General features: G+C 73.8%; 43 protein-coding genes (1 of these 43 cut by a window edge). 17 read left to right on the top strand and 26 right to left on the bottom strand.

The genetic code is table 11. The features are described 5' to 3' along the window. Positions 1–115: 115 nt before the first annotated feature. Together ccrA and AB0C78_RS25775 are read right to left on the bottom strand one after the other, a co-directional pair. Positions 116–1435, bottom strand: a complete 1320-nt coding sequence (ccrA, locus tag AB0C78_RS25780; RefSeq protein WP_360752252.1) for a crotonyl-CoA carboxylase/reductase — start codon at positions 1433–1435, stop codon at positions 116–118. 39 nt (positions 1436–1474) lie between these two features. Next, a complete protein-coding gene (locus AB0C78_RS25775; RefSeq protein WP_360752250.1) occupies positions 1475–8023 on the bottom strand; it encodes an SDR family NAD(P)-dependent oxidoreductase in 6549 nt (2182 codons plus the stop codon). Between the two features lie 291 nt (positions 8024–8314). Here AB0C78_RS25775 and AB0C78_RS25770 point away from each other — a divergent pair, with 291 nt between their 5' ends. Continuing rightward, a complete protein-coding gene (locus AB0C78_RS25770) occupies positions 8315–11209 on the top strand; it encodes a DHA2 family efflux MFS transporter permease subunit (protein ID WP_360752247.1) in 2895 nt (964 codons plus the stop codon). A gap of 9 nt (positions 11210–11218) precedes the next feature. After that, positions 11219–12451, top strand: coding sequence for a glycosyltransferase (locus tag AB0C78_RS25765; RefSeq protein WP_360752244.1), 1233 nt, complete (start codon positions 11219–11221; stop codon positions 12449–12451). A gap of 3 nt (positions 12452–12454) precedes the next feature. Here AB0C78_RS25765 and AB0C78_RS25760 read toward each other — a convergent pair whose 3' ends face one another. From AB0C78_RS25760 to AB0C78_RS25745, 4 genes are all read right to left on the bottom strand, one after another. After that, on the bottom strand, positions 12455–15223 hold the full coding sequence (locus tag AB0C78_RS25760) for an MMPL family transporter (RefSeq protein ID WP_360752243.1): 2769 nt from the start codon (positions 15221–15223) through the stop codon (positions 12455–12457). A gap of 98 nt (positions 15224–15321) precedes the next feature. Beyond that, on the bottom strand, positions 15322–17118 hold the full coding sequence (locus AB0C78_RS25755) for a fatty acyl-AMP ligase (RefSeq protein WP_360752240.1): 1797 nt from the start codon (positions 17116–17118) through the stop codon (positions 15322–15324). Positions 17119–17372: 254 nt separating this feature from the next. Further along, positions 17373–17606 (bottom strand): zf-TFIIB domain-containing protein, encoded by a 234-nt coding sequence (locus AB0C78_RS25750; protein WP_360752237.1) that lies wholly within the window; start codon positions 17604–17606, stop codon positions 17373–17375. Between the two features lie 183 nt (positions 17607–17789). After that, a complete protein-coding gene (locus tag AB0C78_RS25745) occupies positions 17790–19751 on the bottom strand; it encodes a hypothetical protein (RefSeq protein ID WP_360752235.1) in 1962 nt (653 codons plus the stop codon). Positions 19752–19926: 175 nt separating this feature from the next. Here AB0C78_RS25745 and AB0C78_RS25740 point away from each other — a divergent pair, with 175 nt between their 5' ends. Continuing rightward, positions 19927–20670: an IclR family transcriptional regulator gene (locus AB0C78_RS25740; protein WP_225992544.1), complete on the top strand. Its 744-nt coding sequence runs from the start codon at positions 19927–19929 to the stop codon at positions 20668–20670. A gap of 65 nt (positions 20671–20735) precedes the next feature. Here AB0C78_RS25740 and AB0C78_RS25735 read toward each other — a convergent pair whose 3' ends face one another. Beyond that, a complete protein-coding gene (locus AB0C78_RS25735) occupies positions 20736–21098 on the bottom strand; it encodes a YkvA family protein (protein WP_151546629.1) in 363 nt (120 codons plus the stop codon). Between the two features lie 364 nt (positions 21099–21462). Between AB0C78_RS25735 and AB0C78_RS25730 the strand changes: the two genes are divergently transcribed. Further along, a complete protein-coding gene (locus AB0C78_RS25730) occupies positions 21463–22464 on the top strand; it encodes a prolyl oligopeptidase family serine peptidase (protein WP_360752232.1) in 1002 nt (333 codons plus the stop codon). A gap of 70 nt (positions 22465–22534) precedes the next feature. Here AB0C78_RS25730 and AB0C78_RS25725 read toward each other — a convergent pair whose 3' ends face one another. The 3 genes from AB0C78_RS25725 to AB0C78_RS25715 form a co-directional block, all read right to left on the bottom strand. Continuing rightward, the gene (locus AB0C78_RS25725; RefSeq protein ID WP_360752230.1) at positions 22535–23182 is read right to left on the bottom strand and encodes a septal ring lytic transglycosylase RlpA family protein; all 648 of its coding nucleotides are present in this window, start codon (positions 23180–23182) and stop codon (positions 22535–22537) included. 481 nt (positions 23183–23663) lie between these two features. Beyond that, on the bottom strand, positions 23664–24656 hold the full coding sequence (locus tag AB0C78_RS25720; RefSeq protein ID WP_360752228.1) for a hypothetical protein: 993 nt from the start codon (positions 24654–24656) through the stop codon (positions 23664–23666). A gap of 244 nt (positions 24657–24900) precedes the next feature. After that, positions 24901–26004 (bottom strand): ferritin-like domain-containing protein, encoded by a 1104-nt coding sequence (locus AB0C78_RS25715; RefSeq protein WP_360752225.1) that lies wholly within the window; start codon positions 26002–26004, stop codon positions 24901–24903. 203 nt (positions 26005–26207) lie between these two features. Between AB0C78_RS25715 and AB0C78_RS25710 the strand changes: the two genes are divergently transcribed. Both AB0C78_RS25710 and AB0C78_RS25705 read left to right on the top strand, forming a co-directional pair. Further along, positions 26208–27383 carry a sensor histidine kinase gene (locus tag AB0C78_RS25710; RefSeq protein ID WP_360752223.1) on the top strand — a complete coding sequence of 392 codons (1176 nt, stop codon included), beginning with the start codon at positions 26208–26210 and terminating at the stop codon, positions 27381–27383. After that, on the top strand, positions 27380–27985 hold the full coding sequence (locus AB0C78_RS25705; protein ID WP_225992559.1) for a response regulator transcription factor: 606 nt from the start codon (positions 27380–27382) through the stop codon (positions 27983–27985). The genes AB0C78_RS25710 and AB0C78_RS25705 overlap by 4 nt, the downstream gene beginning before the upstream one ends. A 48-nt stretch (positions 27986–28033) precedes the next feature. On the opposite strand, the gene AB0C78_RS25700 is transcribed toward AB0C78_RS25705, so the two are convergent. Next, the gene (locus AB0C78_RS25700) at positions 28034–28642 is read right to left on the bottom strand and encodes a hypothetical protein (RefSeq protein WP_225992560.1); all 609 of its coding nucleotides are present in this window, start codon (positions 28640–28642) and stop codon (positions 28034–28036) included. Positions 28643–28740: 98 nt separating this feature from the next. Then, a complete protein-coding gene (locus AB0C78_RS25695; RefSeq protein WP_151546678.1) occupies positions 28741–29364 on the bottom strand; it encodes a TetR/AcrR family transcriptional regulator in 624 nt (207 codons plus the stop codon). A gap of 140 nt (positions 29365–29504) precedes the next feature. Between AB0C78_RS25695 and AB0C78_RS25690 the strand changes: the two genes are divergently transcribed. Both AB0C78_RS25690 and AB0C78_RS25685 read left to right on the top strand, forming a co-directional pair. Then, the gene (locus tag AB0C78_RS25690) at positions 29505–30839 is read left to right on the top strand and encodes a GH1 family beta-glucosidase (RefSeq protein WP_360752218.1); all 1335 of its coding nucleotides are present in this window, start codon (positions 29505–29507) and stop codon (positions 30837–30839) included. Positions 30840–30871: 32 nt separating this feature from the next. Beyond that, entirely contained in the window at positions 30872–31156 is a 285-nt protein-coding gene (locus AB0C78_RS25685; RefSeq protein WP_360752215.1) for a chorismate mutase, read from the top strand. A gap of 75 nt (positions 31157–31231) precedes the next feature. On the opposite strand, the gene AB0C78_RS25680 is transcribed toward AB0C78_RS25685, so the two are convergent. After that, positions 31232–31864 (bottom strand): hemerythrin domain-containing protein, encoded by a 633-nt coding sequence (locus AB0C78_RS25680; RefSeq protein ID WP_360752213.1) that lies wholly within the window; start codon positions 31862–31864, stop codon positions 31232–31234. 134 nt (positions 31865–31998) lie between these two features. Here AB0C78_RS25680 and AB0C78_RS25675 point away from each other — a divergent pair, with 134 nt between their 5' ends. Next, on the top strand, positions 31999–33753 hold the full coding sequence (locus AB0C78_RS25675; protein ID WP_360752210.1) for a peptidylprolyl isomerase: 1755 nt from the start codon (positions 31999–32001) through the stop codon (positions 33751–33753). Here AB0C78_RS25675 and AB0C78_RS25670 read toward each other — a convergent pair. The 3 genes from AB0C78_RS25670 to AB0C78_RS25660 all read right to left on the bottom strand — a co-directional run bounded on the left by AB0C78_RS25670 (position 33734) and on the right by AB0C78_RS25660 (position 38665). Beyond that, positions 33734–34933, bottom strand: a complete 1200-nt coding sequence (locus AB0C78_RS25670) for an FAD-dependent monooxygenase (protein WP_360752207.1) — start codon at positions 34931–34933, stop codon at positions 33734–33736. The genes AB0C78_RS25675 and AB0C78_RS25670 overlap by 20 nt on opposite strands. A gap of 110 nt (positions 34934–35043) precedes the next feature. After that, positions 35044–38136, bottom strand: coding sequence for a BTAD domain-containing putative transcriptional regulator (locus AB0C78_RS25665; protein WP_360752204.1), 3093 nt, complete (start codon positions 38134–38136; stop codon positions 35044–35046). Positions 38137–38215: 79 nt separating this feature from the next. After that, positions 38216–38665, bottom strand: coding sequence for a MarR family transcriptional regulator (locus tag AB0C78_RS25660; protein WP_360752201.1), 450 nt, complete (start codon positions 38663–38665; stop codon positions 38216–38218). An 88-nt stretch (positions 38666–38753) separates the two neighbouring features. Here AB0C78_RS25660 and AB0C78_RS25655 point away from each other — a divergent pair, with 88 nt between their 5' ends. Both AB0C78_RS25655 and AB0C78_RS25650 read left to right on the top strand, forming a co-directional pair. Then, positions 38754–38933: a hypothetical protein gene (locus AB0C78_RS25655; protein WP_360752197.1), complete on the top strand. Its 180-nt coding sequence runs from the start codon at positions 38754–38756 to the stop codon at positions 38931–38933. A gap of 11 nt (positions 38934–38944) precedes the next feature. Further along, positions 38945–39142, top strand: a complete 198-nt coding sequence (locus AB0C78_RS25650; protein WP_360752194.1) for a hypothetical protein — start codon at positions 38945–38947, stop codon at positions 39140–39142. On the opposite strand, the gene AB0C78_RS25645 is transcribed toward AB0C78_RS25650, so the two are convergent. Beyond that, positions 39136–39708, bottom strand: a complete 573-nt coding sequence (locus AB0C78_RS25645; RefSeq protein WP_360752192.1) for a cysteine hydrolase — start codon at positions 39706–39708, stop codon at positions 39136–39138. The two genes, AB0C78_RS25650 and AB0C78_RS25645, sit on opposite strands and share 7 nt — an antisense overlap. A 97-nt stretch (positions 39709–39805) precedes the next feature. Between AB0C78_RS25645 and AB0C78_RS25640 the strand changes: the two genes are divergently transcribed. Both AB0C78_RS25640 and AB0C78_RS25635 read left to right on the top strand, forming a co-directional pair. Then, complete coding sequence (locus AB0C78_RS25640; protein WP_360752189.1) at positions 39806–40465, top strand: PhzF family phenazine biosynthesis protein; 660 nt, start codon at positions 39806–39808, stop codon at positions 40463–40465. Between the two features lie 21 nt (positions 40466–40486). Then, complete coding sequence (locus AB0C78_RS25635; RefSeq protein ID WP_360752186.1) at positions 40487–41245, top strand: class I SAM-dependent methyltransferase; 759 nt, start codon at positions 40487–40489, stop codon at positions 41243–41245. A 34-nt stretch (positions 41246–41279) separates the two neighbouring features. Here the strand turns inward: AB0C78_RS25635 and AB0C78_RS25630 are convergent, their stop codons facing one another. The 6 genes from AB0C78_RS25630 to AB0C78_RS25605 form a co-directional block, all read right to left on the bottom strand. Then, positions 41280–42026, bottom strand: a complete 747-nt coding sequence (locus AB0C78_RS25630) for a GNAT family N-acetyltransferase (protein ID WP_360752184.1) — start codon at positions 42024–42026, stop codon at positions 41280–41282. Positions 42027–42208: 182 nt separating this feature from the next. Then, positions 42209–43429 carry an epoxide hydrolase gene (locus tag AB0C78_RS25625; protein ID WP_360752182.1) on the bottom strand — a complete coding sequence of 407 codons (1221 nt, stop codon included), beginning with the start codon at positions 43427–43429 and terminating at the stop codon, positions 42209–42211. 50 nt (positions 43430–43479) lie between these two features. Further along, positions 43480–43890, bottom strand: coding sequence for a nuclear transport factor 2 family protein (locus tag AB0C78_RS25620; RefSeq protein ID WP_360752179.1), 411 nt, complete (start codon positions 43888–43890; stop codon positions 43480–43482). A 142-nt stretch (positions 43891–44032) separates the two neighbouring features. Then, the gene (locus AB0C78_RS25615) at positions 44033–44839 is read right to left on the bottom strand and encodes a hypothetical protein (protein ID WP_360752177.1); all 807 of its coding nucleotides are present in this window, start codon (positions 44837–44839) and stop codon (positions 44033–44035) included. A 148-nt stretch (positions 44840–44987) separates the two neighbouring features. After that, complete coding sequence (locus tag AB0C78_RS25610; protein ID WP_360752174.1) at positions 44988–45521, bottom strand: DinB family protein; 534 nt, start codon at positions 45519–45521, stop codon at positions 44988–44990. A gap of 65 nt (positions 45522–45586) precedes the next feature. Next, on the bottom strand, positions 45587–46675 hold the full coding sequence (locus tag AB0C78_RS25605; RefSeq protein ID WP_360752172.1) for a sulfite oxidase: 1089 nt from the start codon (positions 46673–46675) through the stop codon (positions 45587–45589). Positions 46676–46737: 62 nt separating this feature from the next. Here AB0C78_RS25605 and AB0C78_RS25600 point away from each other — a divergent pair, with 62 nt between their 5' ends. After that, entirely contained in the window at positions 46738–47088 is a 351-nt protein-coding gene (locus tag AB0C78_RS25600) for a DUF202 domain-containing protein (protein WP_360752169.1), read from the top strand. A gap of 57 nt (positions 47089–47145) precedes the next feature. Here the strand turns inward: AB0C78_RS25600 and AB0C78_RS25595 are convergent, their stop codons facing one another. The 3 genes from AB0C78_RS25595 to AB0C78_RS25585 all read right to left on the bottom strand — a co-directional run bounded on the left by AB0C78_RS25595 (position 47146) and on the right by AB0C78_RS25585 (position 50369). Then, positions 47146–48363, bottom strand: coding sequence for a lipase family protein (locus AB0C78_RS25595; RefSeq protein WP_360752168.1), 1218 nt, complete (start codon positions 48361–48363; stop codon positions 47146–47148). A 164-nt stretch (positions 48364–48527) separates the two neighbouring features. Continuing rightward, complete coding sequence (locus AB0C78_RS25590) at positions 48528–49283, bottom strand: endonuclease/exonuclease/phosphatase family protein (RefSeq protein ID WP_360752165.1); 756 nt, start codon at positions 49281–49283, stop codon at positions 48528–48530. A 102-nt stretch (positions 49284–49385) separates the two neighbouring features. Then, positions 49386–50369: a helix-turn-helix domain-containing protein gene (locus AB0C78_RS25585; RefSeq protein ID WP_360752162.1), complete on the bottom strand. Its 984-nt coding sequence runs from the start codon at positions 50367–50369 to the stop codon at positions 49386–49388. Positions 50370–50440: 71 nt separating this feature from the next. Between AB0C78_RS25585 and AB0C78_RS25580 the strand changes: the two genes are divergently transcribed. The 3 genes from AB0C78_RS25580 to AB0C78_RS25570 all read left to right on the top strand — a co-directional run. Continuing rightward, a complete protein-coding gene (locus AB0C78_RS25580) occupies positions 50441–51901 on the top strand; it encodes an MFS transporter (RefSeq protein WP_360752159.1) in 1461 nt (486 codons plus the stop codon). 224 nt (positions 51902–52125) lie between these two features. Beyond that, on the top strand, positions 52126–52521 hold the full coding sequence (locus AB0C78_RS25575) for a hypothetical protein (RefSeq protein WP_360752156.1): 396 nt from the start codon (positions 52126–52128) through the stop codon (positions 52519–52521). 90 nt (positions 52522–52611) lie between these two features. Further along, a protein-coding gene (locus tag AB0C78_RS25570; RefSeq protein ID WP_360752154.1) for an LLM class flavin-dependent oxidoreductase crosses the window boundary here: on the top strand, positions 52612–53219 show its 5' portion. 490 nt of this gene lie beyond the right edge of the window; only the first 608 of its 1098 coding nucleotides appear in the window; the start codon lies at positions 52612–52614; the stop codon falls past the right edge of the window.

Genomic DNA, 53219 nt, shown 5'->3' with positions numbered 1-53219 from the left:
CTGCCCCCTCTCCTCCCTTGTTCCCGCCGCGCTCTTCCGCGCGCCCCCCCCCCCCGCGCGGCGCGCGGGCCCCCCCCCCCCCCGCCCCCCCCCCCCCCCCACGTCAACGGGGTGGTCAGCGGCGGTAGAGGTGGAACTTCTCCTCGCCGATGCGCTCGCGCAGCGCCGGGTCGTCGACGCCCTGGCCCTCGCCGGTGGCGCCGCAGAGGACGGCGACCTTGCCGATGTGCTGGTTCGTCTGGACGGCGCGGGTCGCCTCGCCCGCCTCGTCCAGCGGGAACGACTTCGACAGCGTCGGGTGGATCATGCCGAGCGAGAACAGCCGGTTCACCTCGACGGCCTCGTGGTAGTTGAAGCCGTGTGAGCCGATGATGCTCTTCAGCCGCATCCACAGGAACCGGTTGTCGTACTCGTGCTTGTAGCCGGTCGACGAGCCGCACGTGACGATCTTGCCGCCGCGCTTGGCGACGTAGACGGACGCGCCGAACGTCTCGCGGCCGAGGTACTCGAACACGATGCCGGGGTCCTCGCCGACGAGGCGGCGGATCGCCTCGCCGAGCATCCGGCCCGCCTTCGGGTGCCGCAGGCCCTGCTCGCCGAGGTTCAGCTCGTTGCGGTTGATGACGTGCTCGCAGCCCTGCGCCCGGACGATGTCGGCCTTCTCGTCGGAGGAGACGACGCCGACCGGGATGCCGCCGCCGTTCTTGACGAGCTGCGTCGCGAACGAGCCGAGCCCGCCGGTGGCGCCCCAGATCAGCACGACGTCGCCCTGCTTCATGCGGGCGCCGTGGGTGCCGACGAGCATCCGGTACGCGGTCGCGGCGCACAGCGTGTTGGAGCCCGCCTCCTCCCAGGTGAGGTGCGCGGGCTTCCTGATCAGCTGGTTCGCCTTGACGATGCAGTACTCGCCGAGCGACCCGAAGTTGGTCTCGAAGCCCCAGGCGAGCTGCGACTCCGACATCATGCCGTCGTCGTAGGAGCCGTGGTCCTCCTCGTCCACGTAGGACGGGGACAGGACGACCTTGTCGCCGACCTTCCAGTTCTTCACGCCGCTGCCGGTGCGGACGACGACGCCGGAGCCGTCGGAGCCGAGGATGTGGTACGGCAGGTCGTGCCGGGCGCCGTACCAGCCCTGCCGGCCGAACTTCTCCAGGAACGCGAACGTCGGCACCGGCTCGAAGATCGCCGACCAGACGGTGTTGAAGTTGATCGCCGCCGCCATCACCGCGACCACGCACTCGTCGGGCGCCAGCTCGGGCATGTCGACCTCGCCGACGTGCAGCGACCGGCGCACGTCCTTGTCGGTCTGCCCGTCGAAGATGCCGACCTCGTCCTTGCGGGTGAACGCGGCACGGAACCGGGTCGGCAGGTCGATCTCCTGCAGCTCGGGTCCGCTCGCTCCGGACCGGACGGCGTCGAGCAGGTCGTGGGCCATGAATGTCCTCCGTGAACGACGGGGTGGGGGGCGCGGCCCTCAGCGGGCCAGAGTTGACCGTGCCGCGGTCCGGTCGCGGCCCGACGCGCCGCGCGCGTCCGGGCCGTCCGCGGGCCGCCGGTTCGCGCCGTCCGCGCCCGCGGCGCGTCCGGCGAGCCGGCCCTCCAGGTGCGCGGCGAGAATCTCCACGCCCGGCGGGTCCAGCAGGTTCAGGTGGTGCACCCCGGGGATCGTGACGATCTCCAGGTCGGAGCAGAGCCCGCCGAAACCGTTGGTCCCGTCGAGCACGTAGCGCGCGTCGCGCACCGCCCAGGGGGTCTCCTCCGGGGCGTAGTAGAGGATGACGCGGCCGTCGTAGGGCTTCGGCTGGTACGCCTCCAGGGATCGGGTGTCCTGGTGGGACGTGAGCTGGTGGGTGAGGGCCGCCGGCGGGATGTAGTCCACCAGCGGCGCCGCACGCTCCATGACCAGCGCGAACTGCGCCTCCTCGTCCAGCCCGGACAGCTCGTCGTAGGTGAGCGTGACGTCCAGGCCGTACGTCTCGTTGATGTAGTCGGCGAACGCGGAGAACCGGCGGGCGAGGGTGTCGGACTCGTCGTCGACGGGCAGCGGGATGCCGGCGTCGAACAGCGCGACGAACTCGACCTCGCGTCCGGCGGCGGTGAGCTGCCGGGCGGTCTCGTAGGCGAGGACGCCGCCGAACGACCAGCCGCCGAGCCGGAACGCGCCCTCGGGCTGCGCTTCGAGCAGGTGCTGGACGTAGCGGGCGGCGCGTTCCTCGACGGACGGCGCGTCCTCGAACCGCTCCAGCCCGTAGACGGGCTGGTCCGCGCCGAGCAGGTCGATGAGCTGCCGGTAGCAGGCGGTGGTGCCGCCGGCGGGGTGCGCGATGAAGATCGGCCGGCGGTCCCCGGTGGGCTTGAGGGGCCGGACGGTCTGCCGGGCGGCCTCCTCGTCGGCGGCCCGGATGACCTCCGCGACGTTCTCCGCGGTCGGGACCTCGAACAGCTCGCCGCGGGTCACCTCCCCGCCGAGCTCGGCGGCGACCATCGCGACGACCTGGTCGGCCTGGTGCTCCTGCCCGCCGAGGTCGGCGAAGAAGTCGGCGGTGACGCCGACCCGGTCGAGGCCGAGGACGTCCTCGAAGATGCGGACGGCGAGGCGCTCGGCGGCGTCGCGCGGCATCACGTAGCCGGACTCGGCGTTCGACACGGCGGTGGGGGCGGCGGCGTCGGCGAGGCCGAGCTCGCCGGACGCCCACTCCTCGAACACGTTCACGCTCGCGCCCTGCAGCAGCACGGCGGGCGGGACGGTGAGGCCGAGGTCGTGCTCGACGCCGCTCTTGATCCGGACGGCGACGAGGGAGTCCAGGCCGAGGTCGGTGAGCGGGACGGCGGGGTCGAGGCGCTCGGGGTCGAAGCCGAGGACGGACGCGATCCGGTACCGGATCTGCGCGGCGATCAGCGTGCGGGCCTCGGCGGGGTCGAGGTCCTTGAGGGCGTCGACCCCGGGCCAGTCGCCCGCGTCGCCCGCGCCGCGTTCCGCCGCGGCCTCGGTCAGCGCCGCGAAGTACGGCATGTTCCGGATCTCGGGGAACAGCTCGACGGCCGTGACGGGGTCGAAGCGCAGCACGCCCGTGGCGGTCATGCCGTGCGCGAGGAGCGTTTCGAGGGCCTCGGCGCCCTCCTCGGGGCTGATCGGGTCGATGACGGTGACCGCGGTGTCGGCGGCGCCGCCGACGCGCGACCAGGTGCCCCAGCCGATCGTGGTGCCGGGGCGGCCGTGCGCCCGCCGGTACGCGGTCAGCGCGTCGATCGCCGCGTTCGCCGCGGCGTACGCGGCCTGGCCGGGCGAGCCGAGCAGCGCCGCCGCCGAGGAGTGCACGGCGAACCAGTCGAGGTCGAGGTCCCAGGTGGCGTCGCTGAGCCGCCGCGCGCCCTCGACCTTCGCCGTCCACACCCTGTGGAGATCGCCGGCGCCGAGGTCGGCGATCAGCCGGTCGTCGATCGCGCCGGCGCCGTGCACGACGCCGCGCAGCGCGAGGCCGCCCTCCCGGGCGACCTTCACGAGGCGCTCGGCGGTGCCGGGCGCGGCGATGTCGCCGAGGACGACGCCGACGTCCACGCCGCTCTCGCGGAGCTTCGCGATCACCTTCTCGGCCTCGGCGCCGGGGCCGCTCCGGCCGGACAGCACGATCCGGCCGGCGCCGCGCTCGGCCAGCAGCCGCGCGGTGACCAGGCCGATCCCGCCGTACCCCCCGGTGATGACGTAGGCGCCGCCGCGCCGGACGATCTTCTTCGGCTTCGCGTCCCCGGTCGGGAGGGCGGCTTGCGCGAGGCGCGCCACGTAGCGGCGGCCGCCGCGCCAGGCGACCTCGCGGGCGTCGCCGCCGCCGAGCAGCTCCTCGACCAGGTCGTTGGGCCGGTCCACGTCGACGAGCGTCGCCCGCTGGACGGTCCGCTCGAACGCCAGGACGCGGGTCAGCGCGGCGGCGAACCCGTGCCCGGGCTCGCCGGCCTCGCCGTCCAGCACGGGGACGGCGCGGTGCGTCGCGACGTACAGGCGCGGGCCGTCGGGCAGCGAACGGCTCGTTTCCGCGACGGCGAGCACGAGGTCTTCGTCGACGAGGTCGGCGGACGGGACGAGCACGACGCCGTCCACGCCGGAGGCGTCGCCCAGGTCGTTGAGGTCGGCAGGGCCGGTGAGGGCGCGGCGGGCGGCGCGGCGGCCGCGGCCTTCCAGCCCGGCGGCCGTCGCGGCGGCGAGCGCGTCGCCGTCCTCGGCGAGGATCAGCCAGGCGCCGTCGCCTTCACGGGGCCCGGGGGCCTCGGCCTCGTCCCACACCAGCTCGACCAGCTTGTCCGCGACGGGAACGGGGACGTCGTGGCGCTCGGTGCGGCGCAGCACGAGGCCGGTCGCCTCCACGAGGACCTCGCCGTCCGCGCCGAGCAGCAGGACGGACCCGGTCATCTCGCCGTCGTCCTGGACCGCCGCCACGCGGACGTGCCCGCCGCGATGGGTGGGCCCGTGGACGCGCAGGCTGCCGATGGTCTCGGCGAGCCAGACGCCGCCGCCCGCGACCGCCGCCGCCTCCGCCGACAGCGCGGCGAGGCAGCGGTCGAACACCTCGGGGTGCAGCCGGTAGTGCCGCGACCCGCGCTCGGCGCCCGCGACCTCCGTCGCCGCGCCGTGCTCCGGCGCGGGGGCGGGACGCGCGTCCTCGCCGACGTCCGCGCTGGCCAGCCGCGCCCACGTGCCCGCGGGCGTCAGCGCGTGCACCTCGACGCGCTGCTCCTCCTCCGCGAACGTCGTCGTCACCGTCGTGTGCGCGGCGAGCGCGAGCGGGCGCTCTATCCACAGGCTGTTGACACGGACCGCGTCGGTGCCGAGCGCCGTCGCACCCGCCGCGAGCGCCATCTCCGCGAACGCCGCGACCGGCAGCGCGGGCAGGCCGTGCACGGCGAGGTCGCCGAGCCACGGCTGCGCGTCCAGGCCGACGTCGGCGCGCCAGGCGTGCCGGTCCTCGCCGGGCAGCTCGACGTGCGCGCCGAGCAGCGGGTGCTCGTCGCGGCCGCCGCGGTTGCGGTTCGACAGGTCGACCCAGTGGCGCTCGTGCCGCCACGGCGACTGCGGGACGTCGACGATCCGGCCGTCCGCAGGCTGCGCGACGGCGAGGCCGTGCGCGGCGAGCGTCGCGAGCTGCGCGTGGAAGGTCAGGGTGTCGTCGGTTTCCTGGCCCTTCGGCGCGCGCTTCAGCGTGTGCGTGACGAGCGCGCCGCTGCCGCCGAGCGTCTCGCCGACCGCGTGCGCGAGGATCGGATGCGCGTTGACCTCGACGAACGTCCGGAACCCGTCCTCGGCCGCCGCCGACACCGCGTCCGTCAGCCGGACCGGGTTGCGCAGGTTCGCCGCCCAGTACTCGACGTCGAGGCGCGCGTCCTCGCCGTCGAACGCGCGCGGGTCGGGCAGCGCCGTCGTGTAGAGCCTGATGCCGTCGGCGAGCGGTGTGCCGGGCTCCAGGCCGACCTCGGCGAGCTGTTCGCGCAGGTCGGGCAGCAGCGGATCGACCTGCGGGGAGTGCCCGGCGCCCTCCGCCTGCACCATGCGCGCGAGACGGCCCTCCGCCTCCGCGCGCTTCACGATCTCCGCGACCTGGTCAGCGTCGCCCGTCACGACCGTCTGCTTCGGCGACGAGTGCACCGCCGCGTACACCTCGGGCAGCCCGTCCGCCAGCCGCTCGACGTCCTGCGCCGACGCGCCGAGCACCGCCATCGCACCGCCGCCGACCAGCTGCGTCAGCAGCCTCGACCGCCGCACGATCACCCGGACGCCGTCCTGCGGGGTGAGCGCGCCCGCGACGACCGCCGCCGCGACCTCGCCCATCGAGTGCCCGATCACCGCGCCCGGCACCACGCCGTACGCCTTCCACATCCGCGCCAGGCCGAGCTGGATCGCGAACAGCACCGGCATCGTGTCGGCCGGGCCGTCCGGCTTGCGGCCCTCCTCGAGCAGCGACCACAGGTCCGGGCCGCCCTCCTCGGCGAACAGGCCGTCCAGGTCGTCGATCGCCTCGGCGAACGCCGGCTCCTCCTCCAGCAGCCGCTGCGCCATGCCCGCCCGCTGCGCCCCGTACCCGGAGAACACCCAGACCGGACGTCCCGGGACACCGAGCGCCGAACCCGTCACCACGCCCGGGTGCGGACGGCCCTCCGCGAGCGCCTTCAGGCCCTCGACCAGCCCGGCGCGGTCACGGGCCGACACCGCCGCGCGGGACCGGCCGCGACCGCCGCGCCGGTGCAGCGTCCGCGCCAGATCGGCGAGCTTCACGTCATCGCGGGCCGGGACCCACTCCGCGAGCAGCGCGGCATGGTCGCGGACGCGGTCGTCGCTCGTGTCCGACAGCGGGAACGTCCGCACCACCGCCGGGTGGCTCGCGACCTCCTGCGCCGGAGCCTCCTCCAGCAGCACGTGCGCGTTCGTCCCGCCGAACCCGAAACCCGACACGCCCGCGCGCGCGGGATGGCTCCGCTCCGGCCACGGCGTCTCGTCCGCGACCACCCTCAGGCGCAGCTCGTCGAAGGGGATATGCGGATTCGGCTCCTTGTAATGCGCGCTGGCCGGGATCACCTTGTGATGCAGCGCCAGAACGGTCTTGATAAGGCCCGCTATGCCCGCCGCCGACTCCATGTGGCCGAGGTTGCTCTTCGCCGACCCGATCAGCAGCGGCTCGTCCGCCGCCCGGCCCGCGCCCAGCACCTCCCCGACCGCCTTCGCCTCGATCGGGTCGCCCAGGAACGTGCCCGTCCCGTGCGCCTCGATGTAGTCGACCTCGGTCGTCTCCACGCCCGCCGACGCGTACACGTCCCGCAGCAGCGCCCGCTGCGCGTCCGAATTCGGCGCCACCAGGCCGTTCGAACGCCCGTCCGAATTGACGCCCGAGCCCTTCACCACCGCGAGGACCCGGTCGCCGTCGCGGACCGCGTCCGACAGCCGCTTCAGCACCACCGCGCCGCAGCCCTCCGCGCGGACCATCCCGTCCGCCGACGCGTCGAACGCCTTGCAGTGCCCGTCCTTCGCCGTCGCGTCCGCCAGGTCGAACGTCATCGTCACCGTCGGCGACAGCAGCACGTTCACGCCGCCCGCGAGCGCCACGTCCGCCTCGCCGCCGCGCAGCGCCTGCACCGCCAGATGCGTCGACACCAGCGACGACGAGCACGCCGTGTCCACGATCATGCTCGGGCCGCGCAGGTCCAGCAGGTACGACAGCCGGTTCGCGATGATGCTCAGCGCCGCGCCCGTCGCCGTGAACGGCTCCAGCGACGCCAGGTCCGACGCGGTGAACGCCGCGTACTCCGGCGCCGACACGCCCACGAACACGCCCGTGCGGCTGCCGCGCAGCGACGCCGGGCCGATCCCCGCGTGCTCGAACGCCTCCCACGCCACCTCGAGGACGAGGCGCTGCTGCGGGTCCATCACCGCCGCCTCGCGCGGCGTGATCCCGAAGAACTGCGCGTCGAACTCCGCCACGTCGTCCAGGAACCCGCCGAGCCGCGTCGTCCGCGCCAGCCGGTCGGCGACCTCGGGGGACCCGTCGTCGAACGGGTCCCAGCGGCCGTCCGGCACCTCCCGGATCGCGTCGCCCCGGCCCGTCAGGAACCGCCAGTACTCCGCCGGGCCCGTCAGGTCGCGGTCGCCGCCGGGGAACCGGCAGCCGATCCCGATCACCGCGATCGGCTCGTCGTCCCGCACCGCCGCCCGCACCGGCACCGCCTGCTCCGCCTCCGCCTCGGCCGGATCGGCTCCGCCCGCCAGCGCCCGGGAGAGCTTGCTGATCGTCGGGTGCTCCCACACCAGCGTCGCCGGGAGCGCCCGGCCCAGCATCTGCTCGAGGTCCCCCGCGATCGCCACCGCGTCCCGCGACGCCAGCCCGAACTCCTCGAGCGGACGGTCCGGGTCGACCTCGGCCTCGGCGATCCTGGAGCGCCGCGCGATCTGCTCGATCAGGTGCCGGCGAATCGCGTCCTCGGCGACACGAGGCTCGCCCTCCGCGTTGTCGCGCGCGGCTCCGGAACGATCGTTGCTCTGCATGCGGTGGGTTCCCCCCATGAAACCGGGATCGTTCATCGAAGCGGAGGGACCACTTTGTCCTACGGTGACCGGCTCACGATGCGCATCCAGACCACTTTTCTCCCCGGCTACTTGTCACGGTGATGACAAGACTCGGCAGTAACCAATGTGGCCTGATGGGATAGTTGAGGGACTCTGGCCTAACAGCGGGCCGAGTGACCGGATGCCAACCAATAGTAACAATAGCCACGAACGCTTTTAGGGGGAAGCGGCGGATTTCCCGGTGGCACGGGACCCCCGCCGCGGGATCAGGTGACCCGGGGCCGATACCGATGGGCGCTGGCGGTGGTGGCCGTCAGCGCGTTCATGACCACCATGGACAACACGGTGGTCTTCACCGCGCTGCCCAGGATCATGGCCGACCTCGGCATGTCGTCCTCCGCCAAGGACTGGGTCGCCACCGGCTACATCCTCATGTTCTCCTGCCTGATGATCACCGGCGGGCGGCTCACCGACATCTACGGCTGCCGCGTCACCTTCACCACCGGCATGGTCGTCTTCACCGCCGCCTCCGCGGTCTGCGGCCTCTCCCACACCTCCGAAGTGCTCATCCTCGCCCGCATCGTGCAGGGCGGCGGCGCCGCGCTCGTCCTGCCCGCCACCCAGGTCATGGTCACCGTCGGGCGCAACGACAAACAGCGCTCCATCGGCAACATCGTCTTCATCGGCGCCGCGTCCAGCGCCACCGCGCTCGGCCCCACCATCGGCGGCATCATCGTCGAGCATTTCCACTGGGGCTGGATCTTCCTCATCAACATCGTCCCCGGCATCCTCGTCATCCTGCTCGGCGCCGTCGTCCTCACCGGCCGCAGCAAGAACCCGCACGCCCGCATCGACCTGCCCGGCGTGCTCATCTCCGCGACGATGCTGTTCGCCTTCATCTACGGCCTCGAAGACGGCAACAAGCACGGCTGGGCCGACCCGTCCGTCCTCAGCACCTTCGCCCTCGGCGCCATCGCGCTCGCCTGCTTCATCGTCGTCGAGAGCTGGGCCCCCGACCCGATGATCGACCTGCGGTTCTTCCGCAACCGCGTCTTCACCGGCGGCCTCGTCTCCCAGATGCTCTACGGCATCGGGTTCAACGGCATGATGTTCTACTCCCAGCCGTTCCTGCAGCGCTTCCTCGGCTTCTCCCCGCCCGAGGCCGGCCTCGTCATGCTGCCCCCCGCCCTCACGATCATGGTGCTGACGCCCGTCGCGTTCCTCCTCGCCACCAAGATCGGCCCCCGCCCCGCCATCGGCGCCGGCATGGGCCTCATGGGCGTCGGCATGGTGCTGTTCTCCACCCTCGGGATCGGCGACGGGTACGCCGACCTCATGCCGGGCGTCCTGCTCGTCGGCGTCGGCGCCGCCCTCGCGATGCCGCTCGTCATGTACGTCCTCAAGGCCGTCCCCGAGAAGCGCGCCGGCGTCGCCAGCGGCGTCATCAACGTCATCCGCGAGGCGTCCGGCGCGTTCGGCATCGCCATCGTCGGCCTGCTCATCCAGACCGTCCCCGACGAGGGCGCCAGCGCCAAGGCCCTGGAGACGTTCCGGCAGGGCACCTCGTCCGGGCTCGTCCTCGGCGCCGTCCTCGTCCTCATCGGCGGCGTCATCAGCGGCCTCACCCTGCCCAGCCGGCGCGGCTGGCTCGGCCCCAAGCACGGCAAGCAGGCCCCCCTCGTCACCGAACCCGCCGCCGCCGCTCAGCCCGAACCCGCCCTCGCCACCGCCGCCGCCACCGCCACTCCCCGCGACCCGCTCCCCGTCGTCCCCGGCCCGGACCCCGCCGGCGCCGACCCGTCCGCCGGTCCCGTCCCCGCGCCCGCCCCCCTCATGACGGAAACGGACACCATGGCCGCACCCCGCACCCCCGGCCCCCACTGGTGGAGCGACACCCCCGACGACGACGCGCCCGCCGCCTGGCGCCCCACCCCGCCGGACGCGACGTCCCCCTGGCAGGACTGGGCCGACACCGCCATCCCGACCTGGACCAGCCCCGCCGAGGAGCCCCCGCCGCCGCCCACCAGCAAGTGGTTCGACGACGAGTCCGCCGCCCGCTCCCGCGGCACCCTCCCGCTGGACGACGACCCCCTCGCCACCCTCCCCGACCGCTGGACGCCCGGCGGCTCGCCCCTCCCGGCCCCCACCCCCGCCACCGAACCCATCGCCGCCGCCCTCCTCAACGAACTCGCGTCCCGCGGCAAGAACCCCCCGCCCAACGAGCAGGCGGCGGACGGCGAGAACCCCGCCCCCTCAACACCCCCCACCGCCCAGGACCCCGAGGCCTCTTCCGGCGCCGCGGCGTCGCCCCCGCCCGAAACACCGGATGCCGCAGACGCCGAAAACCCGGCGGCGGCCCCCGAGGACGACCTCGTCGCAACATCGCTCCACGTCCCGCGCTCGGGCGGCGCCAGCGAGGCGACGACCGAGCCGAGCGGCGCAGCAGGCACCGCGCCGTCCCAGCCGATCACACTGAACTGGGAGACCCCCGACCCGCTGAGCACCCCGCCCACGCCCAGCGACGACACGGTCCAGCCGAGCACGACCAAGCACGCGCCAACCGCCCAAGGCGAAACACGCGAACCCGACCAGCCCAGCGGCCCCCAGCGCGTGGGCGACTCAGGCCAGGCGGCAGACGCCCAGCCAAGCCCCGGGCCGACGCCACTGACCGCGTCAAGCCAGCACACCCCCGACCCGCTGACCGCCCCAGTGACGCCCATCCACGACGCCGTGCAGCCGAGCACGACCAAGCACGCGCCAACCGCCCAAGGCGAAACACGCGAGCCCGACCAGCCGAGCGACCTCCAGCGCGTCGGCGACTCTGGCCGGGCGGCAGAGGAGCCGCTGGTCGCGGCGGGTCAGGACGTCTCCGATCCGCTGAGCGCCCCGGTGATGAGCGAGCCTCGCGGGGTGCCGGACGTCGACGAGCGGCCGCGTCACGTGCTCGGCGGCGAGCCTGGGGACGCCTGGGTGGCCGGGCGCGGAGGGGCGGCCGGCGAGCCGGAGCGGGGCGAAGAAGTGGCGGGTGACGGCGAGGTGCCGGAGGTCGGCGGGCCGGGCTGGCCTCCGCCGCCGCCGGACGGATGGTTGTACACGCCGTACGTGCCCGAGGACGGGGAGCCGCCCGGCGAACCGTCCGCCAGTCCGCGCAGCGACGCTTGGTGAGGAGCCGCCGTGAGCCGAATCGTGATCTTCGCCGCGGGTTCGCGGGGGGACATCCAGCCGTGCGTGGCGCTCGGGCGGGCGCTGCGGGAGCGCGGTGACGAGGTCCGACTCGTCGCGAGCGCGCGGTACGCGCCGATGGCGGTCGCGGCGGGGCTGGAGTTGGCCCCGCTGACGGCCGACCCGACGGAGATCCTGGAGTCGGACGCGGGGCAGGAACTGCTGGCCGGCGGCCGGAACCCGGTGAAGTTCCTCGGCGGGTTCCGGCGCATCCTCGGGCCGATGGCGGAACGGTTGCTGGGCGAGTGCCTCGACGCGTGCAAGGGCGCCGATCTGATCCTGGGGCCGACGCTCGGGTTCCTGCCGGAGCACATCGGCGCGCATCTGGACGTGCCGCGGGCGCTGATCCATTTCCAGCCGAGCCAGCCGACGGGGGCGTTCCCGCACCCGTTCGTGCCGCAGGCGCGGATGCTGGGGCGGTGGGGCAACCGGGCGAGCTTCGGGGCGGTCGACCAGATCGCGTGGCAGCTGTCGCGGCCGTTCATCAACCCGTGGCGGGACGAGCGGCTGGGGCTGCCGCGGCTCCCGCTGCGGGGCCTGCGCCGGGACGGGACGGCGGTGCTGGCGTGCTTCAGCGAGGCCGTGGTGCCGCGCCCGGCGGACTGGCCGGCGAGCGTGCACATGACCGGGTACTGGTTCCTGGACGAGCCGGAGTGGGAGCCGCCGGAGGAGATCGCGGCGTTCCTGGAGGCGGGGCCCGCGCCGGTCTACGTCGGGTTCGGGAGCATGGTGCCGAAGGACGCGGACATGACGGGCCGGGTCGTCCGGGCGGCGCTGCGGCTCGCGGGCCTGCGCGGCGTGGTGCAGGGCGACCCGGACACGTCGGACGACCAGGTCCTCGCGGTGCGGGACGTCCCGCATTCGTGGCTGTTTCCCCGCATGTCGGCGGTCGTGCACCACGGCGGCGCGGGGACGACGGCGGCGGGGCTGCGGGCGGGCGTGCCGACGGTCGTGTGCCCGTTCTTCGGGGACCAGCCGTACTGGGGCGAGCGGGTCGCCGCGCTGGGCGCGGGGCCGGCGCCGCTGCCGTTCCGCGCGATGACGGTGCCGCGGCTCGCGCGGAGGCTGCGGCGCGTCGCCGAGGACCAGGAGATGGCCGACCGGGCGTACGAGGTGGGCCGGCGGATCCGGGCGGAGGACGGTGTGGGCCGCGCCCGCGACGTCATCGACGGGCTGCTGCGCTGAGCGTCAGTCGGAGCTCCACGTCCAGCCGTTGCCGTCGGGGGACGGGACGATCCGGCGCTTGACGCGCGGGGGCCGGACGGGCCGCGGCTGCGGCTGGCCGTTCGCCCACGGCGCCCACGGTGCCTGCGCCGGGCGCGACGCGGACGGGTGCGGGTCGCGGAACACCAGTTGCGGCCGTTCGCCGTCGACCGGTCCGCCCGGGGCGGGCTGCAGGACCGGCCGGAACGCGTCGTTCGCGTCCCGCACCGGGGTGGCGGGCGCGGGCGGCGGCACGGCGGGCTCGGGTGCCGACCGCGCGGCAGGCGCGGGCCGCGGCGCGGCGGCGGCCGGTGCGGCGGCAGGCGGCGCGGCGGGCGCAGGGGGTGCTGGGGGTGCTGGGGGTGCCTCGGAGGTGCCCTGCTCCCAGTGCATCCGGTACGGGAACGGCTGCGCCTCCGGCAGGGGCGGCGGCACCGCGACGGTCGCCGCGCCCGCGCCCGCGGCGGCCACGCTGTGCTCGCGCAGGTCCATCTTGGCGTGCAGGAACGCGAGCGGCCCGGGCAGCCACCAGTTCGCCTTGCCCATGAACCGCATGGTGGCGGGGACGAGCAGTGACCGGACGAGCGCCGCGTCCACGACCACGGCGACGAACATGCCGACGCCGATCAGCTTCACGACGGTGATGCCGGCCATGCTGAAAGCGCCGATGACGACGAGGAACAGCAGCGCGGCGCTGGTGATGATGCCGCCGGTGTGCTGCATGCCGCGGGCGACGGCGGCGCGGTTGTCGTGGGTGCGGTCCCATTCCTCGCGGATGCGGCTGAGCAGGAAGACCTCGTAGTCCATCGACAGGCCGAACACGACGGCGAGGATGAGGATCATGCTGGTGGCCTCGACGCCGCCGGTCGGGGTGAAGTTCAGGACGCCGGCGAGGTGCCCGTACTGGAAGCCCCAGACGATCGCGCCGAACGACGCGCCGATCGACAGCACGTTCATGACGATGGCCTTCAGCGGCAGCACGACGGAGCCGAAGAACATGAACAGCAGGAGGAACGTGGCGAGCCCGACGGCGATCGCCATCTTCGGCAGGCTGCGCATCAGGCTGGACATCAGGTCCATCTGCGCGGCGGTGCTGCCCCCGACGTCGATGTGCATCGGGTAGCCGTCCTTGACGAGGCTCATGCCCCGGACCCGTTTGACGAGGTCTTGGGCGTGCTCGTCCATCGGCTCGTACTTGTGCGTCACGGAGATGCGGACGCCGCCGTACGCGCCGGAGTAGCCGGTGAACTTCGCCTCGGTGACGCCGGGGAGCGCGGCGAGCTTCTTGCGGAAGTCCTCCAGGTAGGGCGGGATGTTGTCGCCCGACTTGGACGGTTTCCAGTCGCGCGGGATGAGGTCGCCGGAGATGACGACGTCGATGGGTTCGGCGGTGCCGTTCGGGAAGTCGGCCTTGACGTTCTCGACGACGGCGCGGGTCGGGCTGTCCTTCGGCAGGACGCGGGCGTCGATGCTGCCGAACTGGACGTGCAGGAACGGCCCGAACATGACGCCGAGGATCACCAGCACCACCGCGAAGTACGGCAGCGGGTGCTTCATGACGCTGTGGCCGAGCCGGTACCAGAAGCCGCTGTCGTGGTCGCGCTGCGCGCGCTTGGAGGTGGGGCGCCGCCACGGCATCCGGCCGCCCTCGACGCGCGGCCCGAGGATCGCGAGCAGCGTCGGGAGCAGGACGGTGGCGCCGAACACGGCGACCATGACGGTGGCGATGCCGGCGAGCCCGATCGTCCGCAGGAACATCTGCGGGAACAGCAGCAGGCCCGCGAGCGCGGCGGACACCGTCACGCCGGAGACCATGATGGTGCGGCCGGCGGTCGCGAGGGTCGCCGCGAGGGCGTCCTCGCGGAGCGGCCGCATCGCCTCCCGGTGCGCCTTCTTCGCCGCCTTGCGCGCCTGTTTCCCGCGTTCCCGCTTCCACGGTTTCCCTGGCGGGACTCCGTGCGCGGCCATGCCGCGCTGCAGTTCCTCCCGGAACCGGCTGATGATGAACAGCGAGTAGTCGATCGCGAGGCCGACGCCCATCATCGTGACGACCTCGAGCGCGAAGGACGTCACGTCCGCGGCGTAGGTGACGACGTGCAGGACGGCGAGGCCGCCGATCATCGAGAACACCGCGACGAACAGCGGCAGGGACGCGGCGACGACCGCGCCGAACAGCAGGATCAGCAGGATCAGCAGCGGCAGCGCGGTGATCGTCTCCGCGCGGACGATGTCGGCGGTGACCTGCTCGCCGAACTCCTGCCCGAGCGGGACGGCGCCGCCGAACTGGACGGTCAGCCCCGGCGCCTTCAGCCGCTCCTTGATGTCCTGGTAGTTCTTCAGCTTGGTCGGGTCGTCGCCCTTCAGCTTCAGCGCGACGAACGTCTCGTGCTTGTCGCGGGACGCGAACGACACCGCGTCCTTCTCGTCCAGCGCCCAGTAGGAGATGATCTCCTCGACGCGGTCCTTCGGCAGCCGCGCGACGGTGGTGACGACGTCGGCCTCGTAGCGCGGGTCGTCCACCGTCATCGTGTCGCTCTTGTAGAGGACGAGGACGTCGGGGTTCGTGCTGCCGAAGTAGGTGGCGCCGAGCCGGGCGACGAGCGTCGAGGACGCGTTCGGGTCCTCGAAGCCGCCCGCCTTGAACTTCGCGAACACGCCGAGGCCCCAGGCGCCGGCGACGCCGGTCAGCAGCAGGATGCAGACGAGGCTGACCCACCGCCGACGGTGGATGAGACGTCCCAGCCCCGAGAGCATGGTCCTCCTGTGTCGTCGCGGCCGCGGGGCGCGGCGCCCCGCGGCCCTGTCGAGCCGATGCCGTACGGCGGCCTCGCCCCGTGCGTGCGAGGCCGAGACTACTTGCGGGACGCGAGCCGCGCCGCCGTGGTCGGCAGTGCGCCGTCCAGGTACCGCTGCCGCGTCGCCGCGCGGGCGATCTTGCCGCTGGACGTGCGGGACACCCCGCCCGGCTCGACGAGCAGGAACGCGTGCACGCTCATCTCGTGCTCGACGTTCACGGCGCCGCGCACCGCCGACTCGACCTCGTCCAGGTCCAGCCGGCCGAGCGGCACCCGCCGGTTCCGCTCGGCGACCACCACGAGCCGCTCGGTCTCCTCGCCGGGCAGCGCGAACGCGGCGACGTGGTCGGGCCGCACCGCCGGGTGCGCCTCCTGCGTGGTGACCTCGATGTCCTGCGGGTAGTGGTTGCGGCCGTCGACGATGATCAGGTCCTTGATGCGGCCGGTGACGTACAGCTCGCCCTCGTGGATCACGCCGTAGTCGCCGGTCTTCATCCACGGCCCGGCCGGCAGGTCGCCGGGGTCGGCGAGCTCGCCGCCGAAGGTGTCCTGGCTGCGCTCGGAATTGCGCCAGTACCCGGCGGCGGTGTTCGGTCCGTGCACCCAGATCTCGCCGACGTGCCCGTCGGGCTGCTCGGTGCGCGCGTCCGGGTCGACGATCGCGACGAGCTGCCCGGACGGCCGGCCGCACGACACCAGCGTGCTGGCCCGCTCCGCGTCCGCGGCGCACAGCCGCACCTCGCCCTGCGTGAGGACGTCCCGGTCCACCGAGATGATCTTCGGGGGGACGTCCTCGGCGGCGGCGGTGACGAACACCGTCGCCTCCGCCAGCCCGTACCCGGGGGCCTGCGCGCCCGGGCGCAGCCCCGCCGGCGCGAGCGCCTCCGCGAACGTCGACAGCGTCGACGTCCGGATCGGCTCCGCGCCGTTCAGGCAGGTCGTCAGCCCGGACAGGTCCAGGCCCTCCAGCTTCTCCGGCGACGCCATCGACGCCACGTACTCGTACGCGAAGTTCGGGCCCGCCGTGTAAACGTTCTTGCCCGGCCGCGACGCGATCAGCTGGAGCCAGCGCATCGGGTTCATGATGAACGACACCGGGTCGGTGTAGATCGCGTGGTCGCCGCGCACCAGCGGCAGCGCCATCGTCGCGATCAGGCCCATGTCGTGGAACAGCGGCAGCCAGCTCACGAGCTCCGGGTCCGGCTTCTCCGGCGCCCACCCGGACCACAGCTGCGCCGCGTTCGCCGTCACGTTCCCGTGCGTGATCTCGACGCCCGCGGGGCGGCGCGTCGACCCCGACGTGTACTGCAGGTACGCCAGGTCGTCGAACCCGATCGGCTCGTCCTCCCAGGACCCGGCGAGCCCGAGGTCGACCTCCTCGGCGAAGAGGATCTCCTTCGGCTGCGGGACGTCGTGGTCGGCGAGGAACTTCTCCACGTGCGGCAGCGCGTTCCGGGTCGTGACGATGACCGCGGGCTCGCTGTCGGTGTACGCGCCGATCAGCCGGTCGGCGTGCCCGGGCAGGTCCGGCGAGAACAGCGGCACCGCGATGACGTGCGCGTACATCGCGCCGAGCATCGTCATCATGTACTCGAGCGTCTGCGGCAGCAGCAGCGCGGCCCGCTCGCCGGGCCCGGTCACCTGGCGCAGCGCGGTCGCCGTCGCGCGGGCGCGCCGGTCGGTCTCCGCCCAGCTCAGCGTGATGTGCTTGCCGGCCGGGTCCAGCGAGTAGTCGACGAAGGTGAAGGCCGGGGCGTCCGGCTTCTCCCTCGCCCACCGCGCGACCCGCTCGATCAGCGGGGTGCGGCCGGAGCCGCCGGGCAGCAGTTCGGGAAGCAGCGAGCCCAATGCCATTGATCAATCTCCCGAGGGGACGGGCCGGGCGGGCCATCGTGGGGGTGGGCGCCGTCGGCGATGCGTGCAGTCGGCCGGACGACTGTGTCTGGCGCCCCCCGGCAACCGGCGATGATCGTGAAGCTACCCGATGGTAGGCAGCAGGCGATATTAGCTGCGCGCCACATTCGCCGCGGCCGGGTTTGTCACCGCCGTGACAAGAGGAATTGCCTTTTCACGCCTGGGCGCAGGCGTCGTTACCGACCGTGTGCGGACTAGTGGTCCGCCGCGAAGATCTGCTGCATGATGCCACGCCGGTGCCGCCCCTGGTAGGTGGTGTCGGGGTTCTCCGCCTCGGGGAGTTCGGCCAGGTAGCGGCTCTCCGCGTCGATCAGCTGCTCCAGTTCGCCGCGGTCGAGGAACACGCCCTTGCAGCCGGGGCATTCCTCGATGACCACGCCGTGCCGTTCGTGGGTGTCGAGCGCGGACGCGCACTTCGGACACCGCATCGTCGCTTCTGACATACCGGATCCCCTGTCCGTGACCGCAGCTTTACTGTCAGCGGATCAGCTTAGTGACACGGTCCCCTATTTGGCACCGGGGCAGGACATCCACCGTCGAATCGCACGCGCGCCCGCGCCCCCTCCCCCGTTCCGTCGCCGCACCGCGCCCGGCAGGTTGCGGTCGGCCCGTCAGAGGTACGCGCCGCCTCGCGCGGCCGCCTCCGCTCTCGCCTCGGCTGCGCGGGTCTCCGCGCGGTAGAGCGCGATGCGGCGCCGCCACAGGCCGAAGCACGCCGCGCCCCACAGCAGGCCGATCTCCGCGACGATCGCGACGCCGAGGACCACGGCCCAGTCGGTCCCGTTGCCCTGCTCCATCCCGACCGGCGACACCAGCGTCATCCGGCCGTCGCCGCGGTCGGTGCCGTCGCTCGTCGTCCCCGCCATCGCCTGGCTGTTCGGCACGGGCATCTGCCCCGGCGCGTTCAGCGGCGGCAGCGGGACGCCCGGCCGTCCGGGGGTCGGCACGACGGGCAGCTTGGGCACCTGCTCCTCCTTCACGTGTCCGCCCCCGGCGGTGCCGCCGTAGCCGGCGCCGCCGTCCGTCCCCGCCCACTCGCCGGACGGGTAGTCGTCCTCCGTCGACGGAACGCTGCCCGAGGAGGCACCGCCGTGATGCTTGTGCTTCCCGCTCCCGGCGGAAGCGCCGTCGTCCCACGGCAGCCCCATCTCGGACGGCACGCCATCGTCGTACGACCAGGTGTGATGGCTGGGTGCGCCGCCTCCACCGGCCGCGCTGCTCGGCCCGCCGCCGTAGATGGTGATGGTGTGCTGGGTCGGCGCGGCGTCGTGCTTCGGTGCGGCGTGGTGGCTCGTTGAGTTCTGGGATGCGGTGCCCTGGCCGGTCTGCGCACTGTGATGCGTAGGCGCTCCGCTGTGCGGCTGCGCAGCCGCCGCCCCGGTACCGGTGCCGGTCGCACGGGGCTTGCTGTGTTGCGGCTTCCCGGCCATCGACGGCCGGCCGGGCGTTGGCGGCTGGCCGTGGGTCGGTGGCCGACCGTGGTGGGGCGGTTGGCCGTTGTAGGACGGCTGGCCGTGGTGGTGCGGCTTCCCGTGCCCGCACGGCTGACCGTCTGTGGACGGCTTCCCATGCGCAGGCTGCTGCCCGTGCGCCGACGGCTTTCCATGGGCGGACGACTGACCCTGGGTGGACGACTGGCCGTTGGCGATCGGCTTTCCGTGGGCGGACGGCTGACCGTGCGCCGGTGGGCGGCCTTGGGCGGGTTGGGGGGCGGTGGTCGGTGGTTGGGCGTGGGTGGGGGGTTGGCCGTTGGTGGACGGGTGTGGTGGGCGGACGGGGTGCGGGGGCCGGCCGTTGTCCACCGGCCGGCCTTGCTGCTGGAGCTGGCCGTCCTGTGGTGGCTGGTTCTGGGCGGCGGACGCCGGCGGGGTCTTTTGGCAGGGCGAGGCCGGGGCGGTGTCCTGGGGGCGGCCGGTCTGGCACTGGGAGGTGCCTTGCGGAGCGGCGGTGGTGCTGGCAGGGGCGGCGTCCTGGCAGTGCTTGCCGGGGACGGGTGCGTCGGCGGTGCAGTGCGCGTCTCCTTCGTTGGGGGCGGTCTGGGGCTGGGCGGGCGGCGCGTCGGCCGCGGCGGACGCGCCGTCGCCGGACGACAGGTCGAGGACGACGCGGGACGTGCGGGGGTCGGCGTTGTCGGCGGCGACGACGGTGAGGATGGCCGGCGGGGTCTCGGGCGGCCGTTCCACGGCGGCGGCCGGGAGGGAGACGGTGGCGGTCCGCGTCACGGTCGCGCCGCCCACGTCGCCGAGGTCGCAGCGCAGTTCGTGGCCGGAGTCCAGCCGGGCGCAGCCCGGCGGACGGTCCGCCCAGGTCAGCGGGTCGGCGGCGAGGAGGCGCAGGACGGCGTGGTGCGCGACGCCGCCCTCGGCGCGGACGCGGACGGTGTGGCCGAGCGCGTAGCCGGGCGCGCCGACGGCGCCGGCGGACGTCGAGGTCTCGGCGAGGAGCCGGACGGCGCCCGGGTTGGCGTTCGCGGACGCCCCGGTGAGCATCATCGGCGGGACGACGAGCGCGCCGCCCGCCATGATCGCGCCGACGCGCGCCCTGCTGCGTGTCCTGCTGCCACCGGTTCGCACGGGGTCCCCTCTCGCGGTTCCACTTCTCTATTGCCGCCGGGGGGCCACTGGTTCATTGCGGTGTGTAGTCATTTATTGCCAGAGCGTCGCCATGCGTAACCCGATACGCCCCCTCTTTCGCGTAGTGAAATCAGATCTCCGTAGAATCGGGGGATCGCGAGGAGAGGAGGCGCGGGTGGCGGAGGCCGTACGGTCGCTGGAGCGCGCGTTCGAGCTGCTGGAGCATCTGGCGGACGCGGGCGGCGAGATGGCGCTGTCGGAGCTGACCGAGGTGTCCGGGCTGCCGATGCCGACCATCTACCGGCTCATGCGGACGCTGGTGAACCACGGGTACGTGCGGCAGGAGCCGTCGAAGCGCTACGCGCTGGGCCCGCGGCTCATCCGGCTGGGCGAGGGGGCGAACCGGCTGCTGGGGACGTGGGCGCGTCCCGTCCTGGCGCGGCTGGTCGACGACGTGGGCGAGACCGCGAACATGGCCGTGCTGGAGGGCGACGAGGCCGTGTACGTGGCGCAGGTGCCGTCGAAGCACTCGATGCGGATGTTCACCGAGGTCGGGCGTCGCGTGCAGCCGCACTGCACCGGCGTGGGCAAGGCGCTGCTGTCGCAGCTGCCGGACGAGCGGGTCCGCGAGATCCTGGGCCGGACCGGGATGCCGGCGCACACGCCGAAGACGTTCACCGACCAGGACGCGCTGCTGGCCGAGCTGCGCCGGATCCGCGAGCAGGGCTTCGCTCTGGACGACGAGGAGCAGGAGCTCGGCGTCCGGTGCGTCGCGGTGCCGCTGCAAGGAGCGCCCGCGCTGACGGCGCTGTCGGTATCGGGACCGTCCGGCCGGATGACGCACGAGGCGGTCGCCGACGTGGTCCCGATCGTGCGGGACGCGGCGGACCGCTTCGCCAAGGAACTGGGCGGCGCCTGACCCCCCCGCCAGGCCCTCTGCAGGCCCTCCGCAGGCCCCGCCGGGCACGCCCGGCGGCCGGGCGGCTAGTCGATCGGCTCGCCCACGATGACGGTCGGGCGTCCGCTGCGCTCCCACATCACGAAGTCGCCGGCGGACTTGACGAGCACCGCCGCGAGCCACAGCGCGAGGCCGGTGTCGTCGGCGATGCCGGCGATCGGGATGACGTCCGGGATCGCGTCGATCGGGGAGATGATGTACACGAGGCCGAGCGCGAGCAGGCCGAGCGTCCCGAAGGACATCCCCTTGTACTGGCCGCGGAGGACCGACTTCAGCATCCGCGGCACCGCGCGGAACCGCTCCCAGAAGCCGGGAACGTCGGGCTGGAGGGTCTCGCTGTAGATCTGCCAGGCCTGCCCGGCGGCGGCCGTCCTGCGCTTCCTGTCCACAGGTGCTCCTCGGTCAGGGTTCGTGAGGGCGCGCCCCCGCAGCGCCCACGTTCCTCTATGACGTGACCGATGCCGGTTTTGTTCCCCCCGGACGGCCATGAGGCCCGGATCACAACCGGCGCGCCGCCGCGGTCGCCGTAACGATCGTCAGGATGATCGGGGACGGGCCGCCGGGACGGTGCCCGCACGGGCCCGATGGGGTTACCGGAAGTGAGTTCTTCGTCACTCTCGCGGGCAACGTGCGGTGATTCCGGCGCATTCTCCGGCGGCCGCTGCCAGCATGAGAGGTCCCGAGGGAGGAGCGCCGCCTCCCCGAGGCACGACCGGCACCGCCCGTCGAGCACCGCAGGAGCTGATCCACGACATGAGCGGCGACCATACGAACAGACCCGTCCACGGGACGGTGGCGGGCGCCGCCTACGTGGCGCTGCCGCCCACCGCGGTCGACGCGACCGCGTCCGGGCCGACCCGGCTGCTGATCGCCTGGCCCGGCTTCGACCCGCCGCGCACCGCGGCGGCGCTCGCGGCGGCGATCCCGATGACGGGCGTGCCGGTGTGGCGCGTCTACCTCGACCTGCCCGGCCGGTCGCCGGGCGGGCTCGGCTCGGGCGCGATCCTGGAGACCGAGGCGATCGAGGCCTACGGCCGGGCGGTCGAGCAGGCCGCGGCCGGGCTGCCCGCCGCGGTCGCCGAGTTGCGCCGCGACCTGGCGCTGCCGGACGGGCCCGTCGCGCTCGCCGGGTTCAGCGCGGGCGGCGCGGCGGCGCTGCTGGCCGTCGCGCGCGGCGAGGTCGCGGTGAGCGCGGCCGCCGCCGTCGCGCCCGTCGTCGCCCCGGCGCGGGCGGCGCGGGCGGTGGAGCGGCGCGCCGGACGCGACCGGACGTGGAGCGAGCCGGCGCAGGAGCTCGCCGAGCGCCTCGACCTCGGTGTCCTCGCCGGCGACATCGCCGCGAGGGACGTGCCGCTGCTGCTGGTCGGCGGCGCGCGCGACCGGGTCGTCCCGGCCGGTGAGGTGACCGCGTTCCGCGACGTGCTGCAGCGGCGCGGAGCGGGCTCGGTGGAGCACGCCGCGTTCCGCATGGGGCACGCGCTCGCCGCCGAGCCCGGCACCGAGCCGCGGCCGCCGATCACCGACGCCGTCCGCGTCGACGGCCTGCTCACCGACTGGTTCCGGGAGCGGCTCGCCGACGTCCGGCCCGCGCCGGACCAGGACGCCGCGCAAGGGCAGAACACCGCGCAAGGGCAGAACACCGCGCAAGAGCAGGACGCCCTGCAGAGCACCGGGCCCGGCGCCGCGCCCGCCGCGGTGCGGAGCGTCGACGCCGACACCGCGCCCTACCCGGCCCCGGCTCCCGTCATCCGCTGACGGAGGACGGCACGGGACCGCCTCGCGGGCAGCAGGGACCGCCCGCGAGGCGGGTTGCGCGTGGTGGAGCTCAGCCCTTGGAGAGGACCTCGTAGCGGACCGGGATGACGCCCGATCCCGTGCCGCCGACCTTCTTCATCGCCGCCGTCGACAGGTCCAGGCAGCGGCCGCCCGCGTACGGGCCCCGGTCGTTGATGCGGACGACGACCGACCGGCCGTTGTTCTTGTTGGTGACGCGGACCTTGGAGCCCATCGGCAGCGTCTTGTGCGCCGCGGTGAGGGCGCTCGGGTCGAAGGGCTCGCCGCTGGCGGTCATCTGCCCCTCGCCGTAGAAGGACGCCTCGCAGGTGCCGGACTGCAGGACCTTCGCCTTCTTCTGCGGCTTGGTCTTGTGCTCGGCGACGGCCTCGGGCCGCGCCTTCTTCGGCTCGGCCTTCTTCTTCGTGTGCTTCGGGTCGGGGTCGCGCGGGCCGCCACGGCTGGCCCGGGACGGCTCCGGCCTCGGCGGGTCCGCCGCCGGGGTGGCGGCGCCCGGTGCGGTCTGGGCGGCCTGCGCCGAGTCGGCCGGGGCCTTGCCGCCGGTGGCGATGGTGAACGCGCCCACCGCGAGGACGGCGGCGGCGACGCCGGAAACGATCAGCAGGGTGCGCAGTCGCGGCCGCGGAAGGCGGGCCTGAAGGCGCGCGTGAAGACGATGTCGTTCGTCAGGGTTGCCCACGAAGGATCCTTCGGTAGGGGACAGGACCCCGGACGCCCGGCGTTTCTCAGCGCCGTTCTCGCGGCGCGCCGGGGCGACCTCCTCGTCCCCCGAGTCCCGCACCGCCCATGGGCTTCAGAGCCCGTCTGCGCGCTCTCTCAGCGCGCGGCCGCGTCATCGCGGCATCGGCGTCCGGCAGGTGCGGCTGCGATGCATCTTCACTTTTGATCTCGAAAGCGCCGCACAAGTCCTTGACCGTACGTTGCGCCCGGAGTGAATCAAGCACAGGCCCCGTCTTTGTGGGGTTTGTCACCACTCTTTTTGCCCTGCGAAGCTGATCCACTTCGCTGGGTGAGCGCATTTCAAGATCCTATTTACCCGCCATGGAAGGTGTGATCTCGGACATATAACAAGCGTTCGTTTGGCAAAATAACGGGGCGTTCCGGGATGCACCTGGCATCTCCGGAACGCCCCGTTCCGAGGTGATTCGTCGGGTCGGCGGTCAGCGCACCGCGGGCAGCTTCGGCAGGTAGACCGGCGGGCCGGACAGCTCGTCCGCAAGGCCGCCGGCCGGCAGCCCGCCGTCCGCCAGGCCGGTTCCGGCGCGTCCGGTGTCGGACGGCCGCTCCCGCGTCTTCAGCACGTTGACGACGTCGCCGACCTGCGACTGCATCGTGTTCACGGTGCTGTTCGCCTCACCGGTGAGGCTCTGCGGCGCCGGCTTGCCGCGCCGCAGCCCGGCCCCGTCGGGGAACACCATCGAGATCGGCGCGGCGGAGCGCAGCGACGCGGCGTCGCCCGGCAGCCCGAGGGCCACCGCGTCGCCGAGCGGACCGCGCCCGGACGCGGCGGACGCGCCCGACGCGGCGGACCGGCGGTTCGGCAGTGCGGCGGCCGCCCCGCCCACCTGCCCGACCTTGCTGTGCATCACCCGCTTCGGGACGGAGGTGACGCGCCCGACGACCCGTCCCGGCACGGCGGCGGCCTGCCCGACCGGGGCCGGCAGCCCGGACGCGACGCCGGGCCCGGAGGCGGTGCGGGCCGCCGGTCCGACGCAGCCCCCGCTGCGCGGCGCGGAGATCGGGGCGCCGTCCTGGCCGGGGGTCAGCGCCATCGTCTGGCGCGGCAGCAGCCGGGTGACGCGGGTGCCGTCGACGGTCTTCACCGGGTCGAGGCGGCAGGCGCGGGCGTCGGACGCGGTGCGGGAGACGGGCAGGCTCCGGGGCAGGCCGGCGCGCCGGCCGGAGCGGGTCGCGCCGGCGAGCGCGCCGTCCGCGGTGCGGGCCGCGGACTCCACGGTGCGGCTCGCGGTGTCCGAGACGGGGGCGGGCACCGCCACCGGCGGCAGCGCTGGGCCGACCTGGCCGACCGTCCCGTAGACGAGGTCGGCGACCGGGCCCTGCACGGCGTTCGCCGGCGCGGCCGGCAGTGCCAGCGCCGCGGCCAGCGGGACCGCCGCGGACAGGCCCAGCAGATTTCTGGCGGATCGGTTCATGTCTTTCTCCCCCGAGGTTCTCGGATCGACTCTGCGCGGTGTGCGTGCGCCCGTGGCGTGCGTTTTCCGGCGCACCGTCGAGCGGGCACGTTAGTACAGCCGGGATGGCGCGCATGCCGAATACGGGAATCGATCAGGGGAGGCCGGTAAAGATCTACGGAAATGCGACGCGGGGACGCCCGTGGACGTCCCCGCGTTTCACCGCGCCGTTACTCCCGGCGCGCGGGCCGTGCGGCCCCCGGCGTCATTCCGCGCCGAGCGCGATGGCCTCGTCGACCTCGGTCCTGCGGGCGGCCAGCTCGGCCGCGTACTTCTCCTCGTCGACCTTCTCGGCGATCTCCTCGTCCTGCCGCATCAGCGCTTCGAGGTCGGCCTTGGCATTGTCGAGGACGCCCATGTCGGCATAGGCGGCCTTCACCTTGTCGCCCCAGAGGCCGACGTCCCGGACGCACGGGACGATCCGGCTGAAGAGCAGCGACTGATAGAGCGTGTACATATCCGAGTTGTCGACATATTCCATGCACTTGTCGACCGGCATGTTCAGCTGCTCGAACACCTCGCGGCCCTTGAACCGGTCGCGCATCAGGTAGCAGCCCTCGACGACGAACTCCTCGCGCTCGGCCCGCTCCTTCTCGGTGAGCTGCGCGTAGTAGTCCTTGAGCGCGAGCCGGCCGAACGCGACGTGCCGCGCCTCGTCCTGCATGACGTACGCCAGCAGCTGCTTGACCAGCGGGTTCGTCGACATGTCGCGGTACAGCCCGAACGCGGCGAGCGCGAGGCCCTCGATGAGCACCTGCATGCCGAGGTAGGGCAGGTCCCAGCGGCTGTCCTCGAGCGACTCGGCGAGCAGCTTCGCCAGGTCCTGGTTGATCGGGTAGTACATCCCGATCTTCTCGTGCAGGAACTTGGAGTACAGCTCGACGTGCCGCGCCTCGTCCATCGTCTGCGTGGCGGCGTAGAACTTCGAGTCGAGGTCCGGGACGGACTGGACGATGCGCGCCGACACGTTCAGCGCGCCCTGCTCGCCGTGCAGGAACTGGCTGAACAGCCAGGATCCCTGGTGGCGGCCGAACTCGTCACGCTCCTTCTGTGACATCTTGTCCCAGATGTCGGAGCCGATGAGGGGGTTGAAGTTCTCCGGCAGCCCGGCGACGTTGATCGGATCGACCTCGAGGTCCCAGTCGATGCGCTTCGTCGCGTCCCACTGCTTGTCCTTGCCCTTCTGGTACAGGCTCAGCAGCCGGTCGCGGCCGTCGTCGTACTCCCAGGTGAACCGGGCGTCGCCCGCCATCGGTACGTTCCACGTCTCCGTGGGCACGGGCGTGGAGTAGAGGTCGTAGGAACTCACTGGGGGATCCTCCTCGGGGTGGCGCCGCACCGTCGCGACGCGTGGTGTGCTCCGCCCACCGCTTTACATACCTTCGTAACATGTAAAGCGCGGGGAGGCCAGACCCCAGGCGCGGGCAAGGTGACCATGACAAAAGTCATCCCGGACCCACGACAACGCTCACTAACCCCCCGACCTGCGCATCGGCATACGATTCAGGCGCCATGACCACGAGGTTGTTCGACAGCGAAGATCTGGACGGCCCCGACCCGGGCCGGTCCCGGCGGCGGCGCGCGTTCTGGTCCTCGTTCGGGCTCATCTACATGATCCCGCTCGTCCAGGTCGTCGCCGGCTACCGCGGGACGCGGCTCGCCCTCGCCGTGCTCGGGCTCGGCGCCTTCATCGGCCTGTACTACGCGACGCCGCTGAGCATGCGCAGCTGGGTCGACCCGGTCGGGCGGCTCACGTACGCGCTGCTCACCGCGTTCGCGGTGATCACCGCCGTGCTGCCGTTCGCGTTCGGGGACGAGTGGGGCGGCACCCCCGTCTACCTGTCGATGATCTGCGCGATGGCGCTGCCGATGGACTGGGTGCTGTGGGGCATCGGCGGCGCGACCGCGCTCGCCTCGCTGCAGTGCCTGCTGATCGGCGGCGCCCGGGGCGCGCTGCCGGTCATCGCCATCACCTCGCTGTCGCTCGGGCTGATGATGGTCGGGTTCCGGCACGCGCGCACGCTCGTCCAGCAGCTGCGCGTCGCGCGCGGCGAGGTCGCCCGGCTCGCCGCCGCCGACGAGCGCCTGCGCATCGCCCGCGACCTGCACGACCTGCTCGGCCACAGCCTGTCGCTGATCGTGCTGAAGAGCGAGCTCGCGCGGCGGCTCGGCGAGCAGGACACCGCCCGCGCCATGGCGGAGGTGAGCGACATCGAGTCGGTGGCGCGCCAGTCGCTCGCCGACGTCCGCGCCGCGATCTCCGGCTTCCGGCAGCGGGACCTCGCCGAGGAGCTGGACGGCGCCCGCGCGGTGCTGGCGGCCGCCCAGGTCGAGGCCGTCGTGCGGCGCCCGGGGACGCCGCTGCCCGACCAGGTCGACGGGCTGTTCGGGTGGGCCGTCCGGGAGGGCGTCACCAACATCGTCCGGCACGCCCGCGCCCGCCGCGTCACGATCACCGTCGGCCGGACGGCCCGCGAGGCCACCCTGGAGATCGTCGACGACGGGTGCGGCGCGGCCGCCGAGGGGCACGCGCCGGGGCACGGGCTGGAGGGCCTCGCGGAGCGGGTCGCGGACGCGGGCGGGACCGTCTCGGCCGGCCCGCGCGACGGCGGCGGGTTCCGGCTGGCGGTGCGCGTCCCGCTCGGCCCGCTCGGCGCGGAAAGGGCGGCGGTAGAGTCCGCCAAGTGATCCGCGTGATGCTCGCCGAGGACCAGAGGATGGTGCGCGGCGCCCTGGCCGCGCTGCTCGGCCTGGAGGCCGACCTCGAGGTCGTCGGCGAGGCGTCCGGCGGCGAGGAGGCCGTCGCGGTCGCCGCCCGGACCAGGCCCGACGTCGTGCTGCTGGACATCGAGATGCCGGGCCGGGACGGTCTCGCCGCCGCGCCGGAGATCCGCGCCGCGGTGCCCGACTGCAAGATCATGATCCTGACGACGTTCGGCCGCCCCGGCTACCTGCGCCGCGCGATGGAGGCCGGCGCGTCGGCGTTCCTGGTGAAGGACGGCCCGGCGCAGGAGCTGGCCGCCGCGATCCGCCGGGTCGTCGCGGGCGAGCGCGTCATCGACCCGGCGCTCGCCGCCGCCGCGCTCAGCGCGGGCCCGAACCCGCTGTCGCCGCGCGAGCGCGACGTGCTGGACGCGGGCGCGGACGGCTCCACGATCGCCGACATCGCGGGCCGGCTGCACCTGTCGGAGGGGACCGTCCGCAACTACCTGTCGTCCGCCATCAACAAGGTCGGCGCCCGCAACCGCATCGAGGCCGTCCACACGGCCCGCGCCCAGGGCTGGCTGTAGCGGCACGGCGCGCAGGCCCGGGAGCCGCAGAACCGCGGGCCGCAGGCGTCAGCGGGACTGGAGGGCGTCGAGGCCGACGGCCTGGGCGACGACGAGCCGGCGGTCCAGGCGCGGGTCCTTGATGTCGACGACGTACCGGTCGCGGAGGCCGAACTTCTTCTCCACCGAGAAGACGACCTGGTCCCCCGCGTAGAAGTCGAAGTGGTACGGCCACGCGAACGGCAGGTTCTCCGCGTACGGGATGAACCCCCACACGCGGCGCAGCACCGCGACGAACTTGTTGCGCTCGCTGCCCGTCGTCACGCCGAGGCCCGGCTGCTCCAGATGCCACGTCGAGGCGATCAGCGACTTCTTGAAGTCCTTGCGGAACACGCCGATGGGGCGCCCGTCCGCGTCCGTGATGTCGTAGGCCGACGCCAGGTCGATGCGCTTGCGCGCCTTGAAGCCGAGGATCGGGCGGGTCTTGGAGTCGTCGGCGTAGAGCGTCACCTGCTCCTTGAACGCCAGCCGCTTCTGCTGCGCGAACGCGAGCAGTTCGCCCTCCCCGCCGTCCGGGGTCTCGGCGTGCACCTCGTACTGGTTCACCATCAGGCGGATCCGCTGCCGGATCAGCAGCCGGTTCTGCGCCTGGAGCCGCTCTGCGTCCAGCGAACTCACCCTCGTCCCGTCGCGTTTTCGCGCGAGTCTGCCATAAACGGCGAGCTGAGGGCGATATCCGGGCGAAATACCAAAGGGTGTCCGGCGGGAGGAGCGGGTCAGGCCTCCTGGATGTGCCCCGCGAGGTAGCCGTGGATCAGCCGCTCCGCCTCGGCGACGATCAGCGGGTCGCCGTCCGGGTCGCGGCGGAAGGCCATCTTGAGCACCGCGTCGCCCGCCTCCACCGCGATGGCGAGGGCGGTGGCGAGGCCGGGGGTGTCCTGCACGCCGAACGTCTCGACGATCATCTCGCGGAGCCGGTCGGCGACCACCGCGTTGTTGTCGGCGTCGGAGTCGAGCAGGTTCACGTCGGCGACGTCGCCGAAGCGCAGCACCCGGAACCCCGGCACGGTGCGGTGCATCTCGACGAAGATCTCGATGATCACGCCGACGGTGTCGGACCAGTCCGCGAACGCGCCGGCCGCGAGCCGCGCCGAGATCCGCTGCCCGAACACCTCCAGGTTGCGCAGCGCGAGCGCCTGCGCGACGGCCCGCTTGTCCGGGAAGAACTGGTACACCGACCCGATCGCGACCTCGGCGCGCTGCGCGATCCGCGTGGTGGTGAGGCCGTCGTAGCCGTCCTCGTCGAGGATGTCCGCGCACGCGTCGAGCATCCGCTGGACGCGTTCGGCGCTGCGGCGCTGGGCGGGACGTCGGCGGAGCGGTGTGCGGATCTCGGTCACGCCACCATTGTCACCCGAACGGGCCATGCTCGGTCATGGCCCGTGCGCCGTTCCCCACCCCGCGGTCACGGGACCCTTCCGCCGCGACCACCCCGCCCCGTAAAGTCCGAAGACGATTCGCGTCCAGGGGAAAGGGACGGATGGGGCTTCCGGAGGGCTTCCGCTGGGGCGTCGCGACCGCCGCCTACCAGGTCGAAGGCGCCGTGCACGAGGACGGCCGCGGGCCGTCGACCTGGGACGTCTTCGCCCACACGCCGGGCCGGGTGCGGGACGGCCACACCGGCGACGTCGCCTGTGACCACTATCACCGGTGGCCGGAGGACGTCGCGCTGATGCGCGACCTCGGCGTGAACTCCTACCGGTTCTCCATCGCGTGGCCGCGCGTCCAGCCGTCCGGCAGCGGCGCCGCCAACCCGCGCGGCCTCGACTTCTACGACCGGCTCGTCGACGCGCTGCTCGCCGCGGGCATCGACCCCGCCGTCACCCTCTACCACTGGGACCTGCCGCAGCCGCTGGAGGACGCGGGCGGCTGGATGAACCGCGACACCGCCTACCGGTTCGCCGAGTTCGCCTACCGCGCCGCCGACCGCCTCGCCGACCGCGTCGGCATGTGGATCACGCTGAACGAGCCGGTCGTCGTGACGGCCTACGGGTACGCGTTCGGCGTGTACGCGCCCGGCCGGACCCTGATGCTGGACGCGCTGCCGACCGCCCACCACCAGCTCCTCGGCCACGGCCTCGCCGTCACGGCGCTGCGCAGCCGCGGCGCCCGCCGCGTCGGGCTGGCCAACCACTACTCGCCCGCCTGGCCCGCCGACCCGTCGTCCGCCGCCGACCGCGACGCCGCGCTCGCCTTCGACGGCTTCATGAACCGGATGTTCACCGACCCGGTCCTGTCTGGCACCTATCCCGACCTCGGGGCGCTCGGCGGCGCGGGCCTCGCGCCGTACGTCCACGACCTGGACATGTCGGTCATCGCGTCGCCGATCGACTTCCTCGGCGTGAACTACTACCAGCCGACCCGCCTGAAGGCGCCGCCCGCGGACGGCCCGCTCCCCTTCGACATGGTCGACGTCACCGGGTACCCGGTGACGGGAATGGGCTGGCCGATCGTCCCCGACGCATTCCTGTCCCTGCTGCGCGCGCTGCGCGGGCGGTACTCGAACGGGCTGCCGCCGCTCTACATCACCGAGAACGGCTGCTCGTTCCCCGACGAGGTCGGCCCCGACGGCACGGTCGACGACACGGCCCGCATCGAGTTCCTCGACGCGCACATCGCCGCCATGCGGACGGCCATCGACGACGGCATCGACATCCGCGGCTACTACGCCTGGTCCCTCCTCGACAATTTCGAGTGGGCCGAGGGGTACCACCCGCGCTTCGGGCTCGTCCACGTCGACTACGAGACGCAGAAGCGGACGCCGAAGCGGTCCTACGGCTGGTACCGGGACCTCATCGCCGCGTCCTCGAAGTGACGGCCGGCGGGCCTTCCTGCCAGGATCCCGGCATGGATTCGCTCTCGGAGGTCCGCGCCCGCATCGACGCGATCGACGGCGACCTCGTCCGGCTGCTCGCCGAGCGGCAGTCGCTCGTCCGGGCCGCGGCGGCGTTCAAGGCCGACGCGGGCGCCGTCCGCGCGCCCGGCCGCGTCGAGCAGGTCGTCGCCCTGGCCCGGGAGCGCGCCGCGTCCGCCGGCCTGTCCCCCGACGTCGCCGAGGCGGTGTGGCGGGCGATGATCGGCGCGTTCATCGACCTCGAACTGGCCGAGCACGCCCGCCGCACCACCCCCTGACCGGACGCACGCCGGGGAGGACGAGGACGCGCCCGTCCAACGCGGCGAGATCGACCCGGTCCTGCGCGGCCTCCCTCAGGCGCGGGCGGCCCACAGGTCGAGGGCGTGGTAGGCGGGCACCCACTCGTTCGTGTAGGCCGCGCGGACCGGTTCGGGGAGCGGCGCCAGCATCGCCGCCACCGCGTTCTCGGACGCGCCGTCCAGCATCCACGGGATGACGCGCGGGCCGTCCGGCCCCACGTACTTCCCGCTGGCCTGGCCGAACTCCACCCACTGCGCCTCGGACAGCGTCGCATCGATCAGCGCGAGCGCCTCGTCCTCCTCATGCTTGAGGTGCCCGCCCAGCGCGGTCGCCAGGGTGTCCGCGAGCTCGCCGAGCCGCGCGGGCCCGGACTCGCGGTCGGCGAGCGCCGCGTCGATCGCCTCGATCACCGGGTCCACCGCGGCGTGCTCGGCCTCCATCGCGTCCAGCAGCGCCAGGCCGTCCGGGCGTCCGGCGAGGGCCTCGCGCATCACCGGCCACAGCGCCTCGTCCTCCGCGGTGTGGTGGGCGTGCAGCGCCTTCTTGAACAGCTCCCAGCCCGCCGCGGTGGCCAGCACGCGCCGGGGGTCGTCGTCCGGACGGGCGGTGACCTCGGCGATGTGCCGCAGGTCCCGGCGCAGCGCGTCGTGGAAGGTGTACATCGACGTCATGTCCAGCTTGCTCATCACGGTCTCCTCAGGCCGATCGGGTCGTCCACTGCACTGACGGATCGCGCGGCACGGACGTGACCGCCTCCGGCGGAGGAGTCCCGGAAAAGATCGGTAGGCTTTCCAGCCCCGCTTGTCTTGGAGGTCCGCGTATGGCGGAGCCACGGCCGCTGCGTCCGAACGACCCGCGCGAGACGGGCGGGTACCGGCTGACCGGGCTGATCGGCGAGGGCGCGCAGGGGACCGTCTACCTCGGCGAGTCCGAGGACGGCGAGCGCGTCGCGGTGAAGGTGCTGCGCGCGGCGGTCGACGGCGACGAGCGGGCCCGGACGCTGTTCGAGCGGGAGCTGTCGGCGGCGCGGCGGGTCGCGCCGTTCTGCACCGCGCGGGTCCTCGTGGCGGAGGCCGGGGGCGACGCGCCCTACATCGTCAGCGAGTACATCGACGGGCCGTCGCTGCGGGAGCTCGTCGGCGGGCGCGGGCCGCTGCCGGAGCCGGAGCTGCGGCGGCTCGCCATCGGCACGGCGACGGCGCTGGCGGCGATCCACGAGGCGGGCGTCGTGCACCGCGACTTCAAGCCCGCCAACGTGCTGCTCGGCCCGGACGGCCCGAAGGTCATCGACTTCGGCATCGCGCGGCCGCTGGAGGCCACGTCCGCGACGATGACGGGCGCGGTCGGCACGCCCGCGTACATGGCGCCCGAGCAGGTGTCCGGCGCGGCGGGCGGGCCTCCGCTGGACATGTTCGCGTGGGGCTGCACCATGGCCTACGCGGCGAACGGGGCGCCGCCGTTCGGCACCGACACCGTCCCGGCGATCATGCATCGGGTGCTGTACGCGCCGCCCGCGCTGGGCGTGCTCGGCGGCGAGGTCGGCGCGGTGGTCGCGGCGTGCCTGGAGAAGGACCCGGCGCGGCGCCCGACGGCGCTGCAGGTGCTGGTCCGGCTGCTCGGCGAGGACGGGCCCGGGGCGCACCTGCTGGAGGAGGGCTCCTCGGCGGCGGCGACGCTGACGGCCGCGACGCTCCCGCCGCCCGCCCCCGCCCCGCCCGGAGGGCCTCTCGGAGGGCCGCTCGGCGCGACGCCGCCGATGCCGCCCGGTATGGGAACGGCGCCGGGCGGGCCGCCGTTCTTCCCGCCCGGGCAGACCGTCCCGTCCGGACGGCCGGGGCCGGGGAAGGGCGGGAGAGCGCTGGTCATCGCGGGCGCGGTCGCCGCCGTGGCGCTGCTGGTCGCGGGGATGACCACCGCCGCCGTCCTGCTCGGGAACCGCGACGGCAAGGGCGGCGAACCCTCGGCGAGCCGGACGACCCCCTCCGGCGGCACCGTCGGCGCAGGCGGCGACTGCGTCTACACGCCGTCGACCACCGGCGAGGCGAAGAACGTCGGGACGCCGCCGGCCACCGCGAAGCCCGCCGCGACCGTCCACGCCCGGCTGAGCACGAACCTCGGCGCCATCGACATGGACCTGGACGGGGCCAAGGCGCCCTGCACCGTGAACTCGCTGATGTTCCTGGCGGGGAAGAAGTTCTACGACGGGACGTCCTGCCACCGGCTCACCACGTCGAACGCCCTCAAGGTGCTCCAGTGCGGCGACCCGTCCGGGACCGGATCGGGCGGTCCCGGCTACAGCTTCGCCAACGAGAACACGTCCGGCGCCAAGTACACGCGCGGGACCGTCGCCATGGCGAACGCGGGCGCGAACACCAACGGCAGCCAGTTCTTCATCGTCTACGGCGACGCGGAGATCCCCGCCGACTACACGGTGTTCGGGCACGTCACGTCCGGGATGGACGTCGTCGACAAGGTGGCGAAAGCGGGCACGGACGGCAGCAGCGCCATGGGGGCCGGCGACGGCAGGCCCAAGCTGAAGATCACCATCCAGCGGCTCACGACGTCGGCCGCGTAGGGACGCCGGCGTAGTCGGGCAGGTCGATCGCCTCGGCGGTCCTGCGGCCGATCTTGGCGGCCATGTTCTTGCCCGGCAGGTACGGCAGCAGCTTGTAGTACCGGTTCAGCAGCGCGACCACGGCGCGGCTCGACGGCATCATCAGCTTGGCGACGCCGTCGCCCATCTTCTGGCAGCCCGCCGCGTAGCCGCGCAGGACGTCCTCGTAGCGCGCGAAGGCGACGCGGTGGTCGCCGCGCGCGGCGGCCAGCTCGCCCGCGAGCACGTAGGCGCCGACCATGGCGAGGCCGGTGCCCATGCCCGACAGGGACGACGGGCAGTACGCGGCGTCGCCGAGGAGCGCGACCCGGCCCCGCGACCAGGCGTCCATGCGGACCTGCCCGACCGAGTCGAAGTAGAAGTCGGGGGCGCGCCGCATCTCGGCGAGCAGCCGGTCGCACTCCCAGCCCGTCCCGGCGAACCGCTCGGTGAGGATCTCCTGCTGCCGCGCGACGTCGCGCCGGTGGACGTCCGTGTCCGGCGACCCGAAGTAGAACGCGGCCCTGGCCTCGGTGTTGTGGCGGGCGCTGTAGACGGACGCGAGCTGCCCGCCCGTCCGGTAGACGTGCCCCGCGTACTGCAGCCCGAGGTGGTTGGGGACGGTGAAGATCGCGCAGTGCACGCCGAGCCCCTGGACGAACCGCTCCTCCGGCCCGAACGCGAGGCGGCGGACGTTGGAGTGCAGCCCGTCCGCGCCGATGACCAGGTCGAACCTGCGGGGCGCGGACCGCTCGAAGGTGACGGTCACCCCGCCCGCGTCCTCGTCGAGGGACGCGATGGAGTCGCCGAAGACGTACTCGGTGGTACCGCAGGTGGCGTCGTGGAGGATGCGGGCGAGGTCGCCGCGGAGGATCTCGACGTCCCCGGCGAACAGGTCGGCCGGCATCCACGCGACGGGCCGGCCGTCCTTGTTCACGTAGGCCATCGCGCCCATGCCGGTCTTCGCGCGCTCGATGGCATCGAGGAGGCCCATGCGGCGCAGGACGGTGAGGTGCGCGTCACCGCGGAAGTCGACGGCGTAGCCGCCGCCGCGGAAGCCCGCGGTGTTCTCGACGATCGTGGTGGTGAAGCCGTAGCGGGCGAGCCAGTGGGCGAGCGCGGGGCCGGCGACCGACGCGCCGGAGATCAGGACGTTCTTCATGCCGACGAGCGTGCCGGGCCGCGCTCACCGCGAGCTCACCGCGCACTCACCGCCGCTCACCACGCACCCGCCGCCGCTCACCGCGCGGCCCGCTTCTGCCGGGCGCGGGCTCACCGCCGGTCCGCGGCTTCGACGACCGGGGCGGGGAGGCCCGCGAGGCGCAGGGCGTCCGCCCTGGTCAGCGCGGTTCCCTCCGCGTAGGCGGCGGGGTGCCCGGCCGCCGCGTCCGGGACCGTCCCGGGCAGCGGGCCGCACAGGGCCGCCGCCGCTCCGAGCAGCCGGGCGGCGCGCTCCGGCTCGTCCCCGGCGGCCTCCAGCCCGGCGAGGGCCTCGATCGCGCGGGCGGCCTCGATGAACGCGCCCATCGTGGCCGCCGCGCCGGCCGCCTCCCGGTACCGGGCCCGCGCGGCGGCGCGGTCGCCGTGCGCGGCGGCGACGCGCCCGAGCCCGATGAGCGCGGCCGCCCGCCCGCCGACGCTCTTGATCCAGTACGGGTCGAAGCGCGCGAGGGCGTCGGCGTACAGCCGTCCGGCGGCGTCGAGGTCGCCGTCGAGGAGCGCGATGTCGCCGAGGCCGCGCAGCGCCGCCGCGAGATAGGTGGGGCTGCCCGCGCGGCGCGCGACGGACGCCGCGCGCTCGTAGTCGGCCCGGGCCGCCTCCCGGTCCGACTCCAGCTGGTGGTCGCCCCGGTTGACGAGCAGGTCGGCGGTGTCGTCCAGCGCCCCGAGCCGCTCGGTGAGGGCGAGCGCCTCGTCGGTGAGCGCGATCGCCTCCGCGCGGTCGCCGCGGTACGCCGCGAGCCCGGCCAGCGCGTCCAGCGCCAGCGCGGTGCCCCAGCGGTCGCCGAGCGCGCGGAACCCGGCGGCCGCCGCGCCGAACTCCCGCCCGGCGCCGTCCGGGTCGCCGGTGGCGAGCGGCTCGAACCCGGCGATGAAGTGCGCGGCGGCGCGCGCCCACGGGTCCGGGCCGTCCCGCTGGGCGAGGACCAGCGCGAACGCCGAATGCGCGTCCGGTTCGTCCGCCCTGCGCATCATCCACAGGAAGGGGACGGCCGGGTGGCGGCCGGTACCGCCCGCCCACGCCGCCGCGAGCGCCGCCTCCGCCGCCGCGCGATGCCGCCGCCACGCGTCGCGGCCCGGCGCGCCGGACCCCGCGTGCAGGACGCACGTCGCGTACTCCTCTTCCAGGCCGGGCGGCGGGACGGGCTCCGGGGCGTCCGGCGACGCGGCGTCCAGCACCTCCAGCAGCGCGGCGGCCTGCGCGGCGATGGACGCGCCGCGGATCCACGAATAGCTCGACGTCGCCGCCGACAGCCGCAGCCCGGCCGGCACGTCGCGCGCCTCGATCGCCCAGCTCAGCGCGGCGAGCAGGTTGCCGTGCTCGGCGGCGAGGATCCGCAGCCAGTCGAGCTGGTCCGCGCTCCGCAGGTGCGGGTCGGCGCGCTGCGCCAGCTCAAGGAAATGCCGCGCGTGCGCCTTCCGTACCTCATCGAGCGCCCCGGCGCGTTCGGCGCCGTACGCGCGGATCGTCTCCAGCATCCGGTACCGGCCGCCGGACAGCTCCAGCAGCGACTTGTCGACGAGCGACTCCAGCGCGTCGCCGGCATCGTAGGTGTCGCCGGTGCCGCCGGTGTCGCCGCACACCCGCCGCGCCGCGTCCGGCGTCGCGCCGCCCGCGAAGACCGTGAAGCGCTCCGCGACGCGCCGCTCGTCGCCGGTCAGCAGATCCCAGCTCCACGCGACGACGGCGCGCAGCGTCCGGTGCCGCTCGTCCGCCGTGCGGCCGCGGCGCGACGGGACGCCGAGCCGGTCGCCGAGCCGTCCCGCGAGGTCGGCGACGTCCATGGTGCGCAGCCGCGCCGCCGCCAGCTCGATCGCCAGCGGCAGGTCGTCCAGCGCCGCGCAGATCCGCCGGACGGCCCGCGGGTCCGCCGCGAACCCGCGCCGGACCGCGGACGCCCGCGCGGTGAACAGCCGGACGGCGGCGTCGCCGTCCAGCGGGCGGACGGGCCACAGGTGCTCGCCGGTGATGCCGAGCGGTTCGCGGCTCGTCGCGAGGACGCGCAGTCCCGGGCACGCGGCGAGCAGCCGCCCGGCGAGCGCGGCGACCGCGCCCACGATGTGCTCGCAGTTGTCCAGGACGAGCAGCAGGGTCCGGTCGGCGAGCGCCGCGGCCAGCCGGTCCGCGGGGTCCTTCGCGGCGTCCGCGGCCTGCAGGCCCGATTCGCGCAGGCCGAGGGCGCCGAGCAGAGCGCGGGGCAGGGACGCGCCTTCCCGCAGCGGCGCCAGCTCGGCGAAGCACGCGGGCCCCACCGCGCCGGGCCCCGCCGGGTCCGCCCGGCCCGCCACCTCGACGGCCAGCCGCGTCTTCCCGACGCCTCCGGGCCCGGTCAGCGTCACCAGGCGCGCCGCGCCGAGCAGGTCCGCGACGCCGTCGACGTCCTCGGCACGGCCGATGAGCGGGGTCAGCGGCGCGGGCGGCCGCACCGGTTCCGGGGCGGGGTCGCCGCGCAGCAGGTCCAGGTGCAGGGCGGCGAGGTCGGCGGACGGATCCGCGCCGAGCTCGTCGGCGAGCCGCCGCCGCGTCTCCTCGAACACCGCCAGCGCTTCGGCCCGGCCGCCGCCGTCCCGCAGCGCCCGCATCAGCAGCCCGGCGAGCCGCTCGCGCAGCGGATGCCTTTCGACGAGTTCCCGCAGCTCAGGCACCACGTCGCGGTCCCGGCCCCGGCGCAGGTCGGCGTCGATGCGGTCCTCGAGGGCGCCGAGCCGGCGCTCCTCGAGCCGCGCCGCCTCGGCCTCGGCCCCCGGCACGCCGGCGAGTGCGGGGCCCCGCCACAGGTCCAGGGCCTCGCCGAGCAGCGCGGCGGCCTTCTCGGCGTCGCCGTCGCGCAGCGCGGCGCGGCCCGCGTTCGCGAGCCGCTCGAACCGTCCCGCGTCCACGTCGCCGGGGTCGATTGCGATCCGGTAGCCGCCGGCGGCCCGCTCGATCGGCGCGTCCGGGCCGAGCGCCGCCCGCAGCCGCGACACCTGGGAGTGCAGCGCGTGGCCCGCCGTCCCGCTCTCCGCCAGCCGGTCCGCCGGGACCGCCGCGCCGGGCCGGACGAGCAGCAGCGCCAGCAGCGCCCGCCGGGCCGGGCCGCCGAGCGGCACGTCCTCCCCGCCGTCCCGCCACGCCCGGGTCTCGCCCAGGATCCCGAACCGCATGCCCGAATCATCCCAGCCGGGCACCCCCGGACGGGTCGCCGGCGGCGACAGGCAGTGGCGGCGTCAGAGGGCGGCTGCGTCAGGGAGTGGCGGCGGCGATGACGCGGGTGAGGGTGCCGTGCAGGTCCTCCAGCTCGTCCAGGCCCATGCCGAGCCGCTCCATGATCGTGGCGGGAATCCTCTCCGCCCGCTCGCGCAGGGCCCGGCCCGCGTCGGTGACGGTGACGGCGAGCAGCCGCTCGTCCCGGCTGTCGCGCTCGCGGCGGATCAGGTCGGCGGACTCCAGCCGCTTGAGCAGCGGCGACAGCGTCCCGGGGTCGAGCTGCAGCAGCCGGCTCAGCTCCTTGACCGACAGCTGCCCGTGCTCCCAGAGCGCCAGCATCACCAGGTACTGCGGATGCGTCAGCCCCATCGGCTCCAGGATCGGGCGGTAGAGCGCGAGCACGCTGCGCGACGCCACCACCAGCGCGAAGCACACCTGGTTCTCCAGCGCCAGCGGGTCGGGGACGTCGTCCAGATCACGTGCCACGGTTCCTCCACTCGCCGGGGGCGTCGGCTATAAAGGTTACTACCGCAACGTTTTGTACACCAACGGTTGGCGAGGCAACGGAGGACGCATGTTCCGCAGGGCCCCCCTGGAAGAGCGCATCGCCCGCCGCCAGGCCGAGCTCGAGCCCCGCCCCCGCGGCGGCGGCCAGTTCGACCACCCCACCGCCAAGTACCTGTTCATCGGGCTGCTGGTCGTGACCGTGGCCGCGCACGTCATCGGCGGCGTCCTGTTCGCCGTCATGGGCTGAGAGGGGAACGCATGGCGCTCCGACGGCCGTCCTTCCTGCCGTCCCTGGACGAACTGGAGCAGCAGGCCCAGGACCGCTCCGCGCAGGGGGCCCGGAAGGGCTCGCAGTTCGACCACCCGACCGCCAAGTACCTGTTCATGGTCATGCTCGTGGTGACCGTCGTCGCGCACGTGGTCGCCGGTGTCGTCTTCCTCGTCATGGGTCACTGAGCGGCGAGGCCGGCGACCCACTGCGCGCTCGTCATGACGTCGGCCTCGCGCGGGAAGAACCGCTCCACCAGGAACCGGTGCATCTCCTCGTCGGCGTCGTCGCACCCGTCCGACAGGACGATCTGCGCGTACTGCCGCTCCGTCGCGTCCCGCAGCGTGCTGATGACGACGCCGCTGGTCGCGAGGCCGGTCAGCACGAGCGTCCCGGCGCCGCGCGCGCGGAGCAGCGCGTCCAGGTCCGTGCCGGCGAACGCGCTGAAGAAGCGCTTGTCGAGGACGGGCTCGCCGGGCAGCGGCGCGACCGCCGGATGGATCTCGCTCTCCGGGTTCGACTCAGTGAGGACGTCGGTGCCGGTCAGCCCCCGGAACGGCTTGTTCAGCGGCCCGATCTCCGGGTGCCCGTCGCGGTGCACGACCCGGACGTGGATCACCGCGACGCCCGCCGCGCGGGCCGCCGCCACCGTCTCCGCCAGCCGCGCGAGGTACCGGTCCGCCCGGTCCCCGAGCTGCGCCGCCACGACGCGCTGGACGTCCATCACCAGAAGGGCCTGAATGCTCGCGTTCACGGCGGACATCCCACCGCCCGCCGGGGCGCCGCGTCCAACAGCCGTCCGGCCGGATCGACAACCGCGCGTTGTCACCGCAGCGTGGTTGACTGGCCCGATGATCGATCACGAGGTGCTGCGCGTCTTCTGCGGGCCGGACGGCGCGCACGGCAACCGGCTCGGGGTCGTCCGCGACGGCGCCGCCGTCCCCGGCGAGGCCCGCCGCCAGGCGGTCGCGAAGGACCTGGGCTTCAGCGAGACGATCTTCGTCGACGACGCCGCGCGCGGCGCGATCGACATCTACACGCCGTCCGCGCGGCTGCCGTTCGCCGGGCACCCGTGCGTCGGCGCCGCGTGGCTGCTCGGGGTGCCCGCCCTGGTCACGGCGGCGGGCGTGGTGGACGTCCGGCGCGACGGCGACCTCACCTGGATCGCGGGCCGCGCCGAGTGGGCGCCCGGCCGCACGCTGCGCGAGTACGGGTCCGCCGAGGAGGTCGACGCGCTGCCCGTCCCGCCGCCCGGCGAGTGGATCTACGCGTGGGCCTGGCAGGACGAGCCGTCCGGCCGGGTCCGCGCCCGCGGGTTCCCCGGCCGCGGCGACGGCATCGCCGAGGACGAGGCGACCGGCGCCGCCGCGCTGCTGCTCACGGCCCGGCTCGGGCGCCCGCTCACCGTCACGCAGGGGCGCGGCTCGCAGATCATGACGGCGCCGCGGCCGGGCGGCCTCATCGAGGTGGCCGGGCGGGTCCGGCGCGACGCGCCCGATCAAACCGGTTGACCCGGCTGCGAGCATGGCCCCATGGACCGCACGTTCGACGACCTGGTGGACGAGGCCGCCGCCGCCCCGGTCGACGGCTGGGACTTCTCCTGGCTGGAGGGCCGGGCGACCGAGCAGCGTCCCTCCTGGGGGTACCAGCGGCTGATGAGCGCGCGGCTCGCGCGGGCCACCGCCGCGCTGGACCTGCAGACCGGCGGCGGCGAGGTGCTCGCCGAGGCCGAGGCGTTCCCGCCGACGATGGTCGCGACCGAGGCGTGGCCGCCGAACGTCGCCAGGGCGACCCGGCTGCTGCACCCGCGGGGCGCGGCGGTCGTCGTCCACCCCGACGAGCCGCCGCTGCCGTTCGCGGACGGCGCGTTCGACCTGGTCACCAGCCGCCATCCGGCCGTCGTCGAGTGGCCGGAGATCGCCCGCGTCCTCGCGCCCGGCGGCACGTACTTCGCCCAGCACGTCGGCCCCGCCAGCGTCTTCGAGGTGACCGAGTACTTCCTCGGCCCGCAGCCCGAGGCGCGCGCCAAACGCGACCCGGAGATCGAGAGCGCGGACGCCCGCGCCGCCGGCCTCGACATCGTCGACCTGCGCGCCGAACGGCTCCGCATGGAGTTCCTCGACATCGGCGCCGTCGTCTACTTCCTGCGCAAGGTGATCTGGATCGTTCCCGGCTTCACCGTCGACCGGTACCGCGACCGGCTCCGGGACATGGACGAGCTGATCCGGCGCGACGGGTCGTTCGTCGCGCACTCGTCCCGCACCCTCTTCGAGGCCCGCAAGCCGGCGTGAGCGGGACCCGGCCGGGACCGGGCCCCGCTGCCGCCTACGGCCGCGAGATGTGCAGGATCTCGGCCGCGCGCTCGTAGCCCGCGCGGCGGTAGATGCGCTCCGCGCCGTCGTTGTCCGGCATGAGGAACGGCGTGGTGATCCCGGCGTCGCGTCCCTCGCGGGTGAGCCACGCCGTCAGCGCCGCCGCGATCCCGCGCCGCCGGTGGGACGCGCGGACGCCGACGCCCGCGAGCTCGCTGACGCCCTCGTGCGGCGGCCCGAACTGGCCGGCGCCGGCGCCCTCGCCGGTCGCCGCGTCCCTGGCGAGGGCGATCAGGCCGCCCCGCTCGGCGACGCCGCGCAGCCGCGCCACGTCGTGCGCGGTGGCGTCCGGCATGCCGTACGCCTCGCTCTGCACCCGCGCGACCTGCCACAGCAGTTGGTCGTCCGCGGCCCGGACGATCTCGATCGCGCCGTCCACGGCCGGCATCGGCGGCGTACCGGCGCACGTGAGGATCGGCAGGCGCCGCTCCGCCGCGAACCCGGCCGCGAGGAGCGCCGCCTCCACGGCGGGCGCCGCCGCGGGCAGGTACTCCAGGCGCGGCGTCCGGTGCCGCTCCGCGAACGCGTCGACCAGGTCCCGGACATCGCCCGGCGCGGGCCGGGCACCGTCGTCCGGGATGGCGTAGTTGAAGAAGAGGCCGTCGCTGTGCTCGTCGAAACGGGCCAGGAACGGCGGGACGCGGACGGCGTCGACGCCCGCGGCGGCACGCAGGTAGGCGTGCACGTCGGATTCGAACATGGTGAGGAGACCCCAACTGGTCAGGTGAAAGGGAACGGCGTGTTCGGGCCGCTCCGGAACCGGCACCGGACGCGGGACGCGGCGTCCCGCCCGGTGGTGCGCAGCGGCCCGTCAGCGGGTCGCAGGCACAGGCCTCACTCCTCGAGTCCGTGTGATCGATCGACGCGGGGCAATCTACCGGGTCAGCGGCGGCCGCGGAACGTGCGGCGGAGGTCGGCGACCCACTCCTCCGGGATCTCCCACGGGATGAAATGGCCGCCGCGGTCGTGCGCGGTCAGGTTGACGTGGTTGTACCAGCCGCCGCGGTCGCTCCGGACGAAGTGCTCGACCCGCTGCTCCGTGGTGACGCCCGGCGGGTTCTCGTAGCCGACGAACGTGATGCCGGTGGGCGCCTCGACCACGGGCCACCGGTCGTGCGACGGCGTCCACGGGTACCGGTTGTTGTTGGCGTACGTCCGGACCGACGTGCCGATCGAGTTGGTCACCCAGTAGATCATCGCGTGCGTGAGCAGGTCGTCCCGGGTGAAGACGGTCTCGATGTCGCCGCCGTCGTCGCTCCACCGCGTCCACCGCTGCAGGATCCAGGCGAGCATCCCGGCGGGCGAGTCCGACAGCCCGTACGCCAGCGTCGACGACTCCAGCAGGTGCGCCGAGAGGTGCACCGCGAACCGCCGCTCCATCTCGATGGCGCGCTCACGGATGCCGGGCGGGCCGTCCGGGAGGGGATGCCCGCCGGTGATGTCCCACCCCCGGTCGCCGTTGAACAGCGTGAGCTTCAAGCCGGACCCGATGTGGATCCCGTACAGCTCCTCGGCGTACTTGTGCCCGAGCTGGCCGGTGACCAGCGCCCCGACGTCGCAGCCCGCCGCCGCGTACCGCTCGTACCCGAGCGTCCGCGTCATGAGGACGTGCCACAGGTCGGCGACCTTCCAGAAGTTCATGTCCGGGTGATGCGGCAGCGGGCCCGAGAACCCGAACCCGGGGAACGACGGGACGATCACGTCGAACGCCTCGGCGGGATCGCCGCCGTGCGCACCCGGGTCCGCCAGCGGGTCGACGACCTTGGACCAGTGCCAGAACGTCCAGGGCCAGCCATGCGTGAGGATCAGCGGCGTCGCATCGGGACCGGCGCCCGGACGCCGCATGAAGTGCACCGGCACGCCCTCGACGTCGATGCGGTAGTGCTCGTAGGCGTTGATGGCGGCCTCGGCCTTGCGCCAGTCGTACCCGTCCCGCCAGTACTCGACGAGCCCCTGCAGGTAGGTGCGCTTCACGCCGTAGTAGCCGTCGTCGTTACCCGCGTCGTCCGGCCAGCGCGTCAACTCCAACCGCCGCCGCAGATCGTCGAGCACACCGTCCGGCACCCGGATCGGTACCGGCTCCAGCGGAAACCCCCTGGCCATCGTCGCCTCCTGCGAACGAGCGCGCGGAACCCGGCAAATATATCACCGATTTATTTAAATCCCTGATCTATTTCCCGGGTCACCTGGTCGACGCGCTCGATGCGGCCGTCCGGCGCCAGCCGCCCGAACATGTAGATCTCGGCGGCGAACGTCCGCCCCTTCCGCATCCGGGTGCGGAGCGTGTACCGGGCCGCGAACCGGTCGCCCGAGACCAGCGCTTCGTGGATCTCCAGCCCCGCCAGGTCCGCGGCGGCCATCCCGTCCCGGTCGACGTTCTTGCGGACCGGCCCGACGTGGTCGATCATCCGCCGCCGGTCGATCACGAGCCCGTCGTTGCAGTAGGCGAACTCCGGCACGAAGTAGCGGTCGAGGATCGCGCCCGGCTCCTCATCGGAGACGGCCATGTCGCGGGTGTACCCGACGAGGAAGTCGGCCAGGTCGCTCGCGGAACGGATCACCATGGGAAGCTCCCCTTCGTAGGAGTACGCCATACGCTTACGTCCCGGGCCAACGTACGGCACCCCCGTAGGGTTCCCGCATCAGACGCACCCAGAGCGCCACGGTGGGCCCGCGCTGGGAGGGGGCGCGGGCCCGGGGGGGGCGTTACTTCGTGCGGGCGGACATCTTCGGGTACATCTCCGAGTACTGCTTGCCGCCGAAGTACGAGGTCAGCTGCGCGTGGTTGGCGCCGGACGCGGACGGGAGGCCGCCGCGGAGGTCGGCGATCGGCGCCGCGAAGCCGCAGCCGTTGGTCTTCGGCACGGCGAACGTGTCGTCGGTGGCGTTGATCTTGACCCAGAACGTGCCGTCCGGGCCCGGGGCCGGCGTGATGTCCGCCAGGTCCAGGTCGAGGGAGATCGGCGCGGTGTCGGAGCCGACGTAGCAGGTGTCGCCGAGCAGCTGGTTGATCAGCTTGATCTTCAGGTCGAGCCGGGTCTTCCGGTCGACGATGTCGAGGTCGATCTTCCCCGCGTACTGGGGCTTCACCTTCAGCGCGAACAGCGGGATCTTCTCGGTGCCGGGGATGCCGAGGGCGCCGCCCGCGACGGTCATCGCGGTGCTGCGCATCTTCACGAACTTGGAGATCTCCGCCCCGGTCCTCGGGTCGGTGCCGGACAGCAGCGTGATCCGCATCGGCGCGGTGATCTGCTGGTCGATGCCGCCGATCTTCATGCGGCCCGCGTTGGTCACCAGCACGTTGCAGAACCAGTCCGCGGGGTCGGCGCCGACCGGCAGGACGTCGGGGCAGTCCGACAGGTCCAGCGTGGCGGGCGGCGCGTCGGCGGCGGACGCCTGGGCGCGCGGCTTCGGGGCGGCCTGCGCGGACGCGGCGGACGCGGCCGCCAGGGCGGTGCCGGCGAGGCCCGCCGACAGGGACAGCACGGCCAGCCGCTTGAACAGGGACGACACAGGGATCCTCTCGCTGGGGGTGGAACCGCGGCGGGGGGCGTGCCGAGACGACCGGACCGGCGATCCGGGCTACTCGCGAGTATGGAGCGATCCAACGGGATAAAAGATCATGTGTCAATAGGGTCCTCGCACCTGACCGGCGGGGCGTTCAGGCGCGGTGCGGGTAGAGGTCGCGGAGGACGCCGAGTTCGGCGGAGTGGTGGGTGAACTCGTCCAGCACGTGCAGGGCGGTGTCGATCACCGGGTGGTCGGCGTAGCCGAAGAAGGCCGGGCCGGACGGTTCCCACAGCCGTTCCTCGGGCATCGCGGCGAACGGCTCGCGCCAATGGACGCGAAAGGCCGACTCCAGGAAACCGATCCCGCCCGCGGCCGTTCCGGAGAATTCGACGTCGTCCAGCGTGATGTTGCGGCCCTGGAAAAGCCGGATCCCGAAGTCGGTGAACATGAGGCCGACATGGCCGATGCGCCAGGCGAGGGTCGCGACCGGCACCGGGTCGGGGGCCGGGCCGCCGCCGCCCTCGCCGTCGATGAGCCAGCGGCCCGCGGCGTCGGGGCGCAGCGTCCAGCCGTCCGGGACGGGCTCCCAGAGGTACTCGGCGTCGGTGAGGCCGCCGAGACGGTCGCTGGTCCGCCGCCATACCTCGTCGAATGCCCGGCCGATCGAATTCCGGACGCTGTTCATCGGATTCCCCTCCTGAGCGCCGACGCCGGACCATTGAGAATAGTGACCGGCGGCCGGATGTTCACTCAGGTGCAGGTGAGGCGAATGCGCGCCCAGGACGTGTTCGCGTAGCCCTTGGGATTCCACAGGTGGACGGGCGATTCGGGCTGCACGGCGCCCGCGGAGTCCCACGCGCGCGCGGTGATCTCGGCCTCGCCCGCGGGCAGGTCGAGGGTGGTGCGCCAGTGCCGCCACGTCCACGGGGAGTCGCCGTCGTCGAGGACCGCCTGCGTCCAGGACCGGCCGCCGTCCGCCGAGACGTCGACCCGGGCGACGGTGCGGTCCCCGCCCGCCAGCGCGTAGCCGGTGATCTCGGTGGGGCCGGACGGGACGCGGGCGCCGTCGTCCGGGCGCAAAATGGCGCAGTTCACCACGATCGGGCCCAGCGGGATGCCGTCGTCCGGCCCGGCCTGCGCCGGGTCCGCGTCGGGCGGCAGGACGCGGTACGCGGTGGCCTGGAAGTAGTTGTCGGACGGGTCGGCGCGCGCGCTGACCCGGGTGAGCCATTTGACGCTGCGGGCGCCGATCCAGCCGGGGACGACCGCGCGCAGCGGCGCGCCGTGCACGCGCGGCAGCGGCCGCCCGTCCATCGCCCACGCGAGCAGGACCTCGGGACGGAGGGCCTTGTCCACGGTGATGGATCCGCCGTAGGGCTGCGGCGGGTCGGCGAGCCGGGAGACGTCGGGCGCGGCGAACTCGATGTGCGCGGCCTCGGGGCGCAGCCCGGCCGCGGCGAGGACGTCGGCGAGGCGGACCCCCGTCCAGAGCGCGGTGGACGTGGCGCCCGGCCCCCACGGGTCCTCGCCGGGGATGGCGCGGACCTCGGCCAGCCCGGCGCGGCGGTTCCCCGCGCATTGCAGCGTGGCCGCGACCTCGTGCTCGTCGAACCGTTCGCGCAGGTCCGCCGGCGACAGGTCGAGAGGGTGCTCGACGAGGCCGTCCACCGTCAGCCGCCAGGCGGCCGGGTCGAGGTCGGGGACGGGACCGTGGTTGCGGCTGTAGAAGGTGTCGGGCGGGGTCGTCCGGCGGCCGGCCAGCGCGGCGCGGGGCGGCTCGGCGTTGAACGGGTCCCGCTCGTGCACCAGCATGTCGTCCCGTTTCCCCCACAGGCTCATGACCTGCGAATACCCGGGAATACAGGCTCGAAGCCGCACGCCTCGCTCCGGGAGGACCCGCCATGCAGGAACCCGCCGCGCAGGACGGCGGCGACCCCGACCTCGCCCGCGACCACCTCGCCAACGAGCGCACGTTCCTCGCCTGGATGCGGACGGCGGCGGGGGTGATGGTGCTCGGCCTCGCCGTCGCGAAGATCATCGAGGACGGCGGCGCGCGGACCGTCGCCGCCGGGATCGTCCTCATCGCCACGGGCGTGGCGGGCATGGGCTACGCCGCGGTGCGCTACCGGGCCGCCGCCGCCGCGATCGACGGCCGGCGGCCGTCCCCGGCCGCGCGGACGGAGGGGCCGCTGGCCGCGGGCGGCGTGCTGATCGTCGCGATCGCCGCCGCCCTCGTCCTGCTGCTCTGGTGAGGGCGGGCCGCCGCCCTGGTGCGCGCCTCGGGAGGCCCGCCCTCACCGCGCGTCCGATCAGCAGTCGTTGACGGGCGCCTTGCCGGCGAACCGGTCGTTCAGGAAGTTCACCGCGTCGTTCTGCCGCACGACCATCTCCAGGGCGTGCTCGCCGATCGCGTCGCGGACGACGTGGACGGTGGCGCCGCGCGAGCACCACGCCTTCACCATCGCGTCGTCCTGCGCGACCGGGACGATCTCGTCGGTGTTCGCGTGGTAGTCGAACACCGGCACGGCGGGCGCGGCGGACCCGAGGGTGTTGGCCTTCAGGACGGCCCGGACGCGCGGCACGGCCAGCGGGTCCGGGACGGTGCTGTAGCCGGCGAGCTTCTTGAACGCGAACGACGTGAGCAGGTCCGTCAGGCACTTGCCGGAGGCGTCCGCCATCGCCTGCTTGCCCTTGTCGTTCATCAGCGAGCCGATGTCCATCTCCGGGTACTCGGTGCCGAGGCTGACCGCGGCGGCGGCCTCGAAGCCGGAGAAGACGCCGCCGTCCAGCGACCGCGCGACGGCCTCCGGGTCGGCGGGGATGCCGCCCATCGACGCCCCGGCGAGCTTCACCTCGGGCGCGTAGGACGGCTGGAGCTCCGCGGCCCAGCCGGTGGCCTGGGCGCCGCCGGAGTAGCCGGCGAGCGCCCACGGCGCCGTCGCGGGGAGGCCCGCGTCCGTGAACCGCCGCACGGCGCGGATCCCGTCGAGGACGGCGTGCCCGGCCTGGACGCCCGCCATGAACACCGACTTCGGGCCCTCGAAGTCGGGCATGGCGACGGCCCAGCCCTTGCTCAGCATCGGCCCGGCGTAGATCGCGGCGGACGAGGCGAACAGGTCGCCGGAGGCGAGGCCGTAGGACGGGGCGCACTGCGAGCCGGTGGAGTCCTCGGCGGCCTGCACCGACACGACCGGCCGCGCGCCGGACCCGGTCCAGGCCGCCTTCGGCACCAGCACGGACGTGACCGCGAGTTCCGGCGTCCCGTGCGAGTCGTTGGTGCGGTACGAGACCTGCCAGGCGTTCGCCGTGTCGGCCACGTTCCCGGCCTTGGGCGTGAAGGCGCGGGACGCGACGATCGCGCCCGGCGCGTAACTGCCGATGTTCGCCGGCGCCTTGTAGAAGGGGTCCTTGTCGGGCGGGACCGAGCCCGGCACGGTGTCCGCCGACGCGGGCGCGGCCAGGCCGGTCGCGGCGAGCGCGCCTGCGACGGCGAGCGTCGCCGCGGCGCGGAGGGGGGAGCGTCTCATCACGGCCTCCGGGGTGGGGACGGAACAGGCGAAACGGCGGCGTTCCGCTAAGACCCACCCACTGTAAGGGATCACTTGCGTCGTGTTTATGGCCGCGGCTGAGCAACTCCCGGCCCGGAATGTGGGCCCCGCCACCAACCCCGCCGTCCCGCCCCAGGCCAGCTCTACGCGGTGAAGGCGGCGGCCAGGCCGTAGTGGTCGGACAGGTGGCACGCGCGGCCGTCGGGAAGGCGGATCTCGTCCTTGAAGACCACGGCCGTGGTCGCCGCCAGCGGCGGGGTGGCCAGGATCTGGTCGATGGGTTCGAGGCTGAGTTCCGGCGTGGGACGGAACGTCGTCGCGGGGTCGCCGTTCAGGACGTCCGCGAGGCCGGTGGCGGCGCGGAAGTCGCGGAGGAGGGGCGACCTGCGGGGGACGTTGAAGTCGCCGGCGACGATCAGGGGGTCCGTCAGGCGCGGGTGCGCGAGGAATTCCGCCAGTTGCGCGAGTTCGTTCGCCTCGATGCGGGTGTAGGGGTTCGCGAGGTCCCAGTCGTTGTCCATATTCGCCGTCAGGTGCGTGTTGGCGACCGTGATGTGCTCGTTCCCGGATCGCACGCGGGTCAGCAGGACGCCTTTGCGCAGGAGTCCTTCAAGGCGGGGGCGGCCCGTGAACCGGTACGGGTGGAAATGGCGGCGGACGATCGGCCGCCGGGAAAGCGTGACGAGCCCGCCGCGAACGAGCGGCACGGACGGCCCGTGCGCGACGTACGGGTACGACGGCGTCGCCCTGCGGAGCACCGCGAGATTGAGCGGGGAGACGACTTCCTGCAGGCACACCACGTCGTACGGCGAGTCCTCGAGGATCGCGGCGAGCGCTCTGATCCGGGCGCGCGAGTCGCCGCGGAAAAGCGTGTTGAACGTCAGCAGGCCGAGGTTCACGAGCGCTCGGCGAAGTATTGGGCGGCGAGGCGTTTCGGGGCCTGCGTGTCGTCCCATGTGGCCATGGAGGCCACGATAAACGGTGCCGACCGGATTCGGCGGTCAGCCGGCCGGAACGCGGCGGTGGGCGCGCCGGTATTCGCTCGGGGTGACGCCGAGTTCGCGGGCGAAGTGGGTGCGGAGGTTCGGCGCCGTACCGAGGCCGCATTTCTCGGCGACGAGGTCAATGGAAAGGTCGGTCCCCTCAAGGAGTTCGCGGGCGCGGATGACGCGCTGGGCGAGGAGCCATTGCAACGGGGTCGTCCCCGTTTCGGCGTGGAAGCGGCGGATGAGGGTGCGCCCGGTCAGCCCGGCGCGGGCCGCGAGGTCGGCGGTGGTGAGGGGGCGGTCGAGCCGCGCCAGCGCCCACTGCAGGACGGGGCCGAGGCCGTCCGCGCGGCCGGACGGCGGCAGCGGGGTCTCGACGTACTGGGCCTGCCCGCCGGTGCGGTGCGGCGGGACGACCATCTGGCGGGCGACGGCGTTGGCGACGTCCGCGCCGAGGTCCTGCCGGATGACGTGCAGGCACAGGTCGATGCCGGCGCTGTTGCCGGCGCCGGTGAGCAGGTCGCCGTCGTCGATGTAGAGGACGGACGTGTCCGCTTCCACGGACGGGAACCGCTCGCGCAGGACGGGCGCGTGCTTCCAGTGCAGCGCGGTACGGCGGCCGTCGAGGAGGCCGGCGGCGGCGAGGACGAACGCGCCGGAGCACAGCGACACGATCCGGGCGCCGCGCGCGTGCGCGGCCCGGACGGCCTCGATGACCTGCGGCGACGGATCGGTCAGCACGTTCCCGGCGGCCGGGACGACGACCGTGTCGGCGATGTCCAGGACGTCCAGGCCGTGCGGGGCGGCGACCTGGAACGCGCCGGGCAGGTCGTCCTGCCCGGACGAGCCGCGCAGCGGGGACGGGCCTTCGGAGCAGAGCCGGACGTCGTACCAGGGGCCGCTGTGGGACGGCGGCGGCGAGCCGAACAGCTGGCAGGGGATGGCGACCTCGAAGACCGGTGCGCCCGGGACGACCAGGATCGCCAGAGTCCGCGTCATGTCAGTAATCTATCGAACGCTGTCAATCCTGCCACTCGTGGCGGGCCCGGCCGCTTTCGATCATTGACGGCATGAACGCACGGACGAAGACCCGGCGGGCACCGCACCCGGCCGGCACGCAGGCCCCGGCCGACAGGCAGGCCTCGGAGGGCACGCAGGCCCCGGACGCGCGGCGGTGGCTTGTGCTCGCCGTCGCGTCAGCGGCGCAGTTCCTGGCGATCCTCGACCTGTTCGCGGTGAGCGTCGCGTTCCCGGCGCTGCGGCGCACGTTCGACGGCGCGCCGCTGCCGCAGGTGTCGTGGGTGCTGAACGCCTACACCATCGTGCTCGCGGCGCTGCTCGTCCCGGCGGGGCGGCTCGCCGACGACACGAGCCGCAAGAAGAGCTTCCTCGCCGGGATGGCGCTGTTCGGGGCGGCGTCGGTGGCGTGCGCGGTGGCGCCGACCCTGCCGGCGCTGGTCGCGGCGCGGGTCGTCCAGGCGGCGGCGGGGGCGGTGCTCGTCCCGACGTCGCTCGGGCTGGCGCTGCCCGCGTTCCCCAAGCGCGAGCACCCGACCGTCATGGGGATCTGGACGGCGGTGGCGGCGTTCGGCGGCGGCTGCGGGCCGGTGCTCGGCGGGCTGCTGCTGATGGCGGGCTGGCGCTGGATCTTCCTGATCAACGTGCCGGTGACGGCGGCGGCGATCCTGGCCGGCCGGCGGCTGCTGCCGGACACGCCGCGCAAGGCGCGGCAGCGGCTCGACCTGCTGGGGTCGGCGCTGGTGCTGGGCGCGGCGACGGCGCTGACCGCGCTGCTCGTCCAGGCGTCGGGCTGGGGCTACGGCTCGGCGCGGACGGCGGCGTGCGCGGTCGCGGCGGCCGTGCTCGGGACGCTGGCGGTCGCGCACATGCGGCGGCACCCGAACCCGGTGATCGGCCCGGACCTGTTCCGGCACCGGCCGTTCGCGGTCGCGGTGTCCGGGGTCTTCCTCTACTACCTGGTGTTCGCGGCGACGCTGGTGGCGGCGACGCTGTTCTTCACGGGGGTGTGGCACTACCCGATCGTCCGGGCGGGCGTGGGGATCGCGCCGATCCCGCTGTCGTGCATGGTGATGTCGCCGTTCTCCGGACGGATCGTCGGGCGCATCGGAGGCCGGGCGTCGGCGGTGCTGGGCGGGCTGGCGCTCGCGGCGGGCTGCGGCTGGTGGGCGGTACTCGCCTCGCCGGAGCCGTCCTACCTGGTGATGTTCGTGCCGGGCGCGCTGCTGGTCGGGGTGAGCACGGCGCTGCTGCAGCCGCCGCTGTTCGGGTCGGCGGCGTCGCTGCCGGCGGACCGGCTGTCGCTGGGGTCGGCGGTGCTGATGATGGCGCGGCAGATCAGCTCGGCGCTCGGCATCGCGGTGCTGGCGGTGCTGTTGGGGGACGCGGCGCGGCCGTCGGTGGCGGGCTTCCGGCACGGCTGGCTGTTCATGGTCGGGGCGGCACTGCTCTCCGCCCTGGTTTCCCGCTATTTCCGGACAGATTACAACAATCCAGAGAAATGCCGTAAATAGGGGAGCGTGGCTGGCCGGAATGCGAAGCTGCCTATCCGGTTAGCGTTGCGTACGAAGGGCGGCCCGGGGCATAGTTGGTTCCGCACGTTCTCGCGTTTCTCCTCCCACGGAAGACAGAAGGTTCACCAGCCCCGATCAATGGCCCTCGATTTTCCGGAAGAACGCGACATACGTGACCTGGGACCCGCCATCACCCGCTCGCGACCGCGCCGGAAGGCCCTTCGATGCCCAGCGATCCCGCCCGCTCCCCGCTCGGCGACCAGCACGTCTGCTCGATGCCCGGCTGCCGCCGCCCGTCCTGCTTCCAGGTCCGCCTGGAGACCGGCGGCCCGCCGCCCGGCCGGGCCTCCCGCGCCCCCGCCTCCCGTGGCCGCGAAACCGCGCCCCGCGCCGCCTCCCGCGACACCGCGGCCCGCGCGCGCGACACCGCAGGCCGCGCCGGCGACTCCTGCGGCACCCACCTCACCGACGTCGTCCAGGCCCTCGCCCACCGGTGCCGCGGATGCTCCGGCGAGACGGCGCGGATCGTCGTCTACGCGACCCCCGAAGGCCGGCACGCCGAGGGGAACGGACCGCCCGGACCATTCGACCGGCTCACCCTCGGGGTCATCCCGATATGAACGCCGGCGGCCATTGCCCGCACCCGACACCCTTCCGATACTGGGCGAAGTCGGATGCACGCGGACGAGGCCGGACGAAGGTGAATCTCGATGGGATTCCAGCTTGGCTTGTTCTCCCCCAACACCGAATCGGGACTGGCGATAACCACGGTTCCGGAAAGGTGGCGGGCCACGTGGGACAACAATCTGCGCCTCGCCCGCCTCGCCGACGAGACCGGGATCGACTTCCTGCTCCCCGTCGCCCGCTGGACCGACTGGGGCTCCGGCACCGACTTCCACCAGAGCGTCCTCGACCCGCTGGTGTGGGCGTCCGGCCTGCTCGCCGCCACGACGCGCCTGCGCGTCTTCACCACCGTCCACACCGCGTTCCACCACCCGATCGTCGCCGCCAAGCAGCTCGCGACCGCCGACCACCTCAGCCGCGGACGCGTCGGGCTGAACATCGTCGCCGGCTGGCACGCCCCCGAGTACGAGATGTTCGGCCTCACGCTCCCCGACGACCACGACACCCGGTACGCCTACGCGCAGGAATGGTGGGACGTCGTCCGGCGCATCTGGTCGAGCACCGAGCCGTTCGACCACGACGGCCCGTACTTCCACCTCCGGCGCGTCGTCGGCTCGCCGAAGCCGTACAACGGGCGGAGCCTGCCGGTGATCAACGCCGGGTCGTCGCGGCAGGGCCGGTCGTTCGCCGCCCG

It is taken from the genome of Actinomadura sp. NPDC048394, from assembly GCF_040651755.1.
GTDB lineage: Bacteria > Actinomycetota > Actinomycetes > Streptosporangiales > Streptosporangiaceae > Spirillospora > Spirillospora montaniterrae.
This window is presented reverse-complemented; position numbering and strand designations above follow the sequence as displayed.

Coding starts and splice junctions, on each gene's coding strand:
- AB0C78_RS25760 (WP_360752243.1), bottom strand. CDS start 15,223: ATGCTCTCGGGGCTGGGACGTCTCATCCACCGTCGGCGGTGGGTCAGC.
- AB0C78_RS25595 (WP_360752168.1), bottom strand. CDS start 48,363: ATGAGACGCTCCCCCCTCCGCGCCGCGGCGACGCTCGCCGTCGCAGGC.
- AB0C78_RS25710 (WP_360752223.1), top strand. CDS start 26,208: ATGACCACGAGGTTGTTCGACAGCGAAGATCTGGACGGCCCCGACCCG.
- AB0C78_RS25675 (WP_360752210.1), top strand. CDS start 31,999: ATGGCGGAGCCACGGCCGCTGCGTCCGAACGACCCGCGCGAGACGGGC.
- AB0C78_RS25630 (WP_360752184.1), bottom strand. CDS start 42,026: ATGTTCGAATCCGACGTGCACGCCTACCTGCGTGCCGCCGCGGGCGTC.
- AB0C78_RS25720 (WP_360752228.1), bottom strand. CDS start 24,656: ATGAACCGATCCGCCAGAAATCTGCTGGGCCTGTCCGCGGCGGTCCCG.
- AB0C78_RS25755 (WP_360752240.1), bottom strand. CDS start 17,118: ATGGCATTGGGCTCGCTGCTTCCCGAACTGCTGCCCGGCGGCTCCGGC.
- AB0C78_RS25620 (WP_360752179.1), bottom strand. CDS start 43,890: ATGGTGATCCGTTCCGCGAGCGACCTGGCCGACTTCCTCGTCGGGTAC.
- AB0C78_RS25680 (WP_360752213.1), bottom strand. CDS start 31,864: ATGAGCAAGCTGGACATGACGTCGATGTACACCTTCCACGACGCGCTG.
- AB0C78_RS25650 (WP_360752194.1), top strand. CDS start 38,945: ATGGCGCTCCGACGGCCGTCCTTCCTGCCGTCCCTGGACGAACTGGAG.
- AB0C78_RS25575 (WP_360752156.1), top strand. CDS start 52,126: ATGCCCAGCGATCCCGCCCGCTCCCCGCTCGGCGACCAGCACGTCTGC.
- AB0C78_RS25730 (WP_360752232.1), top strand. CDS start 21,463: ATGAGCGGCGACCATACGAACAGACCCGTCCACGGGACGGTGGCGGGC.
- AB0C78_RS25665 (WP_360752204.1), bottom strand. CDS start 38,136: ATGCGGTTCGGGATCCTGGGCGAGACCCGGGCGTGGCGGGACGGCGGG.
- AB0C78_RS25585 (WP_360752162.1), bottom strand. CDS start 50,369: ATGACGCGGACTCTGGCGATCCTGGTCGTCCCGGGCGCACCGGTCTTC.
- AB0C78_RS25640 (WP_360752189.1), top strand. CDS start 39,806: ATGATCGATCACGAGGTGCTGCGCGTCTTCTGCGGGCCGGACGGCGCG.
- AB0C78_RS25775 (WP_360752250.1), bottom strand. CDS start 8,023: ATGCAGAGCAACGATCGTTCCGGAGCCGCGCGCGACAACGCGGAGGGC.
- AB0C78_RS25625 (WP_360752182.1), bottom strand. CDS start 43,429: ATGGCCAGGGGGTTTCCGCTGGAGCCGGTACCGATCCGGGTGCCGGAC.
- AB0C78_RS25670 (WP_360752207.1), bottom strand. CDS start 34,933: ATGAAGAACGTCCTGATCTCCGGCGCGTCGGTCGCCGGCCCCGCGCTC.
- AB0C78_RS25605 (WP_360752172.1), bottom strand. CDS start 46,675: ATGAGCCTGTGGGGGAAACGGGACGACATGCTGGTGCACGAGCGGGAC.
- ccrA (WP_360752252.1), bottom strand. CDS start 1,435: ATGGCCCACGACCTGCTCGACGCCGTCCGGTCCGGAGCGAGCGGACCC.
- AB0C78_RS25580 (WP_360752159.1), top strand. CDS start 50,441: ATGAACGCACGGACGAAGACCCGGCGGGCACCGCACCCGGCCGGCACG.
- AB0C78_RS25750 (WP_360752237.1), bottom strand. CDS start 17,606: ATGCGGTGTCCGAAGTGCGCGTCCGCGCTCGACACCCACGAACGGCAC.
- AB0C78_RS25600 (WP_360752169.1), top strand. CDS start 46,738: ATGCAGGAACCCGCCGCGCAGGACGGCGGCGACCCCGACCTCGCCCGC.
- AB0C78_RS25690 (WP_360752218.1), top strand. CDS start 29,505: ATGGGGCTTCCGGAGGGCTTCCGCTGGGGCGTCGCGACCGCCGCCTAC.
- AB0C78_RS25610 (WP_360752174.1), bottom strand. CDS start 45,521: ATGAACAGCGTCCGGAATTCGATCGGCCGGGCATTCGACGAGGTATGG.
- AB0C78_RS25655 (WP_360752197.1), top strand. CDS start 38,754: ATGTTCCGCAGGGCCCCCCTGGAAGAGCGCATCGCCCGCCGCCAGGCC.
- AB0C78_RS25685 (WP_360752215.1), top strand. CDS start 30,872: ATGGATTCGCTCTCGGAGGTCCGCGCCCGCATCGACGCGATCGACGGC.
- AB0C78_RS25635 (WP_360752186.1), top strand. CDS start 40,487: ATGGACCGCACGTTCGACGACCTGGTGGACGAGGCCGCCGCCGCCCCG.